This is a genomic window from Rhodococcus sp. APC 3903 (assembly GCF_030407755.1).
Taxonomy (GTDB): Bacteria; Actinomycetota; Actinomycetes; order Mycobacteriales; family Mycobacteriaceae; genus Rhodococcus_F; species Rhodococcus_F erythropolis.
Window position 1 is genome coordinate 115,343 of record NZ_JASDCV010000005.1, and the last position, 57,671, is coordinate 173,013.

General features: G+C 63.1%; 47 protein-coding genes and 1 pseudogene (2 of these 48 running past the window's edge). 29 read left to right on the forward strand and 19 right to left on the reverse strand.

Annotated features, from left to right (window positions below):
• From QMA15_RS08945 to QMA15_RS08955, 3 genes are all read left to right on the forward strand, one after another.
• Nucleotides 1-4,998: the final stretch of a non-ribosomal peptide synthase/polyketide synthase gene (locus QMA15_RS08945; RefSeq protein ID WP_290284026.1), read on the forward strand. Its footprint begins 21,579 nt before the window's first position; only the last 4,998 of its 26,577 coding nucleotides appear in the window; its start codon lies off the left edge, out of view; the stop codon is at nucleotides 4,996-4,998.
• 110 nt (nucleotides 4,999-5,108) lie between these two features.
• A complete protein-coding gene (locus tag QMA15_RS08950) occupies nucleotides 5,109-6,284 on the forward strand; it encodes a lipase (protein WP_021344275.1) in 1,176 nt (391 codons plus the stop codon).
• 73 nt (nucleotides 6,285-6,357) lie between these two features.
• Nucleotides 6,358-6,831 carry a DUF5709 domain-containing protein gene (locus tag QMA15_RS08955; RefSeq protein WP_019748468.1) on the forward strand — a complete coding sequence of 158 codons (474 nt, stop codon included), beginning with the start codon at nucleotides 6,358-6,360 and terminating at the stop codon, nucleotides 6,829-6,831.
• Here QMA15_RS08955 and QMA15_RS08960 read toward each other — a convergent pair.
• Nucleotides 6,820-7,953 carry a GGDEF domain-containing protein gene (locus tag QMA15_RS08960; protein WP_019748467.1) on the reverse strand — a complete coding sequence of 378 codons (1,134 nt, stop codon included), beginning with the start codon at nucleotides 7,951-7,953 and terminating at the stop codon, nucleotides 6,820-6,822. The genes QMA15_RS08955 and QMA15_RS08960 overlap by 12 nt on opposite strands.
• A 501-nt stretch (nucleotides 7,954-8,454) precedes the next feature.
• Here QMA15_RS08960 and QMA15_RS08965 point away from each other — a divergent pair.
• Nucleotides 8,455-9,438 carry a hypothetical protein gene (locus tag QMA15_RS08965; protein ID WP_099697577.1) on the forward strand — a complete coding sequence of 328 codons (984 nt, stop codon included), beginning with the start codon at nucleotides 8,455-8,457 and terminating at the stop codon, nucleotides 9,436-9,438.
• Here QMA15_RS08965 and galE read toward each other — a convergent pair.
• The 5 genes and pseudogenes from galE to QMA15_RS08995 all read right to left on the reverse strand — a co-directional run bounded on the left by galE (nucleotide 9,410) and on the right by QMA15_RS08995 (nucleotide 14,855).
• Nucleotides 9,410-10,520, reverse strand: a pseudogene (galE, locus tag QMA15_RS32760) (UDP-glucose 4-epimerase GalE). The gene QMA15_RS08965 and the pseudogene galE sit on opposite strands and share 29 nt — an antisense overlap.
• On the reverse strand, nucleotides 10,439-11,569 hold the full coding sequence (locus QMA15_RS08980) for a nucleotidyltransferase family protein (protein ID WP_290284031.1): 1,131 nt from the start codon (nucleotides 11,567-11,569) through the stop codon (nucleotides 10,439-10,441). The pseudogene galE and the gene QMA15_RS08980 overlap by 82 nt, the downstream one beginning before the upstream one ends.
• A complete protein-coding gene (locus QMA15_RS08985; RefSeq protein WP_290284033.1) occupies nucleotides 11,548-12,426 on the reverse strand; it encodes a hypothetical protein in 879 nt (292 codons plus the stop codon). Before QMA15_RS08985 ends, QMA15_RS08980 begins: the two co-directional genes overlap by 22 nt.
• Nucleotides 12,427-12,433: 7 nt before the next feature.
• Nucleotides 12,434-12,706, reverse strand: a complete 273-nt coding sequence (locus tag QMA15_RS08990) for a PqqD family protein (RefSeq protein ID WP_279163898.1) — start codon at nucleotides 12,704-12,706, stop codon at nucleotides 12,434-12,436.
• A gap of 61 nt (nucleotides 12,707-12,767) precedes the next feature.
• Nucleotides 12,768-14,855 (reverse strand): glycosyltransferase, encoded by a 2,088-nt coding sequence (locus QMA15_RS08995; RefSeq protein WP_021344269.1) that lies wholly within the window; start codon nucleotides 14,853-14,855, stop codon nucleotides 12,768-12,770.
• Between the two features lie 58 nt (nucleotides 14,856-14,913).
• On the opposite strand from QMA15_RS08995, the gene QMA15_RS09000 reads away from it, so the two are divergent.
• Nucleotides 14,914-15,186 (forward strand): hypothetical protein, encoded by a 273-nt coding sequence (locus tag QMA15_RS09000; protein WP_021333470.1) that lies wholly within the window; start codon nucleotides 14,914-14,916, stop codon nucleotides 15,184-15,186.
• 451 nt (nucleotides 15,187-15,637) lie between these two features.
• Here the strand turns inward: QMA15_RS09000 and QMA15_RS09005 are convergent, their stop codons facing one another.
• Nucleotides 15,638-16,435 carry a metalloregulator ArsR/SmtB family transcription factor gene (locus QMA15_RS09005; RefSeq protein WP_021333468.1) on the reverse strand — a complete coding sequence of 266 codons (798 nt, stop codon included), beginning with the start codon at nucleotides 16,433-16,435 and terminating at the stop codon, nucleotides 15,638-15,640.
• Nucleotides 16,436-16,845: 410 nt separating this feature from the next.
• Between QMA15_RS09005 and QMA15_RS09010 the strand changes: the two genes are divergently transcribed.
• Nucleotides 16,846-18,261, forward strand: coding sequence for an NAD(P)/FAD-dependent oxidoreductase (locus tag QMA15_RS09010; RefSeq protein WP_019748456.1), 1,416 nt, complete (start codon nucleotides 16,846-16,848; stop codon nucleotides 18,259-18,261).
• Between the two features lie 87 nt (nucleotides 18,262-18,348).
• Here QMA15_RS09010 and QMA15_RS09015 read toward each other — a convergent pair whose 3' ends face one another.
• Entirely contained in the window at nucleotides 18,349-18,777 is a 429-nt protein-coding gene (locus QMA15_RS09015) for a PaaI family thioesterase (RefSeq protein WP_020969625.1), read from the reverse strand.
• A 236-nt stretch (nucleotides 18,778-19,013) separates the two neighbouring features.
• Nucleotides 19,014-19,796 (reverse strand): hypothetical protein, encoded by a 783-nt coding sequence (locus tag QMA15_RS09020; protein ID WP_020907762.1) that lies wholly within the window; start codon nucleotides 19,794-19,796, stop codon nucleotides 19,014-19,016.
• 202 nt (nucleotides 19,797-19,998) lie between these two features.
• Here QMA15_RS09020 and QMA15_RS09025 point away from each other — a divergent pair, with 202 nt between their 5' ends.
• From QMA15_RS09025 to QMA15_RS09035, 3 genes are read left to right on the forward strand one after another with little or no spacing between them, the layout of a single operon-like run.
• Complete coding sequence (locus tag QMA15_RS09025) at nucleotides 19,999-21,459, forward strand: iron ABC transporter permease (RefSeq protein ID WP_019748453.1); 1,461 nt, start codon at nucleotides 19,999-20,001, stop codon at nucleotides 21,457-21,459.
• Nucleotides 21,456-22,547, forward strand: coding sequence for an iron chelate uptake ABC transporter family permease subunit (locus tag QMA15_RS09030; RefSeq protein WP_019748452.1), 1,092 nt, complete (start codon nucleotides 21,456-21,458; stop codon nucleotides 22,545-22,547). The genes QMA15_RS09025 and QMA15_RS09030 overlap by 4 nt, the downstream gene beginning before the upstream one ends.
• Nucleotides 22,544-23,395 carry an ABC transporter ATP-binding protein gene (locus tag QMA15_RS09035; RefSeq protein WP_020907760.1) on the forward strand — a complete coding sequence of 284 codons (852 nt, stop codon included), beginning with the start codon at nucleotides 22,544-22,546 and terminating at the stop codon, nucleotides 23,393-23,395. Before QMA15_RS09030 ends, QMA15_RS09035 begins: the two co-directional genes overlap by 4 nt.
• Before the next feature lie 10 nt (nucleotides 23,396-23,405).
• Here QMA15_RS09035 and QMA15_RS09040 read toward each other — a convergent pair whose 3' ends face one another.
• Nucleotides 23,406-25,979 (reverse strand): phosphatidylglycerol lysyltransferase domain-containing protein, encoded by a 2,574-nt coding sequence (locus QMA15_RS09040; RefSeq protein ID WP_070797014.1) that lies wholly within the window; start codon nucleotides 25,977-25,979, stop codon nucleotides 23,406-23,408.
• Between the two features lie 191 nt (nucleotides 25,980-26,170).
• Between QMA15_RS09040 and QMA15_RS09045 the strand changes: the two genes are divergently transcribed.
• The 14 genes from QMA15_RS09045 (at nucleotide 26,171) to QMA15_RS09110 (ending at nucleotide 42,898) form a co-directional block, all read left to right on the forward strand.
• Nucleotides 26,171-26,584 carry a BlaI/MecI/CopY family transcriptional regulator gene (locus QMA15_RS09045; protein WP_003944876.1) on the forward strand — a complete coding sequence of 138 codons (414 nt, stop codon included), beginning with the start codon at nucleotides 26,171-26,173 and terminating at the stop codon, nucleotides 26,582-26,584.
• 25 nt (nucleotides 26,585-26,609) lie between these two features.
• Nucleotides 26,610-27,563 carry a M56 family metallopeptidase gene (locus tag QMA15_RS09050; RefSeq protein ID WP_003944922.1) on the forward strand — a complete coding sequence of 318 codons (954 nt, stop codon included), beginning with the start codon at nucleotides 26,610-26,612 and terminating at the stop codon, nucleotides 27,561-27,563.
• 261 nt (nucleotides 27,564-27,824) lie between these two features.
• Nucleotides 27,825-29,630 carry a DEAD/DEAH box helicase gene (locus QMA15_RS09055; RefSeq protein ID WP_290284044.1) on the forward strand — a complete coding sequence of 602 codons (1,806 nt, stop codon included), beginning with the start codon at nucleotides 27,825-27,827 and terminating at the stop codon, nucleotides 29,628-29,630.
• A 217-nt stretch (nucleotides 29,631-29,847) separates the two neighbouring features.
• Nucleotides 29,848-31,305 (forward strand): NADP-dependent phosphogluconate dehydrogenase, encoded by a 1,458-nt coding sequence (gene gndA / locus QMA15_RS09060; RefSeq protein WP_007730904.1) that lies wholly within the window; start codon nucleotides 29,848-29,850, stop codon nucleotides 31,303-31,305.
• 62 nt (nucleotides 31,306-31,367) lie between these two features.
• The gene (locus tag QMA15_RS09065) at nucleotides 31,368-32,870 is read left to right on the forward strand and encodes a DEAD/DEAH box helicase (protein ID WP_279163901.1); all 1,503 of its coding nucleotides are present in this window, start codon (nucleotides 31,368-31,370) and stop codon (nucleotides 32,868-32,870) included.
• A gap of 4 nt (nucleotides 32,871-32,874) precedes the next feature.
• Entirely contained in the window at nucleotides 32,875-33,756 is an 882-nt protein-coding gene (locus QMA15_RS09070; protein WP_020907757.1) for a DMT family transporter, read from the forward strand.
• 3 nt (nucleotides 33,757-33,759) lie between these two features.
• Nucleotides 33,760-35,196: a GuaB1 family IMP dehydrogenase-related protein gene (locus QMA15_RS09075; protein ID WP_020907756.1), complete on the forward strand. Its 1,437-nt coding sequence runs from the start codon at nucleotides 33,760-33,762 to the stop codon at nucleotides 35,194-35,196.
• Nucleotides 35,197-35,507: 311 nt separating this feature from the next.
• Nucleotides 35,508-36,890, forward strand: a complete 1,383-nt coding sequence (locus QMA15_RS09080) for a hemolysin family protein (RefSeq protein ID WP_019748444.1) — start codon at nucleotides 35,508-35,510, stop codon at nucleotides 36,888-36,890.
• Nucleotides 36,883-37,971 carry a hemolysin family protein gene (locus QMA15_RS09085; RefSeq protein ID WP_003944826.1) on the forward strand — a complete coding sequence of 363 codons (1,089 nt, stop codon included), beginning with the start codon at nucleotides 36,883-36,885 and terminating at the stop codon, nucleotides 37,969-37,971. The genes QMA15_RS09080 and QMA15_RS09085 overlap by 8 nt, the downstream gene beginning before the upstream one ends.
• Nucleotides 37,972-37,974: 3 nt before the next feature.
• Nucleotides 37,975-38,853: a hypothetical protein gene (locus QMA15_RS09090; RefSeq protein ID WP_060938561.1), complete on the forward strand. Its 879-nt coding sequence runs from the start codon at nucleotides 37,975-37,977 to the stop codon at nucleotides 38,851-38,853.
• An 18-nt stretch (nucleotides 38,854-38,871) separates the two neighbouring features.
• On the forward strand, nucleotides 38,872-40,185 hold the full coding sequence (locus QMA15_RS09095; RefSeq protein ID WP_279163902.1) for a CoA transferase: 1,314 nt from the start codon (nucleotides 38,872-38,874) through the stop codon (nucleotides 40,183-40,185).
• A 31-nt stretch (nucleotides 40,186-40,216) separates the two neighbouring features.
• Nucleotides 40,217-40,693: an OsmC family protein gene (locus QMA15_RS09100; protein ID WP_019748441.1), complete on the forward strand. Its 477-nt coding sequence runs from the start codon at nucleotides 40,217-40,219 to the stop codon at nucleotides 40,691-40,693.
• Nucleotides 40,686-41,720 carry a nucleoside hydrolase gene (locus tag QMA15_RS09105; protein ID WP_259120881.1) on the forward strand — a complete coding sequence of 345 codons (1,035 nt, stop codon included), beginning with the start codon at nucleotides 40,686-40,688 and terminating at the stop codon, nucleotides 41,718-41,720. The genes QMA15_RS09100 and QMA15_RS09105 overlap by 8 nt, the downstream gene beginning before the upstream one ends.
• Before the next feature lie 230 nt (nucleotides 41,721-41,950).
• Complete coding sequence (locus QMA15_RS09110) at nucleotides 41,951-42,898, forward strand: sulfite exporter TauE/SafE family protein (protein WP_019748438.1); 948 nt, start codon at nucleotides 41,951-41,953, stop codon at nucleotides 42,896-42,898.
• A 61-nt stretch (nucleotides 42,899-42,959) separates the two neighbouring features.
• Here QMA15_RS09110 and meaB read toward each other — a convergent pair whose 3' ends face one another.
• Genes meaB through mutA form a run of 3 tightly spaced genes read right to left on the reverse strand, consistent with a single transcriptional unit; the run spans nucleotide 42,960 to nucleotide 48,114 of the window.
• Nucleotides 42,960-43,952, reverse strand: coding sequence for a methylmalonyl Co-A mutase-associated GTPase MeaB (gene meaB / locus QMA15_RS09115; protein ID WP_003945003.1), 993 nt, complete (start codon nucleotides 43,950-43,952; stop codon nucleotides 42,960-42,962).
• Nucleotides 43,953-43,969: 17 nt separating this feature from the next.
• Nucleotides 43,970-46,222: a methylmalonyl-CoA mutase gene (gene scpA, locus QMA15_RS09120; protein WP_279163903.1), complete on the reverse strand. Its 2,253-nt coding sequence runs from the start codon at nucleotides 46,220-46,222 to the stop codon at nucleotides 43,970-43,972.
• A complete protein-coding gene (gene mutA / locus QMA15_RS09125; RefSeq protein WP_279163904.1) occupies nucleotides 46,219-48,114 on the reverse strand; it encodes a methylmalonyl-CoA mutase small subunit in 1,896 nt (631 codons plus the stop codon). The genes scpA and mutA overlap by 4 nt, the downstream gene beginning before the upstream one ends.
• A 423-nt stretch (nucleotides 48,115-48,537) precedes the next feature.
• Here mutA and QMA15_RS09130 point away from each other — a divergent pair, with 423 nt between their 5' ends.
• From QMA15_RS09130 to QMA15_RS09140, 3 genes are read left to right on the forward strand one after another with little or no spacing between them, the layout of a single operon-like run.
• Complete coding sequence (locus tag QMA15_RS09130) at nucleotides 48,538-49,245, forward strand: TVP38/TMEM64 family protein (RefSeq protein ID WP_166655130.1); 708 nt, start codon at nucleotides 48,538-48,540, stop codon at nucleotides 49,243-49,245.
• Nucleotides 49,246-49,276: 31 nt separating this feature from the next.
• Complete coding sequence (locus QMA15_RS09135; RefSeq protein WP_003944858.1) at nucleotides 49,277-49,873, forward strand: hypothetical protein; 597 nt, start codon at nucleotides 49,277-49,279, stop codon at nucleotides 49,871-49,873.
• Between the two features lie 55 nt (nucleotides 49,874-49,928).
• Nucleotides 49,929-50,462, forward strand: coding sequence for a hypothetical protein (locus QMA15_RS09140; RefSeq protein ID WP_003944797.1), 534 nt, complete (start codon nucleotides 49,929-49,931; stop codon nucleotides 50,460-50,462).
• Nucleotides 50,463-50,498: 36 nt separating this feature from the next.
• Here the strand turns inward: QMA15_RS09140 and QMA15_RS09145 are convergent, their stop codons facing one another.
• Genes QMA15_RS09145 through QMA15_RS09155 form a run of 3 tightly spaced genes read right to left on the reverse strand, consistent with a single transcriptional unit; the run spans nucleotide 50,499 to nucleotide 53,083 of the window.
• Nucleotides 50,499-51,782: an SPFH domain-containing protein gene (locus tag QMA15_RS09145; protein ID WP_003944935.1), complete on the reverse strand. Its 1,284-nt coding sequence runs from the start codon at nucleotides 51,780-51,782 to the stop codon at nucleotides 50,499-50,501.
• On the reverse strand, nucleotides 51,782-52,213 hold the full coding sequence (locus QMA15_RS09150) for an NfeD family protein (protein ID WP_113683626.1): 432 nt from the start codon (nucleotides 52,211-52,213) through the stop codon (nucleotides 51,782-51,784). The genes QMA15_RS09145 and QMA15_RS09150 overlap by 1 nt, the downstream gene beginning before the upstream one ends.
• A 42-nt stretch (nucleotides 52,214-52,255) precedes the next feature.
• Entirely contained in the window at nucleotides 52,256-53,083 is an 828-nt protein-coding gene (locus QMA15_RS09155; RefSeq protein ID WP_003944813.1) for a DUF3097 domain-containing protein, read from the reverse strand.
• Between the two features lie 67 nt (nucleotides 53,084-53,150).
• Between QMA15_RS09155 and QMA15_RS09160 the strand changes: the two genes are divergently transcribed.
• Nucleotides 53,151-53,942, forward strand: a complete 792-nt coding sequence (locus QMA15_RS09160; RefSeq protein ID WP_020969612.1) for a hypothetical protein — start codon at nucleotides 53,151-53,153, stop codon at nucleotides 53,940-53,942.
• On the opposite strand, the gene QMA15_RS09165 is transcribed toward QMA15_RS09160, so the two are convergent.
• Complete coding sequence (locus tag QMA15_RS09165) at nucleotides 53,932-55,698, reverse strand: enoyl-CoA hydratase-related protein (RefSeq protein WP_228118218.1); 1,767 nt, start codon at nucleotides 55,696-55,698, stop codon at nucleotides 53,932-53,934. The two genes, QMA15_RS09160 and QMA15_RS09165, sit on opposite strands and share 11 nt — an antisense overlap.
• Before the next feature lie 181 nt (nucleotides 55,699-55,879).
• Nucleotides 55,880-56,371 carry a hypothetical protein gene (locus tag QMA15_RS09170; RefSeq protein WP_021332996.1) on the reverse strand — a complete coding sequence of 164 codons (492 nt, stop codon included), beginning with the start codon at nucleotides 56,369-56,371 and terminating at the stop codon, nucleotides 55,880-55,882.
• Between the two features lie 77 nt (nucleotides 56,372-56,448).
• Here QMA15_RS09170 and QMA15_RS09175 point away from each other — a divergent pair, with 77 nt between their 5' ends.
• Nucleotides 56,449-56,790: a metallopeptidase family protein gene (locus tag QMA15_RS09175; protein ID WP_003944783.1), complete on the forward strand. Its 342-nt coding sequence runs from the start codon at nucleotides 56,449-56,451 to the stop codon at nucleotides 56,788-56,790.
• A 106-nt stretch (nucleotides 56,791-56,896) separates the two neighbouring features.
• A complete protein-coding gene (locus QMA15_RS09180) occupies nucleotides 56,897-57,505 on the forward strand; it encodes a hypothetical protein (protein WP_019748428.1) in 609 nt (202 codons plus the stop codon).
• A 17-nt stretch (nucleotides 57,506-57,522) separates the two neighbouring features.
• On the opposite strand, the gene QMA15_RS09185 is transcribed toward QMA15_RS09180, so the two are convergent.
• Nucleotides 57,523-57,671, reverse strand: the end of a protein-coding gene (locus QMA15_RS09185; RefSeq protein WP_279163905.1) for a ferrochelatase. It continues 916 nt past the right edge of the window; 149 of the gene's 1,065 nt are visible here — the last part of the coding sequence; the start codon falls outside the window, past its right edge; the stop codon is at nucleotides 57,523-57,525.

Here is a 57,671-nt window from a genome sequence, read left to right on the forward strand (position 1 = left end):
CGCGAACACGTCACTCACGCGTTCGTCACCACGGCGGCACTCGCCACCGTCGATCCGGCCGGCCTGGACGAATTCCGGCACGTCGTCGTCGGGGGAGAGGCTCTACCACCGCACCTCGTCGGTCTGTGGGCACCCGGGCGGGAATTCGTCAATGCCTACGGCCCCACCGAGACAACCGTCATGGCAGACATCAGCGAACCCATGACAGTGGGTGCACCCATCACGATCGGTGGCCCGATCCGCGGTGTGCACGAGATGATCCTCGATTCGCGCCTGCAACCGGTGCCCGTCGGAGCTCCCGGTGAGCTGTACATCGCCGGCATCGGCCTGGCTCGCGGCTACCACCGGCGTCCCGGCTTGACCAGCGAGCGATTTGTCGCCGACCCCTTCGGCAAGCCAGGCGACCGGATGTACCGCACCGGTGACATCGCCTCCTGGCGAAGCGATCACACCATCGAGTACGTAGGCCGCAGCGACTTCCAGGTCAAGATTCGCGGATTCCGTATCGAACTCGGTGAGGTGGACGCCCAGATCACTGCAATGGCAAGTGTCACGAACTGCGTGACACTCGGCGTCGACGGACCGGCCGGCGCAACCGTTCTCGCGTCTTACCTCACCGTCGAGGAAGGGTCGACGCTGACCGGCGCAGAGATCACCGCGCACCTCGCCGGACGTGTTCCCTCGCACATGGTTCCGGCCAGCATCATGATCGTCGACGAGCTACCGCGCACCGCGGTCGGCAAGCTCGATCGAAAAGCGTTGCCGACCCCGGAGTTCACCGGAACCGGCGTGGAATTCCGGGCTCCCGGCACCAGCCTCGAGCGTCGGATCGCCGACGCCTTCATCGATGTACTCGGCGTCGAGCAGGTAGGCGTCGACGACAACTTCTTCGAACTCGGCGGCAACTCGCTGATCGCCACTCGCGTGGTCTCGCGGCTCAACTCCGCACTGAACATCGACGTCGGGGTGCGCGTGCTCTTCGAGGCACCGACGACAGCTCAGCTCGCCGAACGGCTTGCCGACGCTGTCACTGCCGTCGGCACTGTGCCGCTCACTCCCATGGAGCGCGACGGTAACGTCCCGCTCTCGTTGGCGCAGAAGCGCATGTGGTTCCTGAACCAGTTCGACACACGCTCAGCCGCGTACAACATCCCACTAGCTGTTCGCCTCACCGGTGACCTCGACGTCACCGCCATGCAACAGGCGATCGCCGACGTCGTCGAGCGGCACGAAACCCTGCGGACGGTGTTCCCCGCCGTCGGCGGCGATCCGATTCAGAAAGTGCTCACCGCCGACGAGGCCGTACCGCCGGTTCGTGAAATGACGTTGGGGGAGCACGAACTGGCAGAGCGCATGCAACGACTCGCCACGACCGGCTTCGACGTGTCGGTGGACCTGCCGCTGCGCGTCGCGCTCTTCCGGCTCGACACCGATGAACCCGTTCACATTCTGTTTGTCGTGGTCCATCACATCTGCGCCGACGGTTCGTCGATGGCGCCGCTCGCACGCGACGTGATGACGGCCTACCTGGCGCGCACGGCAGGAACCGAACCCACCTGGGCGCCACTCGAAGTGCAGTACGCGGACTTCACGTTGTGGCAGCACCGCGTCCTCGGATCGGAAGACGATCCGGAATCCGTCATCAGTCGCCAATTGCGCTACTGGAGTGAGCAACTCGCCGGCCTCGACGACGTCATCGCACTGCCCACCGACCACCCGCGGCCCGTGCAACAGACCTTCCACGGCGACCGATTCACCTTCGACATCGACGCCAACACCCACCGCGCCCTCGCGGACCTCACCAGGGCAAACGGAGTGACGATGTTCATGGCTCTGCACGGCGCACTGGCCGTGCTGATGTCGAAGCTGTCCGGCGCCGAAGAGGTCACCATCGGCACACCGATCGCCGGCCGCGGTCAGGCAGCGCTCGACCATCTCGTCGGAATGTTCGTCAACACGCTGGTCCTGCGCACAGGCGTCGACCCCGACATCACGTTTGCCGAACTGGTGGAACACATCCGGGAAATCGATCTGGCCGCATTCCAGAACTCGGATCTGCCATTCGAACGGCTCGTCGACGTCATCAATCCGACCAGATCCACGTCGTACTCACCGTTGTTCCAGGTCGCCCTCGAACTTCAGAACAACGAACCAGCGCATTTCCACTTGCCCGGCCTCGATATCGAAGGCCTCACCGTGGAAACCGAATACGCGAAGGAAGATCTCGAACTGATCGTCGACGAGAAGTTCGACGAGTCCGGCGCCCCGGCCGGGATGTCCGCTGCCTTCGACTTCGCAACCGATCTCTTCGAACCCGCCACCATTCGGCGCTTTGCCGACCGCCTGCGTCTGATCCTCGACACTGTCGGACGCGAACCCGCAACACGTATCGCCGACATCGGCATCCTCGCCGCCGACGAAACAGCAGCCCTGGTGCCGGCATCCGGTGCAGCAGCGACTCGCGTGCAGGTGTGGCCGGAGATCCTCGCCGAGGCAGTCGCCTCGAACCCGGATGCTCCAGCTCTCTCGAGTCGCGAGGGGTCGATGACCTACCGCGAGCTCGACGAGGAATCGACGAAGCTGGCTCGAGCGTTGTGCCGGCGCGGTGTCGGACCCGAAGATTTTGTGGCGCTGGGTCTGCCGCGGTCCACGGCGGAGATCGTCGCCATCTGGGCGGTCACGAAAACCGGAGCAGCATTCTTGCCGGTCGACCCGAACTATCCAGACGATCGCATCAACCACATGCTCGACGATTCGCGGGCCGTACTCGGCATCACCGACGACGCTCACCGCAGTCAACTTCCCGACACGGTCGAGTGGATGGTCCTCGATGAAGCGCAGACCGTCGACGAGATCGACGGCCAGAGCGCCGCCGCGATCACCGACCTCGACCGCACGATCCCCTTGCATCACGGGCATCCCGCGTACCTGATCTACACCTCGGGTTCAACCGGGAAGCCGAAGGGCGTCATCGTCACCCACCTCGGTTTGTCCAACCTCAACGCGGAGGAACATCAGAGATTCAACGTCCAGCCCTATTCGCGTATCTCTCACTTGGCATCACCGAGCTTCGACGCCTCGGTCTTCGAACTCATGATGGCGTTCGGCAGCGGAGCGTGCCTGGTCGTCATCCCACCCACGGTCTTCGGCGGATCCGAACTGGCCGAAATCTTTGCCGACGAACACGTCTCACACGCGTTCATCACGCCGACCGCGCTCAGCTCCATCGAAAGCTCCGCGCTGCCAGAACTCCGCGTGCTCGCAGTCGGTGGCGAAGCCTGCCCACCCGAACTCGTGGACATCTGGGGCCGCGACCGCCGCATGTTCAACGGATACGGACCTACCGAATCCACCATCCAGGCCAGCGTCAGTGAACCCATGCGGCCGGGCAAGGACATCAACATCGGCCGACCGGCCATCGGCTTTGCCGGCCTGGTCCTCGACGGGCACCTCAAGCCCGTGCCAGTGGGAGTCATCGGGGAGCTGTACGTGACCGGCCCCGGACTCGCCCGCGGGTACCACAATCGTCCCGACCTCACCGCCGACCGATTTGTCGCCGATCCGTTCGGCGAACCAGGCCAGCGGATGTACCGCACAGGCGACCTGGTGCGCTGGCGCTCCGACAGCACACTCGAATACCTCGGCCGCAGCGACTTCCAGATCAAGGTCCGCGGATTCCGCATCGAGCTCGGCGAAATCGACTCAGTCCTGATGGCACACCCATCCGTCTACTTCGCCGCAACACTTGGGCACGAAGCGCCGTCGGGGGAGACGATGATCGCCTCCTACATCCAGCCTGTGGAAGGACAGACCGTCGACGACTGGGAGCTTCGCCGCCACCTGTCTTCTCGCCTGCCTGCGCACATGGTTCCCGGCGCGATTGTCGTCGTCGACCGAATTCCGGTGACACCGGTCGGCAAGCTGGACCGCAAAGCGCTGCCGACGCCGAGCTTCGAGCGTCGTACAGTCCCGTACGCGCCGCCGACCAACGACACCGAACGAACGGTCGTCGACATCTTCGAGACCGTGCTCGGTCACGAGCACATCGGCGTCGACGACGACTTCTTCGAACTGGGAGGAACGTCGATCGTCGCCACTCGAATAACCATCGAACTCGAGAAGCGCCTCGGGATGCGAGTGCCGTTGCAATCGCTTTTCCTGGATCCGACACCGGCCGGTGTCGCCCGGGCGGCTGACGGAATGGACGCACACTCGCCGGACGATTCTTCGGATCTGCTCGCCCCGATGATCACGCTGCGCGCCGGATCCGATCGAGCACCACTGTTCTTCGTCCATCCGGGTATCGGATTGTCCTGGGGTTATGCAGAATTCGTCAAGCACCTAGAGCTGGATCAACCCGTATACGGTCTTCAGTTACCGTCCCTGAGCGGCGGACCCAGCTTCGACTCGCTGACCGAACTCGCCGACGACTACGCGAATCGCATTGCAGCCGTGGTACCGACCGGCCCGATCCATCTGGCCGGCTGGTCGCTCGGCGGCGTCATCGCACACGCCGTGGCGCACAGTCTCACTCGGAGCGGACGTGACGTGACGTTGTCGATCCTCGACAGCTATCCGTCGTCGGATTCCGATCAGCCCGCAGAACTCTCGGTCTCCGAGCTACTGGCCGGGCTCGCGATGCCGGCGGGATCCAAGCCCGTCGAAACCTTCGAAGAAGCGGCGGAATTGCTGGAGCAGACCCTGGGCGCCGGAATCGGAATCGAAGCGGAGCATCTAGCGCGGATCAGTCGCGGTTACTCCCACTCCGTCGAATTGACGAATCGGCACCAACCGCCTGTCCACCTTGGAGCCATCGACTTCTTCGTAGCCGGAAGATCTACGGAGAACGGACACGACGTGGCCGAATGGCGAAGGTTTGTGCAAGGCGACATTCGAGTCACCGAAGTCGATTGTGAACACAACCAGATGATCGAACCGGGTCCGGCGGCAAGCATAGCTGTACGATTGCGGGAAGTTATCGCTCAGTGGGGTGTCTGAACCAGGTTCGACATGGGTATGAGTGAAACACACAGGGTGATGGACCCCGGGTGGGTCCGGACGAGGGGAAAACGTTGAAACTGCGAACCAGACGCGTGTTTACCGGATCGATGCTGACTGCTGCTGCACTGACTGCCGCACTTCTCTCCGGGTGGACTGCACAAGCAGATCCCGCATATCCGGCGCCTGACCCGGACCCGTTCTATTCGCAAGCAGCGGCCGAGGGGACCGCCGGCACGCCGATCTCCGTGCGCCGGGCCCCTGACCTGATGACCTTTCCCGGCGTCGCGATCTGGCAGGTCAGTTATCGGTCCACGAACTCCGAGAACAAGCCGATCGCCGCGGTCAGCACGATCCTGGTCCCGCCGAATCAAGCGCAAGACGGCCCGTTGCTCTCCTATCAGCACATCGTCAACGCACTCGGAACGGGATGTGCGCCATCTCGCGCGCTTTACGCATCGGATCCCAACATCGTCATCCGTGAAGCGCCCATCCTCAACGTCGCGCTTCAACGTGGATGGACCATTGCCCTTCCTGACCATCTCGGACCCAACAGCGCCTACGGCGCCGCGCGCCTGGGCGGACAGATCACGCTCGACGGTATCCGCGCCGTTCAGAAAATCCCCGAATTGCGTAGTGGCGCCAGCCCAGTCGGTATTGCCGGCTACTCCGGCGGCGGCATGGCCACCGCGTGGGCGGCCGCACTGGCCCCGAGCTACGCACCCGAGGTCAACCTCGTCGGTGTAGCCGAGGGCGGCGTTCCGATGAATCTGTCCAAGATGGCCAACGGCCTCGGACAGGATCCGCACCCGGCATTCGGCCTCGCGTTCGCCGCCGCAATGGGCCTCGAACGCGAGTACCCCGATCTTCTTCCGCTGAGTAATCAACTCAACGACCTCGGTCGGTCGATGCGGACCGAACTCACCAACGCGTGCACCAACGACATCCTGAGAGTTGGCGCAGGACGCAGCGCTTCCCAGGTGTCGACGTCGACTTCCCTGTTGTCCAGCCCCGAAGTGCGAAAGGTTATGGACGACAACAGCGTCGAACTCTATCCGGGTGTGCCGACTGCCCCGGTATTCGAATGGCACACCCCCGACGACGTCCTTATCCCCATCGATTCGGTGGTCAACACGATTTCTCGGTACTGCGCCGCCGGAGCCACGGTTCAATCTCAGCTGTTCCCCAGCCCGGACCACCTCACCACTGCGGTCCTCGGCCTGCCCACCGCGTTCGAGTACCTGCAGGACCGGTTCGACGGAGTGCCGGCCCCGCGTTCGTGCTGAATGTCTCCGGAGTGATGTATCGAGCAGGCGCGGCACATGGCCAACTCGGTGTGCCCGTGGCATCGTTGATCGTATGAGCGACACGGATGACACCGGCGCGGCCGGCAATGGCGATTACAGTCTCGATCCCGACGACCAGCTTCAACCCGAAGACACCCTGATCGATCGAGGCGTGGACGACATTCTCGACGAGGGAATCTCACCACCGGAACGCCCATTGGGCCTGGACGCCCACGGGTTGACCGGCAGTGAAGAATCGGCAGGGGAGACCCTCGACGAGCGCCTGGCCGAGGAAGAACCTGATCCGTACGCGTCACTGGGAGATCCCCTGAAGGATCCGGCAGATGCCGACGAATTCGAACGGGAAGAAGAATTCCCGAACGGTGACGAAGTCGGAAATCGCCGCGTCGGGCGTCTCGTTGCCGAAGACGAGGGCCGATACGAGGACGAGGAAAGCGAACTCATTGCCGGAGACGTCGGAATCGACGGCGGCGCAGCGTCGGCGGAGGAAGCCGCGATGCATCTGATCGAAGAATCAGACGACTGACCGACCGCCTGACTGTTGTGGCTGTTGATCGGTGAGAACGATGGAGTGGACGTGATTTCCACCCATCCTCTTGCTTTCGTACATCGCCGAATCGGCTAGGCGATGTAGATCGTGAACGCCACTTTCTGCTGCTTGCACGTCTGGCCAGCCGCCGTTGTGTATGGCTATGCCGATGCTTGTCGTCGAGAGTGGTTCGCCCGTAGGGGAGTTCATGATGGGGGCGATCCGTGCGAGCAAGTCGCCGACGTACGGCAACGGCATGATCTGAACGACGACGAACTCGTCACCGCCGATACGAGCGATCGCTGCGTCCGATCTGGCCCAGTCGTGGAGTCGATACGCCGTGCGCAGGATGACGCGGTCGCCGACGTCGTGACCGTAGGTGTCGTTGAAGTGTTTGAAATTGTCGATGTCGATCACCACCACCAGCAAGGACTGGTCGAGGCTGGATTTCGCTTGCAGGAGTTCGGAAGTCCGCCGTGAGAGTCCGCGCCGATTCAGCAGGTCCGTCAACGGATCGAGTTCGGAGCTTTGAGCGTCGTTGCTCAGGAGCGCCAGAGCGATCTGAGTGACCACCGGTATGACGGTGATGACAGGGATGGCAAAGGCAATGCGGCCCAGGACGTCTGAGAGGCCGGAAGGTACATCGGTGAACACGCCAATGCTGGCGATAACGATGACCGCCCCGGAAAACAGCAGGTGCCACAGCTGCGCTCGAAGATTGTGAAAGAACGCTATGTACGAGCCGACGAGTCCGAAGACGAGGCACCCCAGCAGCCTTTGATCCGGATTGGCCTCCGCCAGCACGATCACCGCAACAGCGAGGTCGCCCGCGATGACGAAAAGGTACGACCGTTCCCGGGTCGTCGCAGTGAACGGCAGCGCTGTTCCGCCGATCATCACGAGCACTGCGATGACGACGTCCAACGGAAATCCGATGGTCTGTACCGAATGGGTGCCCAGGCGCTTCAGCAGAATCGTGACTCCCAGGAGGAAAACCAATATGCCGATGCCTATCCGAGTCGGCATCAGAATTCCGTTGTCGCGCAAGAATCGCGTGAATCGGTCGAACTGGTCTGGCACTGCAAGCCAGCGGTGCACGACCTTGGGTGTGTCACTCATCGCGGCCACTGATCATTCGAAGCGGCCGGTCGAAATAAAACACATGCGGCGATAGTAGTCCGTGGCGATGACAATGGAACTGCACCCGCTCGGCAGGCTGTCGTCCCCAATACGTCACAGTGACGAATTGGGGCGGGGTGGCTGGGAGTGGACGAGACTCATCCATCAACATCAACCCGCGTCAGGCGGCCTGCCGCGCGGCCTGGACACCTGAGCGGCAGGGTTGCTCGGTGGCCGGCCGGGGTCGGACGGCGATCGACGTTTGGTTGTCCGACGACGGGCACGCCAAGATGATCAGCTCACACAATGCGTCCAGCGGTTCAGACCGGAAGTACGGGCCGGAAGCACGCGAATGGTCGACAGATACATCTACGGATCAACGACGCAGGAAACGGATCATGAGCCGATATCGCCAGGTCGACAATTTGCCGATAATCTACATTATGTCAAGTAATGGTTATTCGAACGTCCCCCGTCAGCCTGACCGCTAGCTTTACCCACATGGATTCCGTTGCACTCGTCCTCGGTTCACCACGTGGCCGTCGCTTCTGTGCGAACGTCGGGCACGCGTGCCGCGCCAGCGCAAGCAACTCCGGTGGACACTGGCCTCAATCGCCGGAACATGCGCTCGAAGTTCTCGGCGCTGTTGATATCCGGGCAATCGCCGAGATGTCCGAACTCGAGATTCTGCACTGTCTTGCGTATGCCGTAGATTGCGCACGCTACTGGGAGCCGCCGGACGAAGAAGACCTGATCTTCGTCCGGCCGGATGTCGCAGCGGCGCTGCGACCGATTGCCGGAGCACTACTCGACTCGCCACACGCCGCCTGGTGGACCGAGCCGATCGACCGCCTGAACCAGAATCTGGTTGAAAAGCGAAACCCTATTTACGGCTGGTCGGACCTACCCTTGCGGATTTACCGTGCAGAGGACGGCCTCGAACAGTGGCGTGCTGAGGCACTCGACAACGAACGTCAGTTTCTGGAATACCAGATCGAAGATCCGGACCGCAACATCGGAGGCGAATGGTGGTCTACCCCTTTTGCCAACGGCACAACCGAAACAACCAGGGCCCGCGACGGTATCGGGGCCCTCGGGGTGTTTCTCGAAGAAGACAGCTCCTCGAACGAGGCGCGGGTGCAGCCGGTAAGGATCTACGGCGCGCCCCGCATCTACGAGATCACCGGTCCGCAGGACTGGGCGAATCTGGTCGATACCTATCCCCTGCCAGTGCCCGCTTCACGTCGCTCCGTTTGGTACGACACGACCGGTGAATACCGTGACTGGTTCATTCCGGACTGGGTTTCGGTCGCCGCAGATTACGACGCCATCCACTTGACCTTGATGGCCTATCTGACCACGCCAGGCATCGCGATCCCGTTGTCGGCCAACTCGGGGGCCACCGTGCTCGCCGGGTGGGATCCGGACGCCACATTCTGGCTACGAAGCAACAACATCACCGTCGAGGGCGAGCCACCAAGCTGACGCTCATCGGCGCAGAATTCAGCCGGTGCGCCCGTACGGCCAGCCACCGTGCAGTGTCCTCGATCCCCTGTTCCAGGGTGAACGTCGGAACCCACCCGAGTAGTCGTAACGCACGATCGTTCGACGCATAGGCGCCGGCAGTGTCACCGGTGCGTCGGTCGGCAGCGACCACGTCGATGTCTTCGCCGAGCACGTTCTCGAATGTGTGTACCAATTCCCACACCGTCGTCCCCCGCCCGCTGCCCAAGTTGACCACAGTCATGCGTGATGAATCAGCGGTGACCCGGTCGAACCTTTCGAGTGCTCGAACATGAGCGTCTGCAAGGTCCCAGACATGAACGTAGTCACGCACTCCCGATCCGTCGCGCGTCGGCCAATCCGTCCCCGTAACCCTGAAAGGCGTTCCTGTCGAATATGATTCGAACAGCTTTCCGAGTGCGTGGGTCGGGCGTGCCGACGCTGGTCCGCTTCGCAGCTCCGGGTCTGCCCCGACAGGGTTGAAGTAGCGTAGATATTGCCGATAATCCTGTGGCCGCCACGATGTCGTCAAGCATCGTTTCGAACTGAGCCTTGCTGTGCGCGTAGGGACTCTGCGGTGCGATCCGCCAATGTTCGTCGACACACCCACCGTCGCTCGGCGCGTACACCGCAGCAGAGGAACTGAACAAGAAGCGCTCACAGCCGTTCCGAAGGACACTCGATACCAGTGTCAGTGACTTGGATACGTTGTTCTCGTAGTACCGCGCCGGGCTACTCACGGAATCTCCGACCACGATCAAGGCCGCACAGTGAACTGTGGCATCGATATCAGGATGATCTGCGAATATCTTGTCGAGCAGTTTCTCGTCCGCGATGTCGCCGCAGTAGAACGGGAATCTGTGCGCAAATTCGGCACGGCCGGTCAGCAGGTTGTCGAGAATCACGACATCGATCCCGGCGTCGACGCACTTCGACGCCACGGTGCTTCCGATGAATCCCGCTCCGCCGGTGATCAGTACTTTCACGCTGCTACCCCGGCATCTTCGACGGCAGTCCTCGCACGACGGACGAAGTGAGACACGCGTGCGCGTGCCAAGCCCCATCCACGTAGGTCGCGTCCGTCCCGGATGGAAAGCCGATCACGGTCGAGAAAGAGCGGCACCATGACCAGATCGCGGTAGAGCGAGTGCAGGCGTGGGCGATCGGCCAACCACAGCGTGCATTGCCACCACCAACGCGCCGAGGTGGTCGTCACCCCGGTACTCACTCCGAAGATCGATTCCACCGCAGCCCAGTGGACGTTCACCGCCCGACGGACATCGCGTGGCAATCGGCGTCGCGCGAGGACCGCCGGGAGTGACGGCTCGGAGGCGAACAGGTACCCCACGTCGAAGACGCTGTTCAACGCCAGATCGGCGCGAATCAAGGCGCGATCGGCAAGCCGCGCGTGAGCGATGACATGAAGCGTGACATCGGAAAGGGCAAGCCTGGATCCTTCGGTCTCCGCGCCGAGTCCTCGGACCACGGACTCGCGGGTCAACGCGTGACGGGCGAACCGCGGAAGCAAGTGTGAATGGATTTCGACGGAGCCGTGACGGTCGTCGCGAAGGAGCGCTGGTTCCTGATGATCGTCGTGATCGATGGAATCCCCCGCCACCTCGTCCGGGCGAACCATTCGATATCCGAAGTCGATGATCGCGTCGTTGGCTGGAACGGCGTGTGCGGGATCTACGACCAAGAGGTCGATGTCCGTCATCCGTCGTGCCGCCGGGTTCGGCCAGATTCTTCGCTCGAGAAGGGCAGCACCTTTCAGCGCGACAGTCGGAAATCCGCTGCTGTGTAAAAACTCTTGCAGTTCTACGCGCTGCGCATCGAGGTCCGCGATACGAAGCGCGTTTCGGTGATGGACAAGGCTCAGCGTCAATTCCGGACTCGACGCGCTAGCTGCGGATTCCGACAGCATTTCGGCGAAACTCGCCGGCAGGACCGATGCGAAGCCGGCATCGACTGCGCGGGCGGCCAGCAGCGGCAGCACCTTGTGCCTGGCGGCGACGTCGATGACTCGCGGCCAATCCCGCTGCGAACACGAACGGATGACGTCGGCCCCGTGCTTGGCTTCCAACATCGAAATCAGGTACCGGGTGTCACGCATGACGCCACCAGTTCCTCCACGGCGTCGGCGCCGGTGTCGCCGTGGTGCCGGATCATTCTGTAGCACGGGGCATTCGAGAGCAGGGCAGCGATGTTTCTCAGGGTCAGACCGTGATTGTCGGACCACAACGCGGATTGCTCGGCCAGCGACTGTATCGCCTGGGGTGCGGGCATCGGCGCGATACGAGTAGGACCCCCGTCCCATTTATCGAGAATCAGCACCAGATCGATTCCGCGAACCGCCGAATCGACGTTGGGAGTAGCGGGCAATGTCGACGGGTCCAGTGCCCACACCGAAGGGGTATACGGGAGATACAGCGAATCGTGCGCCTTGATGTCCGGCAGAACGTCGAACGTACCGGCTTTGAGGTGGACCCGGCGCGGCAAGCCCACCGCTTCGGTACCGCGAATGAAGACCCCTTCGTCAGTTCGCAGTTGTGCACCCCGTAAGGCAAGGGCAAGCGCCAAGGTGGTTTTACCCGCCCCGGAGTGCCCGGCGATCGCCACTCTCACACCGTTGCAGTCGACCAGAGCGGCATGCAGGCGTGTCCACAGTTCGTTATCTGCGGCCGTCATGACATCCCGGTGCACAGTGCGGTAAACGTTCTCCGCGAGGTGGAGTCCGTCGAGACCGATCAGCGGTTCCTTTCTGCCTCCGATGCTCGAGTCGATGGTGGCGTCCCAGCGACCGAACGTCGATCGATTCCGCTGAATCCGAACTTCGACGTTGTGGTCCGCGGGCCAGGGGCTGGCAATTCGATGCTCGATGACACCGAGTTCGGGTATGGCAGGGCCGCGCACGATCGCATCAACCCACAGGTAGTGCGTTCGGAATTGTGGTACATGGCTGCCTGTCACGGGATTCTCACACCAGCAGACGCGAGGCGCTCAGCTGTCCATAGGTCTCGCTGACTACCGACTCCGCGTCATGGTCAGGGATCTCGAGTACCTCCGACACCGCCTGGACAATGTCACTGACGGTCCGGCCGTCACACAGTTCCCACACCAAAGTCGCGACGGGGTTGAGGTGATGGGCAACCTCGCTGGAACTGTCGTACAGCACGACACCGTCGGTGAGATCATTGCACTCCACCGTCTGTGAGCGCTGAGGCCTCGCGTCTTCGAGTAGTTCCGTCAAGATATCTCCTTGTTCCAACGAGTCCGATATTTGTGGTGAGCTATATGTGTTGGGGGTGGTGTCAGAGCGAGAAGCGTCGTGAGTATTCGGATTCGATTGCGCCCGAACGAATCAGGCTGCGTGTGGAGGCGATGCCGGGTGCGAGCGTCAGACACGTGAGCGCTCCCCCGGCGTTCGCATCCACCAGGTAGTCGCCCAAAGTTTGGTAGTGGCCCGCCCATTTTTCGAATGCTTCAGGGTCTGCCTCCGGATCCGCAATCGCGTCCAGAATTCGCTCGAAGGCGCGCGAATGAACGAGGACGGCGTGAACTCCACGGTTCTCGGGACTGGTGCGCAAGAGCGCCGAACCGTCGATCAGCGCTCCGTCGGCCGATTTCGCGTCGTGTCCGAGTTGGACGACATCCCAATCGCGGTGATCGAGCTCTTCACGTGCGTGGTCCAGGATCGACGCAGCCGCATCCAGCAAACTCACGTCGTCAGCTGCAATGAGGACCGAATCCCTGCTCTTCTCGGTCGCCCGAGAAACCGCGCGACGCCACGAGACGGCAAAGGCCGCTTCCTGATTCATCACGTCCTCGAAAGCTGATTCTCTCTCCACCGCTGTTACGCGCGGTAAGCGAATGAATCGATGCCAGGACGCCTTCCATCTGTCAATATCGAGGTCAAGATTCACGACGACAACACCGAGGTCCGACTTCGAATCCTCGACAGCCGGGGTGGGTTCTCCCGCTACTCGGGCAGGCGACAGTGGGCGATCGAGCACAACGTCGACTGCGCCCCGCTCGAGCAGATAGGTCGCCAGTGAAAAGTCGGGCCGCACGGGTCCGTCCATGCTCCGAGAGAGTTCGTCTCGCAAGGTTCGGTATGCCGCGGCGCGAACAATCAGTGCAGCCCCGACCAGGTCTTCGCCGTGTGCGTGGATGACGGCCGCATCGGCTTCGGCGGGGAGGTCGTCTGTTATGTTCCGCAGCTTGTACATAACCGCGGGTTCGATCACGCGAGCCTCGTCCAGGAAGACCACCGACTTCCAGCCCAGCAGAATCGCCTTGTCGAGTCCGGCGACGAACGCTGAGGCCGTCCTCCACCCATCCGGACCGTCGTCCTCCGCCGGAATGGCACGGTGAACGGTCAGTTCGATCGACTCGGCCTCCGCCAGGCATGAACGCCACGGAGCTACTCGGCCGTCGTCGCTGAGAACGATCACCCCGCCGAAGACCAACTCGGGTCGCTGGACGCTCAGTTCGGCACGGCGACGAATCTCGGGATACGAATCACCGAGGTACCTGGAGAACTGACGATGGAGTGAGTCGAGATCCCATCCGACCTCACTCCAACCGAGCAGGTAATTGTGAACGCGATCTTCCCAATTTATTCGATACGGGACACCCGCCGGGCGCTCGAATCGATGGTGCCAACCAAATGTCGGAAGGCAGACGACCTTTCCGCCGTTGATCCGGAACTTCTCGTGGATGTATCCCTCCTCACCGCCGAATCCGGTGAAGTGCGAGTTCAATCCCGGCCACGCCTCACGCCTGCAGGCAAATGAGCCGAGGCCCTGCATGATGATCTCGAAAGGCACGTCAGGGTGTTGCTTCGCTCGCGGATCAACTCCCCAGGAGCCGAACATTCCGTTGCGCCACTTGGGGTCCATGTGGGTGGCCGCGATGTGCGAGGAATCCTGGGAGAGCATCGGTCCCTGGATCAGATCGTCAGTTTCCGGATTTGCATCGAAATACGCCAGCAACGCCGACAACGATCCCGGTGCCAGGATCACGTGGGAGTCGAGGACCAGGACATACTTTCCGGTGGCCTTGCGGAACAGGACGTCCCGCACCGCAGTCGATCGAACGTCGGTGAACGGGATGTAGCGGAACCGATCGATGTAACCGGCAAACGATTCGAGCATCGGCGCCGGCAACCCCTCGGGGTTGTTGTCCAACAAGACGAATTCGACTCTGTCCAGAATCTCGCGATGATGGACCAAGATCGAGTGGATCGTGAAGTATGCGCCGTCGAAATCGTCGTAGGTCGCGATTGCAATGGTGAGGTCGGCAGATTCTCCGTGCGGCGGAGTTTCTTTCACCTGTACTGGCACCGCGCTCTGAAGCTTCTTCAGAGCGCGGTGCAGGGCTTCGTCGAACTCGGGCATCGGTGTGCTCCCTGGGAACCCGTGGCGTTGTATCGATTACGTCGGTTACGCAGGTTCCGTGGGATCTGTCGGCTTGGTCGGGCTGGTTGGGAACGTCGGCTCGGTGCGAGTGGTCGGCACAGTTGGGACAGTTGGGACGGTCGGCTCTGTCGGCTCCGTCGGCCCGGTGGGCTTGGCGGTCGTCGTTCCACCCGAACCTGACGAGCTACCGGTTGATCCGGAACCTGTGGAACTTCCAGACGATCCCGAACTCCCGGAACTACCCGAACTTCCTGACGATCCCGAACTTCCCGACGATCCGGGGTTGCCCGGCTCGTTTCCGCCCGGCTGATTCCCTCCCGGAGTATTACCACCGGGCTGATTCCCGCCTGGTTGCTCGCCTCCTGGTTGATTCGGATTCTGCTGGCCTCGAGTAGGAGCTCCGGAGAGGTTCGGCGTGTCACCGGCCGCGAAGGCCGGTGCCGCACCACCGAGGCTGATCGACGTCACGACCGGAACAGTTACCGCCGAGGCCGCTAGAACTGTCTTGACGAACTTGCGTCGATCAACCGGAACATTCTGAAAAGCGTCGCCGCCCATAGCGTTTCTCCCATGCGTCCGAGGCGAGGTCGTCCTCACTCGATGTCGGGCAAAACGCTAGCATCCTTCCGGCAACTTTACAGACTGAACGCGCCGATATTTGACGGGTATGCGAATTTGAGTCCGGACTGCGCCGACTGTTCGGACAGAAGTACGGCGATCTCCTCCTGTTCAGGGGACTCGTTTGTCCCGGTCGACAACCGTCAACCAACCGGCATCTCCCACGGCGCCACCGGAAGAGTATTTCCGGTCTCGAGGTAGGACTTCAGATTCGACAGCACCGCCGACCATCCGCCCGCTACCTCCATGCGAGCCGATTCGTCCGCTAAATCGGTGTGCTTGACGGTCAATCGCACGATCGCGCCGAAGGCTTCGATGTCGAAACTCACCCGCGAGATATCGACGCCCGGTTCACCGTTCGGATCAGCCCAGGTGGTGACCAACCTCGACGGTGGGCTGCTTTCGACTACGGTGCCGACTACATCCGCGATGTTCGAACCGTCGATCCGGCGGTGCTCCCACGTCGATCCCGGCTGCCAGTCGGAGACGTTGCTGTGTCCCCAATACTCTGCAGTGGCCCCCGCGTCCGTGAGTGCTTTCCAGACGTTCTCGGCCGTACTGGCGATGTAGGTGACATATACAAAACTGGGCTTGTCGGTCATGGCTTCCTCCGCGAGTTTTTTGACGGCACTGAGCGCATGCAGGCGCGGTACCTCGAACTTGTTGATCCATCGCTCTCGAATCTCCTCGAGCGCAACGGGATTGAGATAGTGAAGTTTCGTTCTCCCCTGCCGTACCGTGCTGATCAGATTTGCATCCTCGAGCGCCGTGAGGTGTTGCGTGACAGCTTGGCGACTCATCTCGAGGCTCTCGCACAGCTCACCGAGCGACTGCCCGTTGGCTACGAACAGGCGGTCCAGCAGAAGTCTTCGCGTGGGATCGGCAAGTGCTTTGAAGGCTGCATTCATCCGGTCGTTCACAACTTCACGATATGCAAGCATTTGCTTGCATGTCAATGGTTGGGCGTGCCGGGTTTCGGAAGTGGGGACAAATAGGGTCTGATGTCTTCAGGCAGATGTGATCTGAATCCCGGATCGCACCGTAAGAGAGGTTGGGCACATGGACTGGGCAGCAATTGGAGTGGGTGTCGGGTATGCCTCGGTGGCTCTGTCGATCCTGGTTTTCGTCGGCGGGTGCATCGCACTGTTCATTTTGTCGGTCCGCCAGTAGCTGACACCTCGACAAAGTGGTGAACACCCCCGGCGCGACGATCACACGCGTCTCGGGGTGATCGCCGCCGGAGGCTGCTTGATCGATTCGGACACACCGGCGCGCGTCGGACTGCTCGCAGAGAAGCTCGGCCGCGGTGGGACTACCGTAGGACTGTCGCCTAGAACTCGAGGAGTACGGAATGAGCATCCAGTCGGTTGAACCGCACCGCCACCGCGTAGTGGTGATCGGTTCCGGCTTCGGAGGATTGTTCGGCACTCAGGCTCTCAAAAAAGCCGATGCCGACATCACGATGATCGCGCGTACAACCCACCATCTGTTTCAGCCGCTCCTCTATCAGGTTGCGACCGGCATCCTCTCGGTCGGTGACATCGCTCCCGCCACGAGACTGGTGCTGCGCAAGCAGAAGAACGCCCAGGTGTTGCTCGGTGAGGTCGAGACCATTGATCTCGAGAATCAGACCGTGACCTCGCGTCTGCTCGAACGCGTCACGGTTACGCCGTTCGACAGTCTGATCGTGGCAGCAGGTGCCGGTCAGTCGTACTTCGGCAACGATCAGTTCGCGGAGTTCGCCCCCGGAATGAAAACGATCGACGACGCCCTCGAACTGCGCGGACGAATCCTCGGGGCCTTCGAACAGGCCGAACTGTCGGACGATCCCGCCGAGCGCGCGCGCTTGCTCACCTTCGTCGTGGTCGGCGCCGGCCCCACCGGGGTGGAATTGGCCGGGCAGATCGCCGAGCTTTCCCGTCGAACGCTGGACGGCGCCTTCCGCAAGATCGATCCTCGTGAAGCGCGCGTCGTGCTCCTCGACGGCGCCCCTGCCGTGTTGCCCGTGTACGGCGGGAAGCTCAGCCGCAAGGCTGCCGAGACGCTCGAGAAGCTCGGCGTCGAGATCCAGCTCGACGCAATGGTCACCGACGTCGACAACGACGGTCTGATCATCAAGGAAAAGGACGGCACGCTTCGCCGCATCGAGTCACAGTGCAAGGTCTGGTCCGCCGGCGTGCAGGCCAGCCCCCTCGGCAAGCAGCTTGCAGAGCAAAGCGGCGGAGAAACCGACCGCGCCGGCCGAGTGATGGTCAATCCTGACCTGTCGCTTCCCGGGCACCCCAACGTCTTCGTCATCGGCGACATGATGTCGCTCGACAAGCTTCCCGGACTGGCTCAGGTTGCCATGCAGGGCGGCAAGTACGCGGCCAAGCAGATCAAAGCGTCACTGGATGGAAAGTCCCCGTCGGAACGAGTTCCGTTCAAGTACTTCGACAAGGGCAGTATGGCGACGATCTCGCGCTTCAGCGCGGTAGCCAAGGTGGGCAAGCTCGAGATCAGCGGGTTCATCGGGTGGGTTGCCTGGTTGGCAATTCACCTCCTGTACCTCGTCGGATTCCGTTCACGCGCCTCGACGCTCTTGTCGTGGGCAGTGACGTTCTTCGGGCGCGGCCGTGCTCAGATGGCGTCCACCGAGCAGCAGGTCTTCGCGCGAAACGCGATGGGCGAGTTGGAGAAGAAGAACAAGGAAGCGACGGAGTCCGGCAGCACTTCGAATGGCGAAGCCAAGAAGGCTGCCGGCAAGCAGCAGAAGGCCGCCGGCTGATCGATCAGCACCTGGGCGAATAACGAAGGGCGGCTGTGGAGTTCAACTCCACAGCCGCCCTTCGTCATTTGATCGACTGCCGCGTGGTCAGTTTCCGATCTTCGCCACCTCGGTGATGTTCGCGAGGCGAACCTGCCCCTTGGAAACGAGTCGGCCGTTCTCGTCGGTGATGCGAACTTCCCAGAGTTGCTGGGTGCGTCCGCGATGAATCGGGGTGGCTTCAGCGGTGAGAGTGCCCTCCCGCGTTGCGCGCAGGAAGTCGGTGTTGTTGTTGACTCCGACTACGTGTCCTCGCTCGCCCAGCCACACGGTGCCACCGACGCTGGCGAGAGACTCCACCACCGAGCAGTACACACCCCCGTGCTGTATCCCGGCGGGCTGGTGCAGCGTGGGCTTGACCGTCCATTGCGCCCTCACACGGTCTGGGCTCAGTTCGGTGTATTCCAGGCCGATGGTGGCGTCGAAGCCCGTCCCGAGCCGTTTCATCATCTCTGCGGTCTCAGCAGTGTCGACCATGCCATCTCCATCTGTGATTCTCTGGCGCCGGTGTGGCTGCCACTCCCTACCTGATTACACGAGAGGTAACTCGAGCTTGGAATCAGGTCTGGAAAAAGAACCGGCGGGGTTCCCATCATTCGATGGGAAACCCGCCGTGGGAAGGACCGGGAGTCTCTGCAGCCCTCAGGACTCCGGCGCGGTCCGGCAGTTTCGTCACTCTCGCGTCGTGTAGCTCTCTGCGAGGTGTTCCATAATCATAGGCAAGGCTGACCTAATTTAGCAAGCCCTTCGTCGAACTGGTTCCAACGAGGGCGTAGCGAGACCTTGCGGCGCGCACGAACCGGCAGCCCGGCGGCGACAAAGGCGTCCAGCAGTCCCTGCCCTCGACGCTGAGCGGCCGATTCGCCCTCACCGGCCAAGATGGGGACGTAGGCCGCTGCACCCAGGATCGACTCCCCTACCAGGCCCCAGAATCTGAACTGGTCGACGGGCGCACACCTGGCGACGGCGTCATAGATCGCTCGGAGTGAAGTCAGGCAACGGTGCGCGGTCCAGACAAGGAGCGCTTCTTCACATGGCATGTCGACGACACCGTCACTGCCGGACTCCCGTCCGTTGGGCGCAACGCGCAGCGTTTCGTCGACCACGCCGGCCCAGTCGATTCCGCCGTCGCTGTCCATGTGGATGAACAGGTTCTCGAGCCCCGGGTCCCATGCGGACCCCTCGGAGACGATCGACGCGGCCACCCTGCCGACCACGGCATGAATAAGTGACGTTGCAACCTGGATCGCCGCAGCTTCGGCGCTGTCGAGATCTTGAAGTGAACGGGCGAACATCTGATGCACCCGATCCCCGCACAGGCCCTCGCTCAGTTGCCACCAACGCCGTTTACCTTCGCCCGCCATGGCGGCAACCGCGTAGACGCGCGGATAGTCAGGGTTGAGTGCTCGTAGGCGAACGCTGGTGCGGCTCAATGCGTTCGACCGGAGTTCGAATTCACGAACATCCGCATGCTGGGTGGTCAAGGTGATGGTCACCGTGCACTCCAATCGGCCGAAGTTGTCTTGTGGTTCTTAATGTAGGTTAGCCTCACCATAATTCAAGAGTAAAGAACTGTGACGCTGGGCACCGCATATTCACAGGAACGTCCCCCGCAGGAAGCGCACCCGCATAGGGTTCCGTAACCTAAGATGCGAATTCCCTGCGCACCAAGACCAGGAGCTCGAACCGCCAGTGACGATGATCAAATCTCTCGGGAACGGACATCCCCGAGGACCCAGCGAGACGTACGGACGGCGCATCGTGCCGCGCGGCCCCGCTCCTGTCCGAATGCGTGTCCTGGCTGGACTTTTCGACGCGGCGGTGTTCCTACTTCCGTTGATCGTCGGCTGGTACATCGTCCAGTCGCTCCGTGACGACAACGGTGGCGGCGAGGCCGATCGAGCAGTCTTCGGCGGGACAGCAATAGCGATCGCCGTCGGTCTGCTTGTGTGGAACCTCGGATTCCGTGAGGGGGCCACCGGTCGGACCTCGGGGAAGGGATGGGTTGGCCTGGTCACGCGTGACGCGACCACCAAACAGCCCATCGGTGTCCGCCGGGCTCTGCGCAGACCGTTCGACCGAAGCGGCATCGAGGTGGTCCGAGAAAGCACGGCCCGCGACGAGGGCTTCGAAGAACTCGCACGCGACAACAGTGTCGGTGCAACTCGCCGGCGCCGCCTGATCGGACTCGCGGTCCTCACCGTGCTGCTCGCGCTTGTGATGCTCGCGAGTATCGCGGTGGGTGCTCGTCCACTGACGTTCGCCGAGATCTTCCACGCGCTCTTCAATTCGGACGGAACTCAAACGGACATCATCGTGCGGACGTTGCGCGCCCCACGAACGATTTTGGGTCTTGTTGTCGGAATTGCACTCGGTATCGCCGGTGCCTTGATTCAGGGACACACGCGCAACCCGTTGGCGGATGCCGGTCTACTCGGCCTCAACGCAGGCGCGGCGTTCTTCGTGGTCATGGCGATCTACCTCTTCGGCTTTACGGCGCCGAGTCAGTACCTCTGGTTCGCGTTCGCAGGATCCTTCGTCGCCAGCATCGTCGTTTTCGGCTTGTCTTCCATCGGAAACGGCGGCGCAAGTCCTCTGAGTCTGGCTCTGGCGGGCGCGGCCGTCGCATTCTTCCTGCAAGCCATGACCAACGCCGTGATAATCCTCGACCAGACGAGCCTGGACGCCTACCGTTTCTGGGTTGTCGGGTCGGTGTCCGGTCGCGGGTTCGACGTCCTCTGGCAGGTCCTGCCGTTCCTGATACTCGGATTGGTCATCGCCTTGGCAAGTACGCCGGGACTCAACGTCCTCAGCCTGGGTGAAGACGTCGCAAAAGCACTGGGAACTAACATCGCGTTCAGTCGCACACTCGGCATCGTCGCGATCACCCTGCTGACCGGCGCCGCCACCGCGGCATGTGGTCCGATCGCGTTCATCGGTTTGGTGGTCCCTCACGTGGCCCGGGCCATCACCGGACCCGACTACCGCTGGCTGGTCCCGTACGCGGGCTTACTCGGCGCGGTCATGTTGATCACCGCGGACATCATCGGCCGCGTGGTCGTGCGCCCTGGTGAGTTGCAGGTCGGCATCATCTTGGCCCTGTTCGGCGCTCCGTTCTTCATCGCTCTCGTACGCCGCAGGAAGTTGGCAAGTCTGTGACGCTCAAGCAGGAACTCCGGGTACTCCCCCGGACCGTCCCCTCACGTAAGTCGATCCGCCTCGGTGGATTCTCGCTCGTCTACCGCCCACTCGCGGTGTCGGTGAGCATTGCCCTCGCAGTTGCGCTGTTCCTTCTGCTTTGCATCAACATCGGGCGAGGCGACTATCCGATCTCGATCCCCGATGTCATTTCGGTCCTGCTCGGCAATGGCAGCAAGACACAGAACCTGATCGTCTTCGACCTTCGACTTCCTCGGTCGCTCACCGCGCTCTTCATCGGTATGGCACTCGGCATTGCCGGTGCGGTCACCCAGACGATTGCGCGCAATGCCCTCGCCAGCCCCGACATCCTCGGAATCACGGCTGGATCGAGTGCCGCCGCAGTGGCACTCATCGTACTCGGCGGGGGTGGCTCGTTCGTGGGACTGCTTGCCACACTGGGGATTCCGTTGGCTGCACTCTGCGGCGGCCTACTGACAGCAGTGGTGATCTACGCCTTGGCGTGGCGCAAGGGCGTCGAGGGGTTCCGCCTCATCCTGATCGGTATCGGCATCAACGCCATGCTGGTGGCAGCGACGGGATGGCTCCTCATCTCGGCGGACATCAACGACGCTTCTCGCGCACAGGTGTGGCTCAACGGTTCACTCAACGGTGCCACCTGGAATCAGATGTGGCCGGTCGCAATCGCCGTCGCAGTAGTCGGCGGCTACGCGGTGATCGCATCGTTCACCATGGGAGCGCTGCGGTTGGGCGACGACAACGCAACCTCACTCGGTGTTCGCTTGCAATCATCACAGGCCAAGTTGTTGCTTTCCGCCGTGGCACTGGCCGCCATCGCGACCGCAGCAGCAGGTCCGGTCGGCTTTGTCGCCCTGGCTGCGCCACAGGTCGCCATGCGTCTGGTGCGCTCCGCCGGCCCGCCCATCGTGGCTTCCGCGCTGACCGGTGCTGTACTGGTGGTAGGCAGCGACGTCATCGCTCGAACAATTCTGCCTGTGGAACTCCCCGTCGGAATCGTGACTTCCGCACTGGGCGGCCCGTTCCTGCTCTACCTGTTGGTTCGTAACAATCGGAAGGTCACAGCATGACCACCATCGCCCAGTCCACCGATGCTCCTTCGCGTCTCGTCGCGCAGAATCTGACGCTCGGGTACGGGGATCGCATCATCGTCGACGGACTCGATCTCGAGATCCCCACCGGCGTGATCACGACGGTCATCGGACCCAACGGTTGCGGCAAGTCGACGCTCTTGCGCGCGCTCGGTCGTCTGCTCAAGCCAAAGGGTGGATCGGTCATCCTCGACGGCAAGGCGATCAGTTCGATGAAGACCAAGGAAGTCGCGCGGGTGCTCGGAATGCTCCCCCAGACTCCTGTTGCGCCGGAAGGGCTCACCGTCGCCGATTTGGTCTCACGTGGGCGCCACCCGCACCAGTCGTGGATAAGGCAGTGGTCCGCGGACGACGAGGGCGAGGTCGCCGAAGCACTAGAGCTGACCGGTGTCTCGGATCTCGCCGATCGGCCAGTCGATCAATTGTCCGGCGGTCAGCGTCAGCGAGCCTGGATCTCGATGGCTCTCGCCCAGGGAACCGACATCCTGCTTCTCGACGAACCGACTACCTATCTGGACCTCGCGCACTCGATGGAAGTCCTCGACCTGGTGGATCAACTCCACGAGGAAATGGGGCGCACCGTGGTGATGGTTCTGCACGACCTCAATCTCGCGGTCAGATACAGCGATCATCTGATCGTGATGCGCGACGGCGCCGTCGTCGCTTCTGGTGTCCCCAAGGACATCATTTCCGCGGAACTTCTGCTCGAGGTGTTCGGTCTCGAAGCTGCGGTCATCGACGATCCCGTCTCGGATCGGCCGCTGATCGTTCCGATCGGAACCCGGCACGTGTTCGGTGCCGTCGGCGGGCCGGCAAAGCCTGCGTGACGATCGCGAATCAGCGACCCAGAATCGTCCGAACGAGTTTGAATCCCTGACCGATCGTCACGGTCGGCAGGTATGCCCGTCCGACCGCGTTGCCGATGCTCGGCAACGCGGCTGGATCGGCGAATGTCATGTGCATCGGCACGTACCGCGGCTGGAACTTCGATTTGAAGGCCAGCAGCGATCGAAATCCGTACACCGGTTCAAGGGTGCGACCGAGTAGGTCGAGCACGCTGTCCATCATCGCCGAGAAAGTCGTGGCCTCCGGTTCGTTCGCATTCCTCTCGGAGTCACCGGCGATTGTTGCCAGCGGTGCACCGGACAGACTGAGGAACTCGACGCCCTCCTCCTCCAATTTCAGTGCAGCGGAAGCGATGAGGAACTCCATCGCGGGACGGAACCCTTCGGAGCGTCGCCTCATGAAGTCGAGTGTCCACCCGACGACTTTGCCGTCGCGGTACACCGGTAGCCACGACGTGACACCGTGCACGGTGCGATCCTCGTCGACCGCGATCAGGCATCGCACTTGTTCGTCGTCGACCTCGTCGAGTCCGCCGAGGGTGAATCCCATCTCGGGCATCCCCTTGTCCGCTACCCACTCCTCCGAGATCGCGACTATCTGATCCTTGATCGCGAGAGGTGCATGAGGGAAGGAAATCCACTCGGCGGTGATACCGGACTTCTTCGCCCGGTTCAGTGCTGTGCGCACGTCCTGGAACCGCTTCCCTGTGAACGCGACTTGTCCCAGGTCGAGCACGGTTTCCTCGGCGACCTGTAGACCGCTCCAGCCCATCGAATCGGTGATGGTTCGGGCGTCGTCGGTCACGGAATAGAAGCAGGGAATCCAACCGTTCGACGACGCGAACTCGGCGAACCCCTCGATCGCCGCGCGCATGCGATCTGGAGGACCGACCGGATCACCGGTGGTGAGAGCAACGCCGGCGATGACGCGATACGCGACGTAACTCGAACCGTCCGCGCTGAACCAGTAAGTGTTCCCCTTCCACGTCGTCATCCACGACAACGGGCTGCCGGTACCGGCGATCAACATGGATCGCGCTCGTTCGGCGGCTTTGGGATCGGCGGTCTTGACCGGCTTGAGGAAACTCACGAATACCAACACGGCGGCAACGCCCCAGAACACGACGCCGGTCCACTCGAAGAGCAACGTCGACTCGATGTCCACGGGAAGCAGGCGCGGGTCGATCAACTGCAGGTACACCGGCGGTACAAGGCGCTGTGGGAAGTCCGCGAGCAGCATCGTGACCGTGGGCTCGCGGTCGAACCCGTGCCTGGCGAGCATTCCGCCGCCGACGTAGATCACGGCGAGGACCGCGAGCAAGGTCACGATCGCAGCACCGAGACGTCGATACGTCTTGGCCGGGGCCGCGACGTCGAAGTATCGACGTGTGGCGATCAGCAGGATCAGCACGAAGAGCGGTGTCAGGAACGGCACCAGAGTTCGATACACGTTCGGATCGCTGATTCCGTAGAACAAGCTGTCACTGTCGACTGCGTCGACGAACCTGATGACGAAGTTCCCGATCGAGAGGACGAGTAAGACGACCTGAGCACAGACAGTCGCAATCCAGGCGAATCTGCGGCCACGACGGAGCCCATCGCTCAACACCAGCACAAAAATCGACGGCATCAACGAGAGCAGAGTCGGCCCGATCCCCGAGAGTCTCAGCTCGAGGAGGCCGCGTCGGCAGTCCGGATCCGACGCGGATTCGGCGCACAGCTCACGTACTTCTGCGACAGTCCAGGGAACACCACGGAAGAGATCGCGGAGTACGGCGAGTGGGCCAACCGCCTGTGGGGACAGCGCGGCGATCATCGGGCCGATCGCACTTGCCGCGACGACGATGGCGACCAGGACGCGGCCCTCTCGCTGTGTCCCGGCGATGCGTTCACCGCGAGCCGATCGTCCGACGATCCACTGTCCGATGACCAAACCCACCACAGCGGCAAAGAATCGGATGACATCTTGCAGCTGACCACTGAACAGGGCCAAGGTGATGGTCAAAGCCAGGGTTCCGACGCGGATGCGGCGACGCCACAATGTCCCCATGTTCGAGCTGGCGGCCATCGCGGCGCCGACGATCCACGCGCTCGCGCCGACAGCGGAGCCGACATGGAGGCGGAACCCCCAATTGGAGTCGAACACTTTCACGAAGGATGCCCAGCCGAGCCCGAGCAGAACTCCCAAGATTTGAGTGCTTGCGCCGGCGATCGCCAGCTTGATCGTTCCCATCCGCCGTTCGAGGGGTGCAGCGACCGCAATCAGGAGCACGCTCGCGCCGATGTACCCGAGCAGGTTTCCTGCCCACAGCGCGGAGCTCAGTGGAATCCAGACATGTCCGTGCTGGATCGAGCCCATTCCCGCACCGATCGTGTGCTCGAGATCGCGGGACGGTCCGTGAACGATGCTGCCGGTTACGGCGCCCAGTATCCACATGGTGAGAAGTAGGACGACCGTCAAGGGTGCGTCGCGAATGCCGAAACGGATGATGCCGGCAGCTTTCTGCGTGACTACCCGCGCCCGTGATGTCGATTCTTCGGTGCCCGGCGAACTGTCGATCGTCATCTACGTGCGGCTACTTTCTGCGGATCGACTGTTGGCTTGCAATTATCGGGCATCGTCATTGTCGGGACTTCGGTCGTCTCACACCACCGTAACCGTCACGCAGATCACTATGGCCAATACCACACCCCCACCGAGGCGGTTACTACTACCAGTAGTACGTATTTCGTCGTGGAAGTCCGTAGAATCGAAGAATGGCAGGTCTAGGTGAACTCGAACGCGCGGTGATGGATCATTTGTGGTCCACATCGGAACCGCAAACTGTGCGACAGGTGCATGAAGCACTCGCGACACATCGCGAATTGGCGTACACGACGGTAATGACCGTTCTGCAGCGCCTGGCGAAGAAGCATCTGGTGATTCAGCAGCGTGACGATCGCGCCCATCGCTATCTTCCCGTCAACAAGCGCGAAGAACTGGTCGCGAGCCTGATGGTCGACGCTCTGGCCCAGGCTCCGGAGTCCGGCGGTCGCGCTGCGGCACTCGTCCACTTCGTGGGACAGGTCAATGCTGACGAAGCCGATGCTCTCCGCGAAGCGCTCGCTGCCCTCGAGGTGCGCGAGTCCGCGAAAAAGGCTGCGCAGCCCGGAATTTCTAGGCCGAACTGATTTCGTCGTGCATGATGTGTAGGACATGAACGCCACTACTGCACTGGTTTTCGGACTGCTTGCCTTGTTGCTGGCCGGTCCGGTTCCCGCACTCCTGAGCCGCTCCACGTGGCCTTACCGCGCTCCACGCGCGGCGTTGGTTCTGTGGCAAGCCGTCGCAATTGCTGCGGTGCTGTCGGCATTCAGCTCGGGCCTGGCCATTGCCAGCCAGCTGCTCGTTCCCGGCGCTGACGGTAGGCCGACGACGGCCCCGACCGCCGAAATCGATGCACTCGGGCTCCCGCTGTGGATTCTGTACGTGGTTGTTTTTGCCCTGACGCTTCTGATCGGCGCGAAGCTGATCTTCTCGATAATCCAGGTCGCTGTGAGAACCCGACGTCGCCGTGCACGTCACCGCGTGTTGGTGGACCTTCTCGACGACTGCGCCATGCCCGCGTCGGTGGAACGCACACCCGATCTGCGGGTGCTGGACGTGGACGAACCGATCGCATACTGCCTGCCAGGTCTGCGCCAACGCGTGGTTCTCAGTCAAGGCACTCTGCAGAACCTCGATCATGCCGAGGTCAAAGCAATTCTGACGCACGAGCGTTCACACCTGCGAGCTCGTCACGATCTGGTCCTCGAGGCTTTCACGGCCGTCAACCACGCGTTCCCCCGTTTCGTCCGTAGCAAGTCGGCTCTGGGATCGGTACAACTGCTGGTGGAGTTGCTCGCCGACGATTCAGCTGTGCGGGCTACCGGTCCCACTCCCCTCGCGCGGGCACTTGTCGCGTGTGCCGGATCGACGGCACCCCGCGGAGCGATGGCAGCGGGCGGCCCGTCGACGCTCATCCGAGTGCAGCGCCTCTCGGCCGACGATGCAGATCCCCGCATCGCAGTTTTTGCGTATCTCGGGGCGGTCGCGATTCTCGTTGTTCCCACGGTTGCGGTGGCTGTGCCCTGGCTCACCGAACTTCGACTGCTTTTCAACGCTTACTGAGTCTTGACCTGCGCAACCCCGTGTAGTAGTGCAGGTCACAGGCGGGGCTACCTGACTTCGGTGTCCCCGGTGGCGTAGAGTGGACCACGGCCACCATCGTGGTCCGTCAACATATAACGGCACACAGCCCAATTCCCCGCAGTATGCGTTCGGATTGCCAGGTGACATGTGCCCTGGCTCGTCCCTTTGCGAACTGTGTCGTGTATTTCAGCATGGCTTCTTCCGCTCCGCGACGTGCCCGTAGTCCGGAGAGGTTTCCGCGTGACCAACGCTGTCCAAATGTCGTCTTCCGAGAACATCGAAGACCCCACCGTCAACACCCCCGCTGCCGAAGAAGCAGTCGCCACCGAGCCGGGTATCACCTTCGCCGAGATCGGCCTGCCCGAGCAGCTTGTTGCCGCATTGGCGCGCAACTCCATCACCGTCCCGTCCCCCATCCAGGCGCAGTCCATCCCGGACGCGCTCGCCGGAACCAACGTTCTCGGCCGCGCACAGACCGGATCGGGTAAGACCCTCGCCTTCGGCCTGCCGATGCTGACCCGCCTCTCACGCCACGAAGATCGCCCGGCCGCCAAGCGTCCCCGCGCACTCGTGCTCGTCCCCACCCGTGAGCTTGCTTTCCAGGTGGTCGACTCCCTCAACTCCTACGCCGGCGCACTCGGACTCACGGTTCGTCCCGCTGTCGGTGGAACGCCGTTCGCCAAGCAGGTCGATCAGCTTCGCCGCGGCGTAGACGTCCTCGTCGCAACGCCGGGTCGCCTGGGCGATCACCTGCGTCAGGGCACCTGCATCCTCGACTCGGTGGAAATCACCGCACTCGACGAAGCCGATCAGATGGCGGACATGGGCTTTCTGCCCGAGGTTCGCTCGATCCTCGGCGAGACCCCCGCAGACGGACAGCGTCTGCTGTTCTCGGCAACCCTCGACCGTGAGGTCCAGTCGCTGGTTCGTCAGTTCCTGGCCAACCACGTCACCCACTCCACCGAAGACGGCCGCGCAAGCGTCGACACGATGGAGCACTACGTCCTCCTCGTCGATCGTGGGCAGAAGGATTCCGTCCTCGCCGAGATCGGTGCCCGCGACGGACGCACCATCATGTTCGCCCGCACCAAGCTCGGTTGCGAGGGAATCACCGATCGCCTCCGCGCCGTCGGCATCGCTGCCGAGTCGCTTCACGGCGGCAAGGCACAGAACCAGCGCACCCGCGTCCTCGAGCGTTTCAAGAACGGCCGCACCCCGGTCCTCGTCGCAACGGACGTTGCAGCGCGCGGTATCCACGTCGACGGCATCGACCTCGTCGTTCACGTCGATCCCCCGGCCGACCACAAGGACTACCTGCACCGCGCTGGTCGTACCGCTCGCGCCGGCGAGAAGGGCACCGTTGTCGCCATCGTGCTGCCCAACCAGAAGCGTCAGTTCAAGCGTCTGACCGGAATGGCCGGCGTCAATGCCGCAGCCGTTGCCGTCACCCCGGGTTCTGCTGAACTTGCTCGCATCACCGGCGCCAAGAAGCCGACCGGAGAACCCTTGCGCGAGAGCTCTTCTCGTGGCGAGCGTTCCTTCGGTGATCGTGGCGGAAGCCGTGGCGGCTACCAGGGCAACCGCTCTTCCGGCGGCTACCAGGGCAACCGCTCTTCCGGTGGATACCAGGGTGATCGCTCCAGCGGTGGTTACCAGGGCAACCGTGACAGCCGTCCGTCCTACGGAGACCGCGACAGCCGCCCGTCCTACGGAGACCGCGACAGCCGCCCGTCGACGGGTTACCAGGGCAACCGCTCTTCGGGCGGATACCAGGGAAGCCGTGACGGCGAGAGCCGCGGCGGATACCAGGGCAACCGTTCGTCCGGTGGTGGATACCAGGGCAGCCGCGACAACAACCGCTCGTACGGCGATCGCGACAGCCGCCCCTCGACCGGCTACCAGGGCAACCGCTCTTCCGGTGGATACCAGGGCAACCGCGACGGCGGCGACAACCGTGCAGCCTCGACCAGCGGTGGCGGCTTCCGCAGCCGCACCGACCGTCGTAGCTATGACGGATTCGACGGCCCGAAGCGCGATCAGCGGTAATACCTGCGCTGAGCTGCGGCTCGACAACTGAACACTGAGAACCTTCCGGCTGTGCCGGAAGCTGTATCGAGACGGATGCAGGTCACTGCAATTAAAGTGATCTGCATCCGTGTTTTGTATGCACGGTCTGATGTTCACGCGCGTCGCGGCCGCACCGTTTTCGGCTGCGCACAGCGCAGGATTTCACAGCCGCGGACCGAGAGGGAAAGCTGTAAGTATGTCAACCACTAGCACCGAATCACCCCGAGCTCAGATCGGCGTCACCGGCCTGGCCGTCATGGGTTCGAATATTGCCCGCAATTTCGCCCGCCACGGTCACACCGTTGCCCTGCACAACCGCAGCATCGCGAAGACCGATGCCCTGATCGCCGAGCATGGTTCCGAGGGCGATTTCGTGCGCACCGAGACCGTCGAGGAGTTTGTTGCCGCACTGCAGAAGCCGCGACGCGTCCTGATCATGGTCAAGGCCGGCGCCCCGACCGACGCCGTGATCGAAGAGCTCGCGAACGCCATGGAGCCCGGCGACATCATCATCGACGGTGGCAACTCGCTCTACACCGACACGATCCGTCGTGAAGCAGCGATCCGCGCCCGCGGTCTGCACTTCGTCGGCGCTGGTATCTCCGGTGGCGAAGAAGGCGCACTCAACGGTCCGTCGATCATGCCCGGCGGCCCGAAGGAGTCCTACGAGGCTCTCGGCCCGCTTCTCGAGTCCATCTCCGCTCACGTCGACGGCACCCCGTGCTGCACGCACATCGGCCCCGACGGCAGCGGTCACTTCGTCAAGATGGTGCACAACGGCATCGAGTACGCCGACATGCAGCTCATCGGCGAGGCGTACAACCTCTTCCGCGACGCACTCGGTTACGACGCCGGTCAGGTCGCAGACGTCTTCACCGAGTGGAACAAGGGCACACTCGAGTCCTACTTGATCGAGATCACCGCCGAGGTGCTCCGCCAGGTCGACGCCGAGACGGGCAAGCCGTTGGTCGACGTCATCGTCGACGCTGCCGAGCAGAAGGGCACGGGCCGCTGGACGGTCAAGTCCGCTCTGGATCTGGGCGTGCCGGTCACCGGTATCGCCGAGGCCGTTTTCGCTCGCGCACTGTCCGGTAGCCGCAATCAGCGCGCCGCAGCTCAGGCGCAGGGTCTGGCTGCCGGCTCTCTCGGCGACAAGCCTGCTGACGCCGAGCAGTTCGCCGCCGACATCCAGGCCGCGCTGTACGCGTCGAAGATCGTGGCGTACGCGCAGGGCTTCGATCAGATCGCTGCCGGCAGCGCCGAGTACGACTGGAACCTCAAGCCTGCCGACCTGGCGACGATCTGGCGCGGTGGCTGCATCATCCGTGCGCAGTTCCTCAACCGCATCAAGGACGCGTTCGACGCGGATCCGAGCCTGCCGAGCTTGATTCTGGCGCCGTACTTCCGTGAGGCCATCGAGGCAGGCATCGACAGCTGGCGCCGTGTGGTCGCCACCGCGACGATGCTCGGCATTCCGGTACCGGCGTTCGCGTCTTCGCTCTCGTACTACGACGGTCTCCGCGCGGAGCGTCTGCCGGCCGCCCTGACTCAGGGTCAGCGCGACTTCTTCGGCGCGCACACCTACGAGCGCATCGACAAGCCGGGCAAGTTCCACACACTGTGGAGCGGTGACCGCAGCGAAATCGAGGCCTGATTCACAGCGGGTATCGGTAGATGCGGTCATCTGCGTCTACCGATACCCGGTAGCCTGGACAAATGCAGGAATCGACGATCGACTCGCCCACCTCGACCGAAGGGCGTTCGTTCGTCGACCTCGGAATCCCCGCCGTGATGGTGCACGCGTTGCGCCGTAGCGGCATCGATGCCCCCTTCCCCATTCAGTCGGCAACCATCCCCGATGTTCTTGCCGGCCGGGATGTCCTCGGGCGCGGCGCGACGGGTTCCGGAAAGACTCTGGCCTTCGGGCTTCCGATGCTGGTGCGCCTCAAGGGTGGGGCGAGCAAGCGGAATCGTCCGCGCGGTTTGGTGCTCGCTCCCACCCGTGAGCTGGCGATCCAGATCCACAAGGCACTCGACGACGCTGCTACCGAGATCGGTTTGCGTGTGGCAAATGCGGTCGGTGGCGTTCCGATCAAGCGTCAGGCCGACATCCTTGCCCGCGGCGTCGATCTCCTGATCGCGACCCCAGGGCGCCTACTCGACCTACTCGAGCAGAAGTCGGTGATTCTCGACGACGTCGTGATCACGACCATCGACGAAGCCGACCACATGGCAGACATGGGTTTCATCGACGAGGTTGCGAAGATTCTCGACACGACACCGAAAGACGGTCAGCGCCTTCTCTTCTCGGCAACACTCGACGGCAAGGTCGACGATCTGGTCGCGGGTTACCTGCGCAATCCGGCGTCGCACTCGACTGCTCCCCCGGTTGCCACCGTCTCGACCATGGAGCATCACCTGCTCTTCGTCGACCGCGACGACAAGAGATCCGTTGTCGCACATATCGCTTCACGGGCGGGACGGACCATCATGTTCGTCAAGACCAAGCACGGAGTGGATCGTCTTGCGCAGCAACTGCATTTGATCGGTGTCTCGGCCGGCGCCCTGCACGGCGGCAAGACGCAGAACAACCGGAGCAAGACCCTCGCGTCGTTCTCCGACGGGACAACACCGGTTTTGGTCGCCACCGATGTCGCCGCGCGCGGAATCCATGTCGACGACGTGACGCTCGTCGTTCACGTCGATCCCCCGGCGGAGGCGAAGGACTACCTGCACCGGGCCGGCCGGACGGCACGCGCCGGGGAATCGGGCGTCGTCGTCACCATCGTCACCGACGAAGAACGTGATTCGGTCGAGAAGTTGACCAAGCAGGCAGGCATCAAGGTTCACGGCGTGCGGGTTCGTCCTGACGATCTGGAGCTCACGCGCATCACCGGTGCGATGGAGCCGACGGGCATACCGGTCGAAGCTCCCGATACGACGGTCGCCGTCAAGCACACCGCCAAGCGTGGCCGTCAGGAACACGACACTGCAGGCCGGACCGCTGCCGGAGGCCGGATGAAGAAGGACGGCGACAAGCGCGCCGCTTCCTCGCGGCGCGTCACCGATCCGAAGAGTGTGAAGAAGATCCGTGCGGACGGCACTCCGGTCCCGACCCGTTCGGAGCGTCTGGCGTCCAAGGGCTTGACCCCGCGTCGCGGCGCACCCGGCGCAGGAAAGCCGTCTGCCGGAAATCGGGCGGGCAAGCGCGCACACTGAGGGAATGGGTGATCTTCCACTGATCTCTGTTCTCTGCGCACTCGTCGCCGCGCTTCTCTTCGCGTGTGCCTCCGTCGCTCAGCAGCGCGCCGCGTCTGCGGTTCCGGAGGGCGAGGCGTTGGTGGCGTCGTTGATTCGCAGTCCTCGGTGGTGGGCCGGGCTGATCGGTGACGGCGGCGGTTACGTCATGCAGGCCGTTGCACTGTCGTTGGGTTCGGTGTTGGTGGTGCAGCCGCTGATCGTGACCTCGCTGCTGTTCGCGCTGCCACTTTCGGCCAGGTTCTCTGGAATTCGCATCACCCGTTCTGCGTGGTCATTGGCGATCATGCTCGCGATTTCCTTGGCGATCTTCCTCGTCGTCGGCGATCCCACCGAGGGAGACAGCAACGCTCCGTGGTCGGATTGGGCTGTGCCCCTGACGATCACGGTCGCAGTGGCCGTGGTCGCAACTATCGGCGGCTTGTCCAAACTCGACGGTGGCTGGCGCGCTCTGCTTCTCGGCTCCGCGGCCGGAATCTTCTACGGCGTGGCCGTCGCATTCACCAAGTACGTCACCGACCTACTCGGGCACGGTGTCGTCGGGGTGATTTCGGCATGGCAGACGTGGGCGCTGATCGCCTCGGGCGCAATCGGGGTCTACCTCCAACAGCGCGCGTTCCAGGTCGGGCCCCTGTCGGCGTCGCTACCCGCCCTGACGATCGGCGAGCCGATCGCGGCCATCTTCCTGGGGATGACGGTTCTCGACGAACGCCTCCGCGTCGACGGTCCCGGAATTGCTCTCATCGGGTGCGCCGTCGCCGTCATGATCATGACCACGATCGCCCTCTCCCGCTCACAAGCGCGCGATACCGAGGGCGCTACGGCGGAATCGACGGTAGGCTCGTGAAACGTGCAGTTCCTCGAAGGGCAACGCCCCCCATACGACCTGACCTACGACGACGTCTTCCTCGTCCCTAACCGGACCGAGGTCACCTCTCGGTTCGACGTCGATCTCAATTCTTCCGACGGATCCGGAACGACCATTCCCGTCGTCGTCGCCAATATGACCGCAGTCGCCGGCCGCCGCATGGCCGAGACTGTCGCCCGCCGCGGCGGACTGGTCATCATTCCGCAGGACGTCCCCACTGACGCTGTCGCCGAGACCGTGGCGTTCGTCAAGAGCCGCCACCTCGTCGCTGATACGCCGGTCACGCTGAGTCCGGACGACGCCGTCTCCGATGCGCTGGCGCTGCTACCCAAGCGTGCACACGGCGCAGTCGTGGTGGTCGAGGACGGCAAGCCTCTCGGTGTCGTCACCGAGGCTGCCTGCGCGGATGTCGATCGGTTCACACGCCTACGTACCGTCGCGATCACCGACTTCGTCACCGCCCCGGTCACCGCCACACCGCGTGAGGTCTTCGAACTGCTCGAAACCAAGCACGATCCGTTGGCCGTCATCGTCAACGAGGACGGAACCCTCGCCGGCGTCCTCACCCGCACCGGCGCGATTCGTGCCGGCATCTACGACCCCGCAGTCGACGATCGCGGCGCACTCCGAGTCGCTGCTGCGGTCGGTGTGAACGGTGACGTGGGCGCCAAGGCCAAGGCACTCGTCGACGCCGGTGCCGACGTGATCGTCGTGGACACGGCTCACGGTCACCAGCAGAGAATGATCGATGCGCTCACCACCCTCAAGGCGCTCGACCTCGGCGTCCCGTTGGTTGCAGGCAACGTGGTGTCCGCACAGGGAACCCGTGATCTGATCGCCGCAGGCGCGGACATCGTCAAGGTCGGCGTCGGGCCCGGAGCCATGTGCACGACTCGCATGATGACCGGCGTCGGACGCCCGCAGTTCTCGGCCGTCGCGGAATGTGCTGCAGCAGCACGTGAGCTCGGCAAGCACGTCTGGGCCGACGGCGGCGTTCGCCACCCTCGCGACGTTGCACTCGCCCTCGCGGCGGGCGCGTCGAACGTCATGATCGGCTCGTGGTTCGCCGGCACGTACGAGTCCCCCGGCGATCTCAAAGTCGATCAGGCGGGCAACGCGTACAAGGAGAGCTTCGGTATGGCCTCCAAGCGCGCTGTTGCCGCTCGCACAGCCACCGAAACGGCTTTCGATCGCGCCCGTAAGGGATTGTTCGAGGAAGGCATCTCCAGTTCGCGGATGCGTCTCGATCCCGAGCGCCCCGGAGTCGAGGACCTGATCGATCAGATTTGTTCCGGCGTACGCAGTACCTGCACGTACGCGGGTGCGCGCTCACTCGAGGAGCTGCACGAGAAGGCAGTTCTGGGAGTGCAGTCCGCCGCCGGATTCGCCGAAGGACGGCCGCTTCCGTCGGGTTGGTGAACCACGTTTTATGACAGTCGGCGGGTGCTCGGGTCCCTACTCCCGGGCACCCGCCGGTATCATTGGATCCGTAAACAGGAAACAAAACTCGGTCGGGTGCCCATCGGCGACCCGACCGAGCCCGCTACAGCCGAGAAATACTCGGCTCCGACGAGAGGAACCCGGTGCCCGAGGCACCCACACACTTACCCGGCGCTACACCCGTCGTTTTATCCGAGGAATCGTCTGATTCCGCTGGTTCGGAGGGCTCCTCTAGCGAGCCGGGAGACAAACCCGGCGGCCCCCGTGCACACCTCAGGTGGCGATGACACATGGACATCGTTTTCACCATTCTCAGCCTGGTCGGCTTCATCGCGCTGACTGCAGGCACCGCCCTCTTCGTGGCGGCCGAATTCTCACTGACCGCGCTCGAACGCAGCACCGTCGACGAAGCTGCTCGTGGCGGCGACCGACGCTCGCGGCAGGTTCAACACGCGCACAAGACTCTCTCGTTCCAGCTCTCCGGCGCTCAGCTGGGTATCACGATCACAACCCTGATCACCGGTTACCTGGCCGAGCCCGTTCTGGCACGGTTCATCACACCGGTCACGAAGGCCGTCGGGCTCAGCGAATCCGCTGCCTCGACAACGTCTTTGATCCTGGCGCTCGTGATTGCGACCTCGTTCTCCATGATCTTCGGTGAGCTCGTACCGAAGAACCTCGCAATCTCCAAGCCGATGCCCACCGCCCGCGCGACTGCGGGCCTGCAAGCGGGCTTCTCGCTGATCTTCCGGTGGGCCATCAACGGCCTCAACGGAACCGCCAACTGGATTGTGCGACGCCTGGGCATCGAACCCGCGGAAGAATTGCGCTCGGCGCGATCACCGCAGGAACTCGGGTCCCTCGTGCGGACGTCCGCGCAGCGCGGGTCCATCGACAAGGGCACGGCGATGCTCGTCGACCGTTCGCTGCAGTTCGGTGACCGCACCGCAGAAGAGCTGATGACTCCGCGAGTGAAGATCGAATCGCTGGAACTCTCGGACACCGTCGCAGACCTGATCGTGACGGCGTCGCGAACTGGCTACTCGCGCTTCCCCGTCGTTCGCGGCGATCTCGACGACACAGTCGGCGTCGTACACATCAAACACGCGTTCACCGTTCCGGCCGAGCGCAGGCGCACGACGCGCGTCGACAGTCTGGCTCAACGTGTTCCCGTCGTGCCGTCGAGCCTGGACGGAGACACCGTCATGGAGCGGATCCGCTCCGACGGCATGCAGGTCGCGCTTGTCGTCGACGAATACGGCGGAACAGCCGGCATCGTCACGATGGAAGACCTCATCGAGGAAATCGTCGGTGATGTGCGCGACGAACACGACGAACCCGAACTCGACGTACAGCGCGTCGGCGACGGCTGGTCGTGCTCCGGTCTCCTGCGCATCGACGAGGTCACGTCGGCAACCGGATACACCGCGCCCGAAGGCGACTACGACACGCTCGGCGGTCTGGTGCTCACCGAACTGGGCCGAATCCCCGACGAGGGTGACGAAGTGGAATTGCCCGACGTCGACTCGTCCGGTGATTCCCGCGGAAAGTGGATCGCCCGAGTGACCAGTATGGACGGCCGTCGTATCGACCGAGTGACCATCACGCCGGTACCGGCACATGTCGAACCCGAATCCGCAGACGACGACACGAAGGAGTCCGACGATGAATAACCTCTTCGGTGTACTCCTCACCGTCGTGCTGCTCGCCGGTAACGCATTCTTCGTCGGTGCGGAGTTCGCGCTGATCTCCGCACGACGCGACCGCCTCGAGGCACTTGTCGCGCAGGGTAAGAAGCGGGCACTCACGGTCATCAAGGCCGGTGAGAACCTCTCGCTGATGCTTGCGGCAGCTCAGCTGGGCATCACGATCTGCTCGATCCTCCTCGGTAAGGTCGCCGAACCTGCCATCGCGCATCTCCTCGAGGTGCCGATGGAAGCCGTCGGCCTTCCCGACGGATTGCTGCACCCGATTTCGTTTGCGATCGCGCTCTCGCTGGTCGTCGTGCTGCATATCCTCCTCGGCGAAATGGTGCCCAAGAACATCGCGTTGGCGGGCCCCGAGAAGACGGCCATGCTGCTCGTTCCCGTGCATCTGGCGTTCATCAAGATCGCTCGGCCGATCATCGCGTTCTACAACCTCTGCGCCAACGGAGTGCTCAAGCTCCTGCGCGTCGAGCCCAAGGACGAACTCGACGTCACTGTCTCGGCGGTGGAGTTGTCCGCGATGATCGGTGAATCGCGATCCGAGGGTCTGATCGACGCCGAAGAACACCGGCGCTTGAAGCAGGCACTCGAATCGACAGATCGCACCGTCTCCGAGGTCCTGATCACCCTCGACAAGGTGCGGACCATTCCCCTCACGCCGTCGGGAACAACACTGGGTGAGATCGAGCGTGCGGTCATCGAGACCGGATACTCGCGTTACCCGGTCCGAGCGAGCGACGGATCGCTGGCCGGGTACGTGCACCTCAAGGATGTGCTCGACGAGGTGCTCGACGAAGCTGCCGGGCCGGACACCGTCGTTCCGACATCGGATATCCGCCCGTTGCCCATCGTTCCGCTCAGCACGCCGCTGGCCGAAGCGTTGGCCGGCCTTCGTCGGGCCAGCTCGCACCTCGGCGCAGTCACGGACGCCGACGGAGTCGTGATCGGTATCGTCGCGCTCGAGGATCTGCTCGAGGAGTACGTCGGAACGGTTCGCGACGGCACGCACCGCGGCACGGATGCTGTTCCCGGACAAAGAAACAGCTGATCGATGACACGTTCGGTGCATTCACTCGCACTCGCACAGAGCGAGTGGACGGCTCGGCGGGCACTTCACCTCGAGGAGGTGGAGAAGCTCGTCGAGCCGCACCGAGCGCGTCGTAGCGCCGGTATCTCTCACCCGGTGCACGACTTCCTCTTCACGTACTACAACTTCAAGCCCGCCCAACTGCGCCGCTGGCACCCCGGGTACGGAGTCGCACTCGAGAACGCCGGCGAATACGCAGCCTTCTCCGGCTACCGCGTCGACGATTCGGGTACCGCGACGGTCGAGTCCGCCGTGCTGGAGCGTCGGCGTCACACAGTCGAATTCGTGTGGAATCTGTTGAATCAGACGTCGGCGCGGCCCGCTGTGCTGGGTTGCTTCGGCCTCCACGAATGGGCGATGGTCTATCGCGGCGGCGAGGACGCGATCCGTCACCAGTCAGTGCCGCTGCGGCTCGGGTTCGCCGGTACAGACGCGGTCGTCGAATCCCTGCCACTCAAATGCACGCACTACGACGCGTTCCGGTTCTTCACACCGGACGCGGCCCCCAAGAACTCGCTCCCGCTTGCACGCGAAACTCAGATCGATCACGAACAGCCGGGCTGCCTGCACGCGGGTATGGATCTGTACAAGTGGAGCTTCAAGTTGTTGCCACTCGTGGATTCCGATCTGGTGATGCGGTGCTTCGAACACGCGCTCCTGGCCCGTGAACTCGACATGCGCGCGAGCCCATACGACCTCGCCGAGTACGGGTACTCCCCCATTCGTATCGAAACTCCCGCGGGCCGCGCCGAATACGTGCGTCAGCAACAACAGTTGGCGGATCGTGCTGCGCCGCTCCGCGATACGCTGGCAGAGAAGTGCCGGGAGCTTCTCGGCCACTGAACTGCCGAAAGGCGCCACATGGATCACGGGTACGGGTTCTATCTCGACGAATACCAACGTGACGTCGGGGTGCACACCGACGACCGACGCGGCCACATCGAATGCCCGGACTCGGCGGGCTTCCTTGCGGCGCACTTGCCGGTGTTCGACCTCGCTGCAGGCTCAGTCGCGGCCTTCGCCTCGGCAATTCATCGGTCAACCAGCCCGGGCGACGGACACTGGACCCTCGATCCCGAGCGCATCGCCGCGTCCTTCTCGAGCGATCGACTGTTCCGGATCGGCGGCGAACCGATCAACGGATTCTCCGAATACTCGGGGTTCTTTGCCGCCCGCGACGGTTGGGTCCGCACGCACGGCAACTATCCACACCATCGCGACCGCCTGCTCGCCTTCCTCGAACTCGACCATGGATCACCTAAAGATGCAGTGGCGCAACGGATATCAGAACTCAGCGCCATCGAGATCGAGCAGCAGGCCGCCGAGATCGGCGCCATCGCGGTCCGTGTTCGTACCGAGACCGAGTGGCGCCTGAGTGAGCAGTGCGCAGCTGCGAGGTCTGAGCCTCTGGTATCCATCCGAGTACGCGACGAGGGAAAACCTCGCACGCATCCGACGCGCCCACGTGTTCTCGACCTGACCCGCGTCATCGCCGGCCCGGTCGCGACCCGTGCCCTCGCGCTGGTCGGCGCTGACGTTCTGCGGATCGACCCTCCGGCGATCCCCGAGATCGGATGGCAGCACCTCGACAGTGGCCAGGGCAAGCGGTCGGCGCTTCTCGACCTGAAGTCCTCGGCGGAAGCGGCAGCATTCCGCGAACTCCTCGACACCGCAGACGTACTGGTCACCGGCTACCGTCCGGGCGCACTCGAAGCACTCATCGGGCAGGATCTTCCCGCCCACCTGATTCACGGGCGCGTCAGCGCATGGGGATGGGAAGGTCCGTGGGCGAATCGCCGCGGCTTCGACAGCATCGTGCAGGCCGCATCCGGTATCTCGTTCCTCGAGGGCGGCGAGAAACCGGGCGTACTTCCAGCGCAGGCCCTCGACCACTCGAGCGGATACTTCTTGGCAGCTGGGATCCTCGACGCGTTGACGCTGCGCTCGCAGGACGGCCGTGGCCGCGATGTCGACGTGTCATTGGCCAGCACCGGCGCCCGTCTTCTCGACGCACCCGGCCGAACCGTCCATCCCGGTCTACCGACCGCTCCCGGCCTGAATGCTGTTGTCAACCATGCCGACGTGACCACCGCACGACCCGCGCTGGCAGAGTTCGAGGACTACCCCGAACCATCCCATCCGTGGGGATCGGATCGGGCGGGGTGGGCACACTGAGGGACCGGCACATTCAGGGCAAGATGGACCTGTGAAGTCACATACCTACACACTCGACCTTCAGTGGACGGGCGATCTGGGAACCGGAACGTCCAGCACGCAGGGATATTCGCGCAATCATGCAATATCCGCGGTCGGAAAGCCGGAACTTCTCGGCAGCTCCGATCCCTCGTTCCGCGGTGACGCGCAGCGATGGAACCCCGAGGAACTGCTCGTTGCCTCCCTCGCCCAATGCCACATGCTCTGGTACCTCGGTCTGGCAGCTGCCGCTGGGGTCGTCGTTCTCGACTACAGCGATCAGCCGGTCGGCAGCATGATCGAGGAATCCGATGGCGGCGGCCAGTTCATCGAAGTGACGTTGAATCCGACGGTATTGGTCGCGGAGGCGTCGATGGTCGAGAAGGCCGAGGAGCTTCACGGCCCCGCACACACGAAGTGCTTCATCGCTCGGTCGGTCAACTTCCCTGTCCTGCATTCACCGACGATCCTGGTGGCCACCGATGAGTGATACGCACAAGCTCATCGTCGACGTCGACACCGGCATCGACGACTCGTTGGCGCTTCTCTATCTCCTTGCCAGCCCCGAAGCCGAGATTCTGGGGATAGCGAGCACCGCCGGCAACGTTCCGGTGGAACAGGTCGCGGCCAACAACTTGAACTGGCTTGCGCTCTGCGGCGCCCCGGACATCGAGGTTGCACTCGGCGCCCGCGAGCCACTGGTCATCCCGTTGCGCACCACCGAGGAGACTCACGGTCCGCAAGGGATCGGCCATGCCGTCCTCCCCGATTCGGGTCGCAAGCGCTCGGTCCGAACGGCCACCGACCTCTGGGTGGATCTCGTGCGTGAGTACCCCGGACAACTCACCGGATTGGTGACGGGGCCGCTCACCAACCTTGCGCTGGCGATCAGACGTGAACCCGATCTGCCGTCTCTGCTGAAGCGACTGGTCGTGATGGGTGGGTCGTTCAACTATCCGGGCAACACGACGCCGACCGCGGAGTGGAACGTCTCGGTGGATCCGCACGCCGCCAAGGAGGTGTTCGACGCGTTCTCCGTCGTACCCGCGCACCGGCGCCCGATCATCTGCGGCCTCAACGTCACCGAATCCATCGAGATGTTCCCCGAACATGTGCGTCGGCTCGCCGACGCTGCCGGGAGCACTCCGGAAGAGATCATCTCCCCTGACGACGGCCCCGACGTCCGCAGTTCCGCGTCCAACAGCGTGATCAGGCATATGTCCGACGCGATCCGGTTCTACATGGAATTCCATCGTGAATACGACCAGGGCTTTCTTGCTCACATGCATGATCCCTTTGCTGCTGCCGTCGCGCTCGATCCGAGCTTGGCGACGCTGAAGCCGGCAACGGTAGATGTCGAAACCGAGAGTCCACTGCTGATCGGAACGACGGTCGCGGACTGGGTCGGGCACTGGAAGCGTGAGCCCAACGCGGATATCGCGATCAGCACCGATCCGGCGGAATTCTTTGATCGACTTGTCCACCGAGTGGGAAATTACGCCCGCGTCGTGGGTTGACCGAGCCGGGCACCGGCTATGCTCGCATGGACAGAACACCAACGAACGAGAACAAAGGACCTGACGTGCAGATTTCCAGCCACGATGCCTCCCCGGCATTTGCGCTCGGATTGATGGCGTTCTGGCCCACTCGTCGTAGCGCATGCTTCGATCAGGCGTGTTGCTGAGCGGCGATTCTCGCTGCCTGCACCCCTGACTTTGTCGCTTCTTCGCTCGGAGTCTGTCTTCTCATGTTCAACCTTCTTTTGTTCACCCTTGTCGGCGTCGGCGCCCAGCTCGTCGACGGCGCCCTCGGTATGGCCTTCGGTGTCACCGCAACCACTCTGTTGATGATCGGTGGCCTCGGTCCGGCTCAGGCCAGCGCCGCTGTTCACCTGGCCGAGGTCGGCACCACCCTCGCTTCGGGTGTGTCGCATTGGAAGTTCAAGAACATCGACTGGAAGCTCGTCGCCAAGCTCGGTGTGCCCGGCGCAGTCGGTGCATTCATCGGCGCAACCGTGCTATCGGGTCTGTCCACCGAAGCGGCAGTCCCCATCACGGCGACGATCCTGCTGGCCATCGGTATCTATGTGGCACTTCGCTTTTCGGTCCGCCCACCGGCCGTCGCGGATGCTCGTACCACTCCGCACACTGCACGTTTCCTGTCCCCACTCGGCCTGTTCGGTGGTTTCATCGATGCATCCGGCGGTGGTGGTTGGGGTCCGATCACCACCAGCACGCTGCTCTCGCGGGGCAAGACCGCGCCGCGCACCGTGATCGGCTCGGTCAGCGCCTCGGAGTTTCTGGTCGCGTCAGCCGCGTCGCTGGGATTTCTTGTCGGATTGGGTCGTGAGTCTGCTGGAAACCTCCTCGTTGTCGCCGGTCTCGCGCTCGGCGGTGTCATCGCTGCCCCGTTCGCGGCGTGGCTGGTCAGCCGCGTGCCTGCAACCTTGCTCGGAACGGCGGTGGGCGGCGTCATCGTGTTGACCAACGCACAGAAGCTGTTCAAATCCTTCGACATCACCGGGGCGGTCACAGTGGCCGGCTACCTGGCCATTCTTGGCGCGTGGGCAGCGTTGCTGTTTTACGCGTGGAAGCGGTCCACGCTCACCCCAGCCGAGGCAGAAGGCGATTTCACGGGAGTCGAACTCGCTGTCGAGAACGAACTCACCGAGCCTGCGGTCAAACGCGAACGATAGCTCGTCACAGAAGAAATCCCGGGTATCCGCGCTCGGATACCCGGGATTTTGTTTTTTCGCCCTAGTTGCTTCCGTCGAACGCGTCGAGAATTCGCCCCGCCGCCAACGCTGCCGTCAGCGAACCGTCACGCACGCTTTGCTCGACGTCGGCCCGGATCGCGCGCACCCGATCGTTGCTCGAGAGCCTGCGTAATAGCTGATCGTTGACCATCGTCCAGGTCCAATCGACCTGTTGCTTGCGACGCTTCTCCTCGAACTGTCCTGCTTCGGTGAGCACCTCACGGTGTTTGGTGACAGTTCCCCAGAACTCGTCCAGCCCGACACCCTCGAGGCCGCTCATCGTGATGACGGGCGGCTTCCAGATGGCGTCGTGCGGGTAGATCAGGCGAAGCGCTCCGGCCAATTCGCGGGCAGCACCCTTTGCCTCGCGCTCATGCTTTCCATCGGCCTTGTTGACCGCCACCAGATCTGCGAGCTCGAGGACACCCTTCTTGATGCCCTGGAGCTGATCACCGGTACGAGCGAGGGTCAGGAACGTAAAGCAGTCCACCATGTTGGCAACAGTGACTTCGGACTGGCCGACACCCACCGTCTCCACCAGGATGACGTCGAAACCGGCAGCTTCGAGAAGCACGATGGTCTCGCGGGTTGCCTTGGCAACACCACCGAGCGTGCCGGACGTCGGTGACGGCCGGATGTACGCATTCGGTTCGACGGTGAGCCGAGCCATGCGTGTCTTGTCGCCGAGAATCGAGCCGCCGGTGCGGGTGGACGACGGATCGACCGCCAACACCGCAACCCGATGTCCCTTGCCCAGCAAGTACATTCCGAGCGCGTCGATGAACGTCGACTTGCCGACGCCGGGAACGCCGGTGATGCCGATCCGGTGCGCTCCCCCGGCCTCGGGCAGCAACTTCAGCAGAAGCTGCTGTGCAAGGGCCCGGTGGTCGTCGCGAGTGGACTCGACGAGGGTGATCGCCCGAGCGAGGCCGGCACGCTGATTTCCGCGCACCGCCTCGGCGAGGGAATCAATGTCGATGGGCTGACGTGCCATCTTCAGTGACCCCCTTCTCAGCTGTGGTCGTGACCCAGTTGGGCGGAGAGCTTCTCCAACAATCCGCTGGCAGCGTCGGCGATGACGGTTCCGGGCGGGAAGATGGCAGCAGCGCCGGCCTCGTAGAGTTCGTCGAAGTCACCGGGCGGAATGACGCCGCCGACGACGATCATGATGTCGGGTCGACCGGCCGCAGCCAGAGCCTCCCGCAGCGCCGGAACCAAGGTGAGGTGACCGGCTGCCAACGACGACACACCGACTACGTGGACGTCGTTGTCGGCCGCCTGATTGGCGACCTCTTCGGGGGTCTGGAACAGCGGTCCGACGTCGACGTCGAATCCGATGTCCGCGAAGGCCGTGGAGATGACCTTCTGGCCACGGTCGTGACCGTCCTGGCCCATCTTCGCGACGAGAATACGGGGACGACGTCCCTCGTCCTCGGCGAACTTCTCGACCAGTTCCATCGCCTTGCTGATGTTGCTCACCGTTCCTGCCTCGTCGCGGTACACACCACTGATGGTGCGGATCTCGGCCTGGTGGCGTCCGTACACCTTTTCGAGGGCGTCGGAAATCTCGCCGACCGTAGCCATCGCACGGGCGGCGACAACAGCGAGGGCGAGGAGGTTGTTCTCCATGCCGCCTTCGGTGGATCCGGCAGCGCGGGTGAGGTTCGCGAGTGCGGCCTCGACGGCTTCCGGATCACGTTCTGCGCGAAGGCGAACCAGCTTCTCGAGCTGTTCCTTGCGGACCTTGGAGTTCTCGACCTTGAGAACTTCGATGGTGTCGACCTCGTCGGGAACGTACTTGTTGACGCCGACGAGCGGCTGCCGACCGGAGTCGATGCGTGCCTGGGTGCGGGCGGCAGCTTCCTCGATGCGCAGCTTCGGGATGCCTTCGTTGATGGCCTGAGCCATTCCGCCGGCTTCCTCGACCTCTTCGATGTGCTTACGAGCCCGGTTGGCGAGTTCGTTGGTGAGCCACTCGACGTAGTACGAGCCGCCCCACGGGTCGATGGGACGCACTGTGCCGGATTCCTGCTGCAGCAGCAACTGGGTGTTACGGGCGATGCGGGCGGAGAAGTCCGTCGGCAGTGCGATGGCCTCGTCGAGTGCGTTGGTGTGCAGCGACTGAGTGTGGCCCTGGGTCGCAGCCATGGCTTCGACGCAGGTACGCGGAACGTTGTTGAAGACGTCCTGCGCGGTCAGAGACCAGCCCGAGGTCTGCGAGTGGGTACGCAGCGAGAGCGACTTCGCGCTCTTGGGATCGAACTTGGCAACAAGCTCGGCCCACAGGAGGCGTCCGGCGCGGAGCTTGGCGACCTCCATGAAGAAGTTCATGCCGATGGCCCAGAAGAAGGACAGGCGCGGTGCGAACTTGTCGATGTCCATACCGGCGTCGAGGCCGGCGCGGATGTACTCGACGCCGTCCGCAAGGGTGTACGCCAGTTCCAGATCGGCCGTCGCTCCGGCTTCCTGGATGTGGTAGCCCGAGATGGAGATGGAGTTGTACTTCGGCATTTCCGCGCTGGAGTACGCGAAGATGTCCGAGATGATCCGCATCGAGGGCTTGGGCGGATAGATGTAGGTGTTACGAACCATGAACTCTTTGAGGATGTCGTTCTGGATCGTTCCGGCCAGCTTGTCCGGGGTGACGCCTTGCTCGCCTGCCGCAGCGACGTACAGCGCGAGAATCGGGAGCACAGCGCCGTTCATCGTCATCGAGACCGACACCTGCGAGAGGTCGATTCCGTCGAAGAGCTGACGCATGTCGAGGATGGAATCGATTGCGACACCGGCCATTCCGACGTCACCCGCAACGCGAGGATGATCGGAGTCGTAGCCGCGGTGTGTGGCGAGGTCGAAGGCAACCGAGAGGCCCTTCTGACCGGCCGCGAGGTTACGACGGTAGAACGCATTCGACTCCGCGGCAGTGGAGAATCCGGCGTACTGGCGAATGGTCCACGGCTGGTTCACGTACATGGTCGGGTACGGACCACGCAGGAACGGCGCTGCGCCCGGGAAGCTGTCGAGCGGGTAACCGGACTCGGCGGCGGCCGTGCGGTCCGCACCGGTGTACACCGGCTTGACGTCGATGCCTTCCGGGGTGGACCAGACAACCTGCTCGGCGGCGTAGTTGTTGGCGTTTGCGCCCTCTTCGATGAGCGCCTGTGCCTGCTCGACCGACGGCGGTGTGGGTGCCGGAGACTGCGGGTCCTCGAGTGGGACCTCGGCGAAACTGCCGATCACGTGCTTGACCTCTCGTGTCGTCACTTGGAGCTTCCCGTCTCGATGAAGTCGAGCAGTTCGGTCAGAGCCGACACTGCGTCGATGCGGGCTGTGAGGAATCCGTCCGGGCGAGAATCGCCGGTCGCGTCGGCGACTGCCTTTTCCGGTCCTGCGAGCAGCACCTTGGTGATGCCTGCAGCGCGAAGTTCGGCGACGGCCGCTGCGGCGCTCTCGCCGTAGCGCTTGTCCGTGCCGCACAGCACCGCGACGGTGGCACCGGAAGCCTTGACGGCTGCGGAGATGGCTTCTGCGCTTACCTCGAGGGGGCCGGGGTTGACTGCGTCGATACCACCCGAAGCGAGCAGGTTGGACGCAAACGTGGTGCGCACGTTGTGTTCTGCAACCGAGCCCAGCGGCGCGAGAAGCGCAGTGGGACGGGCGCCGCCGGCGGCGAGGAACGCGTCCGAACGGTCACGAAGCGCTTCGAATGCAGCTGCGTAGCGGGCGACGGACTGGCCGGGCTCGACGGCTTCGGCGGACAGCGGCGTTTCGCCGAGGTTCGGGAACTCGTTGACACCGGTGACCGTGGTCTTACGGTGTGCGATGTCGGAGTCGCGCTTGGCCTTCGTGGCAGCGATACGACCGGAGACGATTCCCGCTTCGAGTGCCGCCAGATATCCGCCGGCTGCTTCGATTTCCTGGAAGAACTCCCACGCGGTGGCGGCGATCTGCTGCGTCAGGTCCTCGACGTACCAGGAGCCCGCCGACGGATCGAGCACGCGGCCCAGGTGCGACTCCTCGAGGAGAAGCAACTGCGTGTTGCGCGCGATGCGCGAGGAGAAGGACTTGCTGACACCGAGGGTGCCGTCGGCCAGGGCGACGTCGAACGGAAGAACAGTCACTGCATCTGCTCCGCCGACGCCGGCGCCGAATGCGGCGAGGGTCGTGCGCAGCATGTTCACCCAGGGATCACGCTGAGCCATCATCGCGGCGGAGGTGACTGCGTGCTGCGGCGCTCCACCGAAGTCGGAAGCTCCACAGACCTGAGCGATGCGGGCCCACACGAGACGTGCGGCGCGGAACTTCGCAATGGTCTGGAACTGATCGTCGGTTGCCGAGTAGCGGAAAGCCAACTGCGACAACGCAGCACCGATGGTCAGACCGCTCTCTGCGGTGAGTGCGCGGAGGTATTCGAGTCCGGCGGCAATCGCGGCTCCGAGTTCCTCGGCGTCGCCGGCACCCGCGTTGTGGAAGGCCGTGCCGTCGACGGTGATCGCGTGCACGGTTTCCGCGCGAGCTGCAGCGAGGGCGGCCAACTCGACGGCGCCTGCAAATTCGACGTCGGCTGCGCCTGAGAACGAACTGGTCAGCGGCGCTGCACCGAGGTGAACTCGGATACTGCTGCGATCACTGACGCCGTCGCCGGCTTCGCCGCGAGCATCGAGGAGAGAGAATAGTGCGCGGGCTGCATCGTTCACCTCGGCGCCTGCGTCGAGCGTGAGCGGTGCGAGGTCGAGAAGAACGCCCTCGAGCGCAGCGGCGAGGTCGGTGACCGGAACGCCGTCGGCGCCCACCTTCAACCAGAGTGCGCTGACTCCGTTTTCGAGGGCGTCCAGGACGGCGCGATTAGTCTCGGCCGCCGAAGCGGTTCCGAATGCAGCGGAAACCAACCAACCGGCATTGACATCACGGTGAGCGTCGACGCCACGCACGTACGGAAACGTGCCCGGCAAGCTCTGCTCGGGACGCTCGTCGCGTGGGCTGTAGAGCGGTGCGACAGTGACACCGTCGTAGGTGACGGTTTCGAGCAGTTTCTGTGGCTCGGGGCCCAGCTCTGCCGCATCGACTCTGCGGGACTTGGCGAGCACACCGGCTACGGAGCGCTGCCACTCCGCGTACGCCTGCTCGACAGCCTCGGCTTCTGAAGCTAATGACACTGTGTCCGCTCCCTCTCATTTTTTGCGTGAGCGCTTTACCGATAATCGGATTTGTTCGTTAGTTCTGTGATGCTAACCCGCGGTTGAGCCCAGATATCGTGAGGATCACGTCATGTTCTTCACAGGGCTGTTCGCGGCCACTTTCCGACCGGTCAGACGACGTGCAGATTCGGTCGTTCGTGCACGTGTGACCGGCCCTTACCTAGCGATTGTTCAGCATGTTTACGGGTTACCCGCGAGTTCGTTTCACTGGCCGGGACTACAGGTGAAGGCCACTCCGAAAGCCTAGTGGTTTTCGTCACAGCGCCGTTTCATTGTCGCCTGGAGCACTTCGCTTTCCCGCCCCCGTGGCAATGTTCGACTCACGATTGCGGGTCGGCAGTCGGCCCGGTTCACCGTTCGCAGGTAGCCTTGTGACCTGTGATGGGACGCCTGCTGGACCGAAGATTGATCGCAATAGTCCTGGTAGTGCTCGCTTTGTTCCTCGCAGCCCTCCTCGCCCCACATCCCACGGTGTCCCAGGTGCGAGAGTGGGCGGACTCGGTTGGCCCGGCGTTTCCCCTCGTGTTCTTCCTGGTTCATTCGATAGTCACCGTCGCGCCGTTCCCGCGCACTGTCTTCACCCTCAGTGCGGGGGTTCTTTTCGGCTCGGTGACCGGCATCGCCCTTACCGTGGCGGCAACGACTGTGAGCGCGGTTCTGGCCCTCTACCTGGTCCGCGCGATCGGCCGTGACGTCGTGTGGCAACGGATTTCGAGTCCGACGATCCGGCGGGTGGACGAACGGATCGAAAAGCGGGGGTGGCTGGCCGTCGGCTCTCTGCGCTTGATCGCGTTTGTCCCCTTCTCGGTGGTGAACTACTGCTGCGGCATTTCGTCGATCCGGATCGTGCCCTACATCCTTGCCACCGTCGTCGGCATCTTGCCCGGCACTGTTGGGATTGTCGTTCTGGGCGATGCGCTCTCCGGCGAAGCCGATCCTCGTCTCCTGATTCTGTCCGGGATCTGCATTGCGATCGGCATCGCCGGTCTGGTGTTCGACGCTCGCCGTCAGCCTTCGCCGGGCGAAACCATCGTCGACAGCGGTCAACCTCAAGAGGTTGATTTGATTGAGTCAACCCAAAACGATTGACTATTGACAGTCAACTATCTAGCATTGACCAATGTTCGTACTGACAGTGGATCAGCGAGGTAGCCGACGCGATGTCGACCGCGTCGGGGACATCATCGACGACATGGCCGATCGCAGGCTCCTGCGGCCGTTCGAGCGCACGGCGGGCGACGAGATTCAAGCGGTGACCGACGATCCGGCTCTACTCGTCCTCGTCGCACTCGAGCTGATTCGGCGCGAGCACTGGAGTGTCGGGATCGGGATCGGTCCCGTCGAGCAGCCTCTCCCACGGCAGACCCGGGCCGGACGCGGACCGGCATTCGAAGCTGCTCGGATCGCCGTCGAGCGAGCCAAGCGAGCTCCGGCCAGAATTGCCGTCGAACAGGCGCCGGCCGACAGCTCACGCGACGAACTCGCCGCCGATGTCGATGCCGCGTTCACCTTGCTCGGAACGATTGTCACGAGACAGACGAAGGACGGACGCGAAGCCATCGCTCTGATGGACAGCGGACTCACTCAGGTCAGCGCGGCGGCCCACCTCGGAATCACCAAACAGGCCATGTCCAAGCGACTCCTGACAGCCGGGTGGCACGCAGAACTCGCCGGGCGCAGACTCGCAGAACGACTTTTGGTCAGACTCCAGCCCTAGACTGCTCACGCTCGCACCGGTACAAACTCGTCGACACAGCAGGGGGCTCGAATACATGGTCGTTCTGGCGTTGATCGCGCTCGCCGTCGCCGCCGCGGCACCAGCAGTTGCAGCGGCACTGGGACCGCTCAGTCGTGGTCGACTGGAAGTCCCCGAATGGGCGTCGTCCGTGGTGGCTCTTCCGGCGCTGGGTGTTGCCGCACTGGCATCGACCCGAACGACCCCGGTCACCGGTTTCGCTCTCGGGGCGACGCTTGTCCTGTGCGTACTTGCCGCCGCCACGGCCGGTGCACCGTTGGTACTTGCCACCTTCAAGATCGCTCGTCGCCAACCGGACGGGAGCCCGGCACCGGACGCCGGACCTCTTCGCGGCGGACGTGTGATCGGCATCCTCGAACGGCTCGCGGTGGCGGCGTCGATTCTCGCAACCTGGCCGGAGGGGATCGCGATCGTCTTGGCAGTCAAGGGGCTCGCACGGTACCCGGAACTTCGCGAACCTCACGCGTCCGAGCAGTTCATCATGGGAACTTTCGTCAGTGTCCTCTGGGCGATCGCTGTATGCGGAACGGGACGGGCACTCATCACGTAGGTGACGAGTGCCCGTCCCGATTACTACGAGAGGAGCCTACCGGCGCTGGCCGCCCTCCGGCGGCTGATCCTGGTAGGGGTACTTCTGCTGGAACTCTTCGCGTTCGGACGGCAGCGGTAGCTGACCGGGCCAAGGATTTTCACTCTGCTGCGGCAGCGCGGGATCTACGAATCCGGGCTGCTCGGGCGCACTTTCACGGAGGTGCCTGACCGCAGCTGCCGGATCTTCGACGGGAGTACGTGCAGCAACTTCAGCGGCGCGGACTGCTTCTGCGATAGCCGGATCGGATTTCGTTTCGAACCACTCCGCCACCTCAGCTGAATCGTCCTCAGGGTTGGGAAGATTCTCTTCGGCGGCCGGCGGCTCGTAACGGAAGACACCGTCCTGCCCCTGCGCGCCAAGCGTTTTCGCAAATCCCTTCAGTGCGTCACCGAAGTCGCTGGGCACGAGCCACACCTTGTTCGCATCGCCTTGCGCCATCTGCGGCAAGGTCTGAAGATACTGGTATGCAAGCAATTCCGGAGTCGGCTTACCGGACTTGATAGCAGCAAAGACCTTCTCGATGGCCTTGGCCTCGCCTTGGGCCTGCAAGTACTTGGCCGCGCGGTCACCTTGAGCCCGAAGAATCTGGGACTGACGCTCACCCTCGGCATTGAGGATCGAGGCCTGCTTGTTGCCCTCGGCGGAAAGAATCTGGCTCTGCTTGGCACCCTCGGCTGTCTTGATAGCGGATTCGCGGTGGCCTTCAGCCGTCAGAATCATCGCGCGCTTCTCGCGGTCCGCCTTCATCTGCTTTTCCATCGACTCCTGGATGGAGGGCGGAGGATCGATGCTCTTGAGTTCGACGCGGGCCACTCGCAGGCCCCAGCGGCCGGTCGCCTCGTCGAGGACACCACGAAGCTGACCATTGATGGAATCACGCGAGGTCAGCGTCTCTTCGAGGGTCATTCCGCCGACGACGTTTCGCAGCGTCGTGGTTGTCAACTGCTCGACGGCAGCGATGTAGTTGCTGATCTCGTACACCGCAGCTTGCGGATTGGTGACCTGGAAGTACACCACCGTGTCGATGGACAGTGTCAGGTTGTCCTGGGTGATCACCGGTTGCGGTGGGAAGGAGACCACCCGCTCACGAAGATCCACCTTGGCGCGCACACGATCGGCGAACGGGATCAAGAATGTGAGCTGACCGGACACCGTCTTCGAATACCTACCGAGCCGCTCGATCACCGCGGCTTCTGCCTGCGGTACCAGTGCTACCGACTTCGCGACCACCAAGATCACGAATAGCACCAACACACCGAGCACTATGAGTGCTGCCATTAAGGTCCCCTCCAGACGACTGCTGTTGCGCCGTTGATTTCCATCACCGTCACCTTGGTGCCCGGCGGGTACACCTCGGTGGTGTCGTACGGCCTGGCAGTCCACACCTCGCCGTCCAACTTGATCTGCCCGGAATGCTCGCCCACTTCTTCCAGAACCAGAGCGTGTTTACCTTCGAGTGCCTGAATTCCGGTCGGGGTCGGTGGCGGACTACCGAAGCGACGCAACATGATCGGTCGCACGCCCAGGACGAGGGCGGCGGAGAACACTCCGAACATGACGGCGTCGACCCACACCGGGAAGTCGGTGACAGCACTGACACCGGCAGTAGCGAGCGCCCCACCGGCGAGCATCAGCAGGAAGAAATCCCCCACCAGCGCTTCGGCCCCGGCGAGCACCAGTGCTCCGATCAGCCAAATAAGTGCAGCCACAACACCATCTAACCAGAATGTGTGACCCAGGCCGCCGCTACGTCAGTTCGGCTCGGTAACGAAATCGACAAGTTGTTCGACGGCACCGATCAAGGGAGCTTCCAGATCGCGGAAGCTCTCGACCGAGTTGTAGACCCGCCGCCAGCCCTCCTGAGGTGTCCCCCAGCCCAGTTCGCGGCAGATTCCCGTCTTCCAATCCTCGCCGCGTGGAATCTTCGGCCAGGAGGCGATTCCGACAGATTTGGGACGAACGGCCTCCCACACGTCGATGTACGGATGTCCGGTCACCAACACGTTCGGGCCGAGGCCCTGAGTCAGTTGGGTTTCCTTGGAACCGGTGACCAGGTGGTCGACGAGGACACCGACACGGCGGCCGGGGCCCGGCCCGAATTCGGCAAGCCGCTCCCCCAGATTGTCGAGCCCTTCGAGATGTTCGACGACAACACCTTCGACGCGAAGGTCATGGCCCCACACCCGCTCGACGAGGGCAGCATCGTGTACTCCCTCCACCCAGATCCGGCTGGGCAGTGCCGTGCGTGCACGTAAGCCTTCGACTCGGGTCGAACCCGAAGCCGATCGTGCGGGTTTGGTGGACGCGGGCTTGGGGGCCGGGCGAACGAGGGTGACCGGTGAGCCGTCGATGAGGAAGGCCGCCTCGCGCATCGCGAACAACCGCGTCCGGGAACGCCCGTCCTCGAGTCGCACGAAATCGCCGTCGTACGTGCGCTCGAAACCGACTACCGCACCGCAGAATCCTGTCGCCGCATCCTCGACGACAAGATCACGTTCGGCCGCCACTTCAGGCGTCACGCGCTTCTGTTTGCGGGTATGACCCGCAAAAATGTCACCGTATCCGTTGCCACCGCTCACGCCGGATCACGCTAGGTCACAACGCCGGGGCCGCGCATGTCGCCACGCCGAACTAAACTTCACGGTCATGAGTTCTCCCAGCGCAACCCTCACCGTGTGGGCAGCGTCATGGCTCGCGGGCGACGCTGCGCCGGACGACGTCATCGACGCCCTTGCCGCGTGGGCGCCGATGCACCTGATCGGCGCCGCCGATGCGGAAACCGCGGTCCGCCACGATCTCGAGTGGCCGGGAGTCACGGCTTCGGGTGTGTCCACCCTGTTGAGAATCGCCCGCTCGGAGGCTGCTGAAGTCCGCCTGGTCCTTCCTACGGCCGGCGATGTACGTGGCCTGCCCACTGGCACCGAGTTCGCACGCGCTGCGATCGCAACGGGTGAAGGGATACAGATCGGCGCCGTCGGCAAGCCGGGAGTCGGCCTCGTGCCGTCGCAGGAAGGTCCGGACGTCTTGCGGTGGACGGTTTTCTCCATTCCCGCTGTGGCGGGCAGCGCCGAATCGATCGGACTCCGTGAAGCCGAATACGAACTGCGCCAGGCTGTTCGGGACGCAGCGGAGGTGCTCGGCGGGCTTCCGGCCGTAGCCACCGGAATGCCTGGGGGCGACGCTCGTACGCTGGTCGCCGAAGCGCTGCAGGCCCAGGCCGGGTACCGCTGGCCGTCGACACTGTCACCTCGGCATCTACAGGTGATCGACACCGCCGACAACGTGGCAGCCATTCTTACCGTCGCTGCGTCGGTCTCGACCAATCAGGCCCCGAGCGTGTCCACTGCGCAGAGGCGTGACGACCTGCTGCGACGACTGTGGGACGTCGTTCGCACTGCCCGTGTCGCGTCGGCGAACAGCGTGTCGATCAGAGCTTGAGCACGAAGTTCCGGCGTTTCTCGGCAAACCCGTTGCGGTCACCGAACATGTCGATCTTCATCTCTTCGAGCTCACGCTCCTCGTAGGGCTCCACCGGATCACGTTCCAGTCGAAGACGTTTGCGCTCCAGCATCGATTCCATCCGATCTCCTTCGAGCAAGTCGGTGGCGACCTCGAGCAACCACGCCTCGAACAGATCCGGCCGTCTGGGGCCGATCGCGTCGACAAGTCCGATGTCCAAGGCTCGACGGATACCGATCGCACTGCACTCGGCCAGCAGGCTGCGGGCCTGCTCCTCGCCGACCCGAGCCGGAAATGTGTACGTGTGCAGTTCCGAGCCGAACAGGCCCATCGTGGCGTAATGAGGATTGAGAACCACACCGTCCCTGGCCACGACTACGTCGGCTCCAAGCGGGAGCATGACCCCGCCGGCACCGGCGTTGCCTGTGAATGCCGCCACCACAACCTGTTCCGTACAGGTGACGATCGCTTTCGCGATCTCGTTGATGGCTTTGATGTTGGCCCACGCTTCTCCGGCTTGATCCGACGCTGCCTCGATGACGTTGAGGTGGATACCGTTGCTGAATCTGTCGTAGTCACCCGTCAGGACAAGGATCTTGGTGTCCTGCGCGATCGCCCAGCGGAGCCTGGCGGCCAGTCGGGCGCATTGCTTCGTACTCATAGCACCGTTGTAGAAGCGGAACGAGAGATATCCGATTTCGCCGTCGCGGTGATAGTCGGTCTCGGGGTAACGACTCTCCCAGACCTGTGGAACGAACACGTCCGGACGTACGACCGCGGTCGACGGAAGTTTGACATTGCCGGCGCCGACGAGCCGCGCATGTCCGATCCATACGGAGCCCGCACCGGTGGCGACACGTATCGCCTGGTGGAAGTACTCGACAATTGTGCCGGGCGCTGCATCGACGTGGGTATCGGGGTGAGCGTCGTAGACGTAGACCCGGTCGAGCCCCAACTGAACGGCGACGCCGGGAAACCCGTCGGCGGCGTTGACGGCGCGGACGATGCTCGACGCGTCTTCCTCCCAGCTGAAAACGCGATCGGCCTGTTTCATGCTGGGCCTCGATCGGGCCGATGCCACGGGCCGCGCAACTCGGTCCGATGGGATCGCCTTGAAGTCAGGAGTACGGAAATGTTCGACGACCTCCGTAATGCACTCCATCGCCGCGTCGGTGACTGCCTCGTTGTATACCGAAGATTTGGTTACACCGCTCTGGAGTTCGAATGTCCGCCACGCCCACACCGCTCCGGCATCGAGTTCCTCGGCGGCCTGCAACGCGGTCACTCCCCAGATCGGTTCGCCATCCGTTATCGCCCAGTCCAGCGACGACGGTCCGCGATCACCGGGCGGGCCGGGATGGATGATGATCGTTGTCCACCGCTGCCAAATAGATTCCGGTACATAGGCTTTCAGAAACGGGCAGATGATGAGATCAAAATCTCCCGCAGACGTCGCGGCCAGCACTGCGTCCGCGTCGGCGACGACGGCGGTGCGGACTTGGTGCCCCGCCTCGCGAAGAACAAGACCAGCCCGCTGCGAGAGACCATTGTCGGAGGTGACGAGAAGAAGCACGCTCAACGGTGGCGCGGAAGCCGCGCGTGGGCGTGAGCGCCGGAACAGCGCCGCCGTCGCCGCTCGCAGACGACCCCTGCCCGTTGCATCTTCGCGTAGCTTCGTCGTTGCTCCAGCGCTGGAAATAGCCACAGAAGTCGTGAGTGCGGCCGATTTGGGCATCGGTCTAACTTCGGGGGTCGAAACCATGGATTCCTGCTCGCATGCTCGGGTATCTGCAGCGCAGACCGAACTCCCCCCAGAGCAGGACCGACGCACCGATAGATTGATTGAGGTATTTAGGGACTTTATACCTACCGTCGGTTTGTTTCAATAGCTATTTTCAGGCAAACCGATTGATCGGTCAACCCGCAGTCTTGTGATTGATCGCGATATGGCGGTCGATGCGAATATGTTCGTCCAGCGTCGGGTAGCGCAAACCGGTGTCCTGGCCGTACCCCTGACGGCGCAACCAATCCAGGACATCGCCCCAGAACCAGATCCCCCCGGCGACCGAGTTGTACGGAATCGGAAAGGGAGTGGCCGCCTGCCGGACCCCTCGCACCCATTGTCCGACAGCCTGCCTCGTCACTCCCGCACGGTCGGCAATGTCCTGACGTGACACCAAATCGGGATGCGTCCGCTGGGGACGCACGCCTGCAGCCACCAACTGGTCGACCACGGTGATAGCCGTCGTCGCCGCTCGCATACCTTCCGAGGTGAGCGTCAGCAACTGCAGTCCACGCCGGTCCTCGACCTTTCCGCCCAAGCTCTCTTCGATCGCCTGCTCTTGCGAGACTGTCAGCATCTGAACGATGAATGTGAATTCGTAACGGTGATAGAGGTCTTCGGCCACGCAATGAACATAGCCGTAAGCTGCACTGTTTCCACATGGACACACCCGGATCCCGCCCTCGCACGCACAATGGGCAGATGATCGACGTGGACGACAGTCAGTTCGAGGACATGGTCAAGCGGGCGCTCGACAGTCTGCCCCCGAAGTTGGGTGCGGAGATGGCCAACGTCGCGGTGACCGTTCAACTCGAAGGGGGACGACCGGGGTTGCTCGGGTTGTATCAGGGCATCCCACTGACCAAGAGAACCACCACGTACGCCGGCGTCCTCCCCGACCGCATCACGATCTACCGCAGGGCCATCTGTGCGATCTGCAGCACCGAAGACGAGGTGATCGAGCAAGTTCGCCGAACCGTGATCCACGAAATCGGCCACCACTTCGGGATCGGAGATCCCCGGTTGCGTGAACTCGGATGGTGACAACCGACTCATCTACAAGTCGGAAATCAGCTAGAGGTTGATAATCGGCGAATTGTCATGTCAGCTGTACCAAACCCGCAACAATTGAACACTTACAGGAGTTCGCATGGTCAATTTGATCCAGATCGCCCCGAAGAATGCCCCGACGTTTGCGATGAGCCGACAGAAGGCCGCCGAACTGCTGGGCATCTCGGTCGACAGCGTTGCGTTTCTCCTCAAGTCTCGCTATCTCCCGGATCTGGACGCCGGCCGGTTGATCTCGATGGCCAACCAACCCTGGTTGTACTCGGACGGCGACTTTCCCGTGCTGCAGCAAGGTGCATCCGAACTAGCACCGAAGAAGATGCTCCCCGCCCGTAAGTACATCGGCGAGAGCGCAATTCACTCCGACGCCGAATGCGTGGAAGCCAACCAGGGGCAGTGGGCGGGATTCAACGTCGACCATGTGCTCGGCGCCCGCTTCCTGCCTGTGACGCTGCGCAAGTTTCCGGTGTCGGTGCTGCAGATCCACGACGTCAACGACGATGACGAAGAACGAGTGTCATTTGTAGCGACCCTCGCCGGGCGAGTCCGCGAACTGGGGGCGCCCAAGCTCAACTTCATCGACCCGTCACTGAGCCCCGAGGATCGACAGATCGTCGAGACGCTCCTCACCTCACGCAGCACGTCCACCGTTCCGGGACCCTGCGGAAAGCTGAAGCAGCCGAACTCCTGAGCGTCGGAAAGCTTCCGTCAGCGGGGGCGCTGAACGGCCGCGCAGCAGTTCACCGCACACGAGAGACCGTTGGTGGTCGAGCCGAGCAGCGGCTCGACCCCCAATCGCAGTGGCTGCTCGGCGTCGGCCAGTTCCCGAACGAGCGTGGGCACCAGATGCGCAAAAC

Bases quoted from the DNA above. Each gene is read 5' to 3' on its own strand.
- QMA15_RS09005 (WP_021333468.1), bottom strand. From the start codon at position 16,435: ATGCTTGCATATCGTGAAGTTGTGAACGACCGGATGAATGCAGCCTTC.
- QMA15_RS09110 (WP_019748438.1), top strand. From the start codon at position 41,951: ATGTTCAACCTTCTTTTGTTCACCCTTGTCGGCGTCGGCGCCCAGCTC.
- QMA15_RS09065 (WP_279163901.1), top strand. From the start codon at position 31,368: ATGCAGGAATCGACGATCGACTCGCCCACCTCGACCGAAGGGCGTTCG.
- QMA15_RS09135 (WP_003944858.1), top strand. From the start codon at position 49,277: ATGTTCGTACTGACAGTGGATCAGCGAGGTAGCCGACGCGATGTCGAC.
- QMA15_RS09130 (WP_166655130.1), top strand. From the start codon at position 48,538: ATGGGACGCCTGCTGGACCGAAGATTGATCGCAATAGTCCTGGTAGTG.
- QMA15_RS08960 (WP_019748467.1), bottom strand. From the start codon at position 7,953: ATGAGTGACACACCCAAGGTCGTGCACCGCTGGCTTGCAGTGCCAGAC.
- meaB (WP_003945003.1), bottom strand. From the start codon at position 43,952: ATGGCACGTCAGCCCATCGACATTGATTCCCTCGCCGAGGCGGTGCGC.
- QMA15_RS09010 (WP_019748456.1), top strand. From the start codon at position 16,846: ATGAGCATCCAGTCGGTTGAACCGCACCGCCACCGCGTAGTGGTGATC.
- QMA15_RS09140 (WP_003944797.1), top strand. From the start codon at position 49,929: ATGGTCGTTCTGGCGTTGATCGCGCTCGCCGTCGCCGCCGCGGCACCA.
- QMA15_RS09105 (WP_259120881.1), top strand. From the start codon at position 40,686: ATGAGTGATACGCACAAGCTCATCGTCGACGTCGACACCGGCATCGAC.
- gndA (WP_007730904.1), top strand. From the start codon at position 29,848: ATGTCAACCACTAGCACCGAATCACCCCGAGCTCAGATCGGCGTCACC.
- QMA15_RS09045 (WP_003944876.1), top strand. From the start codon at position 26,171: ATGGCAGGTCTAGGTGAACTCGAACGCGCGGTGATGGATCATTTGTGG.
- QMA15_RS09035 (WP_020907760.1), top strand. From the start codon at position 22,544: ATGACCACCATCGCCCAGTCCACCGATGCTCCTTCGCGTCTCGTCGCG.
- QMA15_RS09175 (WP_003944783.1), top strand. From the start codon at position 56,449: ATGATCGACGTGGACGACAGTCAGTTCGAGGACATGGTCAAGCGGGCG.
- QMA15_RS09050 (WP_003944922.1), top strand. From the start codon at position 26,610: ATGAACGCCACTACTGCACTGGTTTTCGGACTGCTTGCCTTGTTGCTG.
- QMA15_RS09070 (WP_020907757.1), top strand. From the start codon at position 32,875: ATGGGTGATCTTCCACTGATCTCTGTTCTCTGCGCACTCGTCGCCGCG.
- QMA15_RS09025 (WP_019748453.1), top strand. From the start codon at position 19,999: ATGATCAAATCTCTCGGGAACGGACATCCCCGAGGACCCAGCGAGACG.
- QMA15_RS08995 (WP_021344269.1), bottom strand. From the start codon at position 14,855: ATGCCCGAGTTCGACGAAGCCCTGCACCGCGCTCTGAAGAAGCTTCAG.
- QMA15_RS08950 (WP_021344275.1), top strand. From the start codon at position 5,109: ATGCTGACTGCTGCTGCACTGACTGCCGCACTTCTCTCCGGGTGGACT.
- QMA15_RS08965 (WP_099697577.1), top strand. From the start codon at position 8,455: ATGGATTCCGTTGCACTCGTCCTCGGTTCACCACGTGGCCGTCGCTTC.
- QMA15_RS09145 (WP_003944935.1), bottom strand. From the start codon at position 51,782: ATGGCAGCACTCATAGTGCTCGGTGTGTTGGTGCTATTCGTGATCTTG.
- QMA15_RS09040 (WP_070797014.1), bottom strand. From the start codon at position 25,979: ATGACGATCGACAGTTCGCCGGGCACCGAAGAATCGACATCACGGGCG.
- QMA15_RS09165 (WP_228118218.1), bottom strand. From the start codon at position 55,698: ATGCCCAAATCGGCCGCACTCACGACTTCTGTGGCTATTTCCAGCGCT.
- QMA15_RS09015 (WP_020969625.1), bottom strand. From the start codon at position 18,777: ATGGTCGACACTGCTGAGACCGCAGAGATGATGAAACGGCTCGGGACG.
- QMA15_RS09160 (WP_020969612.1), top strand. From the start codon at position 53,151: ATGAGTTCTCCCAGCGCAACCCTCACCGTGTGGGCAGCGTCATGGCTC.
- QMA15_RS08980 (WP_290284031.1), bottom strand. From the start codon at position 11,569: ATGCGTGACACCCGGTACCTGATTTCGATGTTGGAAGCCAAGCACGGG.
- QMA15_RS08955 (WP_019748468.1), top strand. From the start codon at position 6,358: ATGAGCGACACGGATGACACCGGCGCGGCCGGCAATGGCGATTACAGT.
- QMA15_RS09085 (WP_003944826.1), top strand. From the start codon at position 36,883: ATGAATAACCTCTTCGGTGTACTCCTCACCGTCGTGCTGCTCGCCGGT.
- QMA15_RS09095 (WP_279163902.1), top strand. From the start codon at position 38,872: ATGGATCACGGGTACGGGTTCTATCTCGACGAATACCAACGTGACGTC.
- QMA15_RS09090 (WP_060938561.1), top strand. From the start codon at position 37,975: ATGACACGTTCGGTGCATTCACTCGCACTCGCACAGAGCGAGTGGACG.
- QMA15_RS09080 (WP_019748444.1), top strand. From the start codon at position 35,508: ATGGACATCGTTTTCACCATTCTCAGCCTGGTCGGCTTCATCGCGCTG.
- QMA15_RS09180 (WP_019748428.1), top strand. From the start codon at position 56,897: ATGGTCAATTTGATCCAGATCGCCCCGAAGAATGCCCCGACGTTTGCG.